Genomic DNA, 57,368 nt, shown 5'->3' with positions numbered 1-57,368 from the left:
CGCGCAGGTCACCGTCAACACCCACCCGTCCTCGCGGTACCGGCACACGATGACCATGCGCCGAGTCAGGCGCCAGGCGGGCCAATGAGGGTCGACGAGTCGCGCGCGGCCGACGCCTACCGGCGCGGGCTGTGGGTTCGCGAGACCCTTGCCGACTCACTTCGCGACGCCGCCAGGTCCACCCCGGACCGAACCGTGTTGGTGGACGGCGACATCCGACTGGACTGTCAGAGCCTTCACCGCCAATCCATGGCGATGGCCCACGCGTTGACCGCCCGGATGCCCGCCGGCAGCACGGTGTCGTTCATGCTGCCGAACTGGCACGAGGCCGCGGTCATCTACCTGGGCGCGACGCTGGCGGGCATGGTGGTCAACCCGATCCTGCCGTCGCTGCGCGACCGCGAATTGCAGTTCATCCTGTCGGATGCCGACACCAGGGCGGTCTTCGTCCCCGCCGGCTTCGGCGGTCACGACTATGCCGCGATGCTGAGCCGGGTCGTCGCCGGGGTCGCGTCACCACCCGAGGTCGTGGTGCTGCGCGGGCCCGCCGGCGGGCACACCTCCTACGAGTCGTTGGTCGCCGAGACGGATCCGGCGGTGCTGCCGGTGCTCAATCCCGACGCGGTGCGCATGATCCTGTACACCTCCGGCACCACCGGCCGTCCGAAAGGCGTGCTGCACAGCCATAATTCGATCCACGCCCTGATCCGTCAGATCGGCGAGCACTGGCTGGTCGCCGCGGGCGACTCGTTTCTGGTGCCGTCGCCGATCGCCCACATCGGCGGCTCCATCTACGCGTTCGAATGTCCGCTGCTGCTGGGCACGACGGCGGTGCTGATGGAGCGCTGGGACGCCGACGCCGCGGTGAGCCTGATGCTCGCCGAACGCAGCACCCACATGGCTGGCGCCACAACGTTTCTCGACGGACTACTCGCCGCCGCCGAACGCGCCGAGACCCGCCTGCCGGATCTGAAGGTGTTCATCTGCGGCGGCGCGTCGGTGCCCCCGTCGCTGATCCGCTCCGCGGCCGACTACTTCGACCACGCCGCGATGAGCCGGGTGTACGGGTCCACCGAGGTGCCCGTCACCACCGTGGGATCGCTGCACGACATCGAGCATGCGGCCGACACCGACGGCCGGGCCGGTATCGCCGACATCAAACTCGTCGACGGTGAGATCTGCGCGCGTGGCCCGCAGATGCTCGTCGGCTATCTGCACACCGAGGACGAGACCGCCGCGTTCGACGACGAAGGTTATTTCCGCACCGGCGATCTGGGCCGCTGGGTCGACGACGATCATCTCGTCGTCACCGGCAGGGCCAAGGACATCATCATCCGCAACGGCGAGAACATCTCGCCCAAGGAGGTCGAGGACCTGCTGATCGGCCATCCGGGCATCGCGGAGATCGCGGTCGTCGGGGTGCCCGACGACCGCACCGGTGAACGGGCCTGCGCGGTGATCGTGGCCGGCGATGCTCCGGCGCCGGAGCTGTCCGACATCCGAGAGCTGTTGATCGGACAGGGGCTGGCCAAGTTCAAGATCCCCGAGCGGGTGGTGGTCTGGGATGCGCTGCCCAAGAACGATGCGGGCAAGATCCTCAAGCACCAGATCCGGGCGACTCTGCTGAAGGGGAAATGACATGGCGCAAGTGGCGATCGTGACCGGGGCGAGCAGCGGCATCGGAACGGGCTGCGCGACAAAGCTCGCCGAGATGGGCATGGCGGTGCTGGGCACCGGCCGCGACGAGGCCCGGCTGGCCGAACTGGAGGCGGCGATCGGCGATCCCGACCGCGTGGCCACCGTCGCCGCCGATCTGACCGCCGAGGACGCGCCGCGGCGCATCGTCGACACCGCGCTCCAAAGATGGGGCCGCATCGACTTTCTGATCAACAATGCGGGGGTGGGCAGCCCCAAACCGCTGCACGAGACCGACGACGAGTCGCTGGACTACTTCCTCGGCCTGATGTTGCGCGCACCGTTCCGATTGGCCCGCGAGGCCGTGGTGCACATGAAGTCCGGGTCGGCGATCATCAACATCACCTCCACCTTCGCGGTGGTCGGTGGGCTACGCGGCGGGGCATACTCGGCGGCCAAGGGCGGAATGACGGCACTGACCGCCCACATCGCCTGCCAGTACGGTCCGCAGGGCATCCGCTGCAACGCCGTCGCGCCCGGAGTCACGCTGACCCCGATGGTGGCGACCAGGCTCGATGACGACCGGTTCCGCAAGATCAACACCGAGATGACGCCCTATCCGCGGTTGGGCGAGGTCGACGACATCGCCGCCACCGTGGCGTTTTTGTGCTCCGAGGGAGCAAGCTTCATCAACGGCCAGACCATCGTCGTCGACGGCGGGTGGAGTTCGACGAAGTACCTGTCGGACTTCGCGTTGAACTCCGAATGGGTCGCGCGTTGAACCTGTTCCAACTTCTCGAGCAGTCCGCGAGTCGCTGCGGTGACCGGGGCGCGGTGTATCACGGTGAGCGCCAACTGCACACCTGGTCCGAACTGCGCACGCGCGCGCTGCGGCTGGCCACCACGCTGGGGGCGCCGGGCGCGCGCATCGCGATCGCCAGTGAGAACCGCCCGGAGATCGTCGAGTTGATGTTCGCCGCGTGGGCAGCCGAGTGCGTGGTGGTACCGCTGAACTACAAACTGCACCCCCTCGAGATGGAACAGATCCTCGACGATGCGGGCGTCTCGCAGGTGTTCGCGTCGCCGAAGATCGGCGCCGAGCTGGCGCCGCTGACCTCGGTGCCGATCGAAGCCGTTGACTCTGCGGCCTATTCGAGCCGGTTGGCCGCCGAGCCCATCGCCTCGCCGCGCGACACCGATCCGTCGGCGCTGGCGTGGTTGTTCTACACCAGCGGCACCACCGGCCGCTCGAAGGGCGCGATGCTCACCCACCGCAACCTGATGGCGATGACCGTCGCGCACCTGGCCGACTTCGACTCCCCCGACCAGAACTGCAGTCTGGTGCACGGCGCGCCGATGTCGCACGGCTCCGGGCTCTACGTACCGCCGTACGTGTTGCGGGCCGCGCGGCAGGTGATCCCCGCGTCGGGCGCCTTCGAACCGGAGGAATTCCTCGACCTGTGCGAACATCATCCCGGCTGCAGCGCGTTCCTGGCACCGACGATGGTGCAGCGACTGGTGGCCACCGGCCGCCCCCGCCCTGCCAACCTGAACACGGTGGTCTACGGCGGCGGCCCGATGTACGTCGACAGCCTGAAGAAGGCGATGGCGGCGTTCGGCCCGATCTTCGTCCAGCTCTACGGACAGGGCGAGGCGCCGATGACGATCACCGGACTGCGCCGCGCCGACCACGTAGGCACCGACGACGCCATCCTGGGCTCGGTCGGCTACGCGCGGTCAGGGGTGGACGTCGCGGTGCTACGCGAAGACGGCACCCCGGCCGCCGTCGGCGAGGTGGGTGAAATCGTCTGCCGCGGTGACGTGGTGATGGTCGGGTACTGGACCAACCCGGAGGCCACCGCGAAGACGCTTCGGCACGGCTGGCTGCACACCGGCGACATGGGCTCGTTCGACGAGCGGGGCTTTCTGACGCTGCGCGACCGCTCCAAGGATGTCGTGATCAGCGGCGGCAGCAACATCTATCCCCGCGAGGTCGAGGAGGTGCTACTCGAGCACCCCGGCGTGGAGGAGGCCGGCGTCGTCGGCGCTCCCGACGAGGAGTGGGGCGAGGTCGTGGTGGCGTTCATCGTCGGCTCGGCGTCGGCCGAGGAACTCGACGCGCATCTGCTCGAGCGCATCGCCCGGTTCAAACGGCCGAAGCGTTACGAGTTCATCGACGAACTGCCGAAGAACAGTTACGGGAAGGTGCTCAAGCGCGCCCTGCGCGAGCAGACGTAAAGTGCGCGCGACACGCCGCGGATGGCCGACTTTTGCGTCTGCTCGCGGGAAAGAAGAGCCCTCTCACCACATCAGGCCGCGGACCATCTCGGCCGGCGGGATGTCCTCGACGGAGACGATGCCCGCCGGAGCGCGGCACACCCAGTCGATGACGTTGACCACGCGGGCGGCCGTAGAGACGCACCCGGCCTCGGTGACGTCGAGGGTCGGATGCGACAGCAGGGTGTTCACCTCGATGCGGGGCTCACCCTCCACGACCACCTTGTGCACACCGGAATGCCCGTCGGGTGGATACTCCCAATCCGGCGCCGCGGCGGGGGTGAGTCGGGTGGTGTGCTCCACGGTGATGACGGGCTCACCGCCGCGTACCCCCTCGGCGGCGAAGCGGATTCCGGCCAGCCCGCCGGGTTCGACGGTCATCATCTTGCATTCGATCCGGCTGTCGGTGTACCACGGCTCGTAGCGGTCGCGGACCTCGTCGAGTTCGACGTCGAGATGACGGGCGAGGTTGCGCACCAGGCCGCCGAAGATCGACGCGATGACCCCGGGCTGAAACGCCATTGGCCGCTCGTCGTCCGGGCCGGCTCCGAAACCCATTGCCGTTCCGGTGTATTCGTAGTCGTCGTAATTGCCGTAGTCGAAGACCTCCTGCACGGCGACCGACTCCGCACGGGTCACCAGACTCAGGGCGGCCAGCGCTGCCGTGTCCCCCGAGTAACCCGGATCGATGCCGTTGACGTAGAGCGACGAGTTGCCCGCTTCGCAGGCCGCCTGCAACGGCGTCCGAAGCCAGTCGTCGATCTGGTGCGGCGTCACCAGCCACACCATCGACGTGCCGACGACGTTGATGCCCGCGGCCAGGAACTTCGACATCTCCTCGAGGGTTTCCGTCGGCCGTGTCTCGCCAAGCGCGGTGTACACCACGCAATCCGGCTTCAGCGCGATCAGCGCATCGATGTCGTCGGTGGCGACGACGCCGGTCGCTTCGGCAAGCCCGCACAGTTCGGCCGCGTCCTTGCCGATCTTGTCCGGGCTGGCGGCGTGCACACCGACGAGCTCCAAGTCAGGGCGGCCGATCAGCGCGGGCAACGAGTGCTGTCCGACGTTGCCGGTGGAAAACTGTACGACTCTTCGCATCTGGTGTCCGTTCTCGATCAGTAGTCGGGGATCGGCAGGGGCGAGTTGTTCGAGTCGATGCCGCCGTCCACGTGGAAGATGGAGTTGGTGGCGTAGCAGTCCCGGGTGGCCAGGTAGACACACAGCCGTCCGAGGTCCTCGACATTGCCGAGGCGATGCAGCGGTGTCGACTCCAACATCTTCTCCAGCGAGCCCGGCATCAGGTCGAGGCTGCTTTGCAGCCCGTCGGTGCCGAACGAGCCCAGTGCGATCGCGTTGACCCTGATCTTGGGGGCCAGCTCCTGTGCCATGGCCCGGGTGAGCGCCTCCAGTGCGCCCTTGGCGGTGCAGTAGGCGGTCAGCGCCCGGATGCCGAAACGCGCGGAGCCCGAGGAGATGTTGACGATCGAGCCGTGACCGGCCTCGAGCATGTGCGGTGCGGCGAGCTGGCTCATGATGAACGCGGAGGTGACGCACCAGTCGAAGGTGTGCCTGAAGTCCTCGTCGGTGATGTCGAGAAAGCGTGCGTACGTCGAGCCGCCGACGTTGTTGACGAGGATGTCGAGGCGACCGAAGCGCTCCATGGTCGTCGCCACCACACGTTCACCGTCGGGACGGCTCATCGCGTCGGCGACCAGAGCCAGCCCCTTGCCGCCGGCCTCTTCGATGCCGTTGATCGTTGCGACGATGTCCGACTCGGTGCGTGCGGTGCCGACCACCGTGGCACCCGCTTCGGCCAACACCCTGGCGATGCCTTGCCCCACACCCTTGCCCGCACCGGTGACGATGGCCACCTGCCCGTCGAGGTTGAACTGTTCCAACGCCATGGGCGACTCCTCCGTGAAATTGACTGCAGTCAATCACAAATGCCATGGCAAGAAAAGTGTTGCTATCGTCGAATCATGGCTGTGGTGGACAAACCCTCTGCGCGCGAGGCCAAGCGCCTGCAGACGCGTGAGCGACTGATGGGTGCGGCCATCGCCGAGTTCAAACGGTCGGGGATGGGTGAGGCCGATGTCGGCGCCATCGTCGCCGCGGCGGGAGTCGCCCACGGCACCTTCTTCTTCCACTTTCCCACCAAGCAGCACGTGCTGCTCGAGCTGGAACGCCGCGAAGAGGAACGCATCGCCAAACAGCTCGGCCGGTTCGCGGCAGCCAAGCGCACCTTGCCCGCCATCCTCACCGAGGCCGTCCGGCTGGTTCTGGGGCTGGAGCGCCGCCTCGGTGCCGTCTTGTTCAAGGACTTTCTCGCGCTGCACTTCTCGCAGACCCGACCCGCCGACGAAAGCCACGAGCACCCGGTCATCGTCCGGGTCGCCCAAGAGATCGAACGTGCCCAACAGGCCGGCAAGGTGGCATCGGACGTCAATCCGATGAACAGCGCGGTGTTTTTCCTCCTCGGCCTGTATGCGCTGTTGACCACCACGCACGACTGGCCGAACCGCAGCGCCATGCTCGACGATTTCGTGGCCAGGACCTTGCGCGGCATCGAGACACGCTGATTGGTTGACTACAGTCAGCGTTGCTGACAGGCTTCGGAGCACCCAAGCAGCAGGAGGTGCCCGTGAATCCCGCGATGACCGCGACCACAAGCGGCCTCGACGAGCACATGGAACGCTCGCGGCAAGCACAACGCCATGCCGACAAGTGGCTGATCTCGGGCAGCGTGCTGATCGGCACCGCAGCGCTGGGCATCTTCGGTCTGCCGCTGTTCCTGCGCGGGGTGTGGCTGCTGCGCAAGGCGCAGCGCGACGGTCTGACCGTCCGGCCGATGCTGGTGACGCTGCTGGGCTACTGCGTGATCGTCGACGCGGCGATCAACGTGTTCGGCTGGGCACTGGACCTGGTGGCACACCACACGATCCTGGCCCGAGTGTTGTTGAACGGCTGGGGCGCCATGTTCGACGCCGGCTACTTCTGGCACTACAACGAACTGTGGCTCGGTGGTGCGGCGGGGCCAGGCGAGAAGGCGCTCGAGGTCGGCCTGATCCTCACCGTCTTCTGCATGCGGATCGCCGCGGGAATCGGGTTCCTGCAGATGAAGCGGTGGGGACACCAGTGGATGATCATCACCTGCTGGATGGGCGTGGTGATCTGGGTCGTCTACGTGTTCAACATGACCATGTACGCCGACGTGCGCTACGCAGGGGTGATCCTGCCGGTGGTCGGCTGGTGGATCTACGACATCTTCTACATCACTCCGTTCCTGGCCATCCCCTATCTGCATTCAGTCAACCGCGAGATCTTCTCTGACTGACCACACTCATTGACTTCAGTCAGTAGCTGCGCTACAAAGGGCGAACCATGACGTCACCGGTGAAGGTCTCGACCCGCGAGGCGCGCCGACTGCAGACGCGGGAACGCATCCTCGCGGCGGCCATCACCGAGTTCAAGCGATCGGGTATGGCGGGCGCGGACGTGAACGCCGTCGCGGCGGCGGCGGGCGTGGCACACGGCACGTTCTACTTTCACTTCCCCAGCAAGGAACATGTGCTCTTGGAGTTGGAGTGCCGTGAAGAGGCGCGCATGGCCGCCGAATTCGGCACGTTCCTCGAGCACCGCCACGACCTGCTCACCACATTGACGGCGGTGGTCGATCTGGTCACCGACCTCGAGCACCGCTTCGGGCCGGTGCTGTTCACCGAACTGCTGGCACTGCACTTCTCCCCGACCCGATCGCACAGAGACGAGTGGACCGACCATCCGGTGATCGTCCTGCTGGTTGCCGAACTCGAACGCGCGCGCGGCGACGGCGAGGTTCATCCCGAGGTCGACGCCTTCTACAGCGCCACGTTCTTCCTGCTCGGCATCTACGGCGTGCTGACCACGACCGACAACCCCGACACCCGCGCCACGATGCTGGCCAAATTGGTCTCGACCGCGATGCGCGGACTGCAAGTGCGATGACTCGACAACAGAGGAGAACCACGTGTGGGCCTGGTTATGGGAGATATTGAGATACGTCGGGGCGTGGGGCGGTGCCGCGCTGGTGATCTGGTTCTGGTACTGGATGTTCTCCAGCCTGGGCACGTTCTAGGACCGCGATGACCGATCTGTCCGACGCGCACGCCATGGCGATCGAACGCAGTTGCGCGGTCACGGCCGTCGCCCTCAGTGGGCAACGCCGCGAGGGGGTGCGCCTGGTGACCGGCGAGCACCGCCGTTTCAGCCTCAGCGCCAGGCTGGACTACGTGCAGGTGCCCTATCCCTCACCGGCCCGCGACTGGACCCGTCGGACATTGACATGCGGTGTCGCGCTTCAGTGTTCACCGTCAAAGGAGCGCCTCGCCGATTACCGGCTCAACGAGCTCACCGCCCGCGAGGTTCGCGCGCTGACCCTGGTCGAGGCCGGTGTCGCCATCGGGTGGGTGGCGACGAACTGGCCCGGGCTGATGGCCGAAACGCAGCGACTGCTGCCCGACGTCGAGGCGCTGCCCGCCGACATGTCCGCCGAGGCGATGCTGCAGCACGCGGTCTCGCTGGCGCGCGAGGGCCGGCCGCTCGACGTGCCTGCCCTGGTGGGCAGATTGCCGCTGGCGTACACGGTGCCACAGGGCCTGTCGGACAAGCTGCGCCGCAGCTTCGGGCGGATGCCGTGGACCACCAACCAAAAACGTCTGCCGCGGCCGTATTCGGTACCCGTCGGCGGAGACGGCGGTGTGCGCAACCCGAACCTGCCGCCACCGAGTCGCCCACAGGACAACGACCTCGACGTCACACCCGAGCACCGGCCCGGTATTCCCTACCCGGAATGGAACCAGTGGACCAAGAGCTTCATGCGCGATCACGTGGCGGTGCTCGAACACGCGCGCATCAGCCACACCCGCGAGCCGGGAATGGTGTCCGCCGACCTGCGCAAGTGGTTCGAGGAGCACACGCATCGCACGATGAAGAACCGTCTGGAAGACGGTTCCGACCTGGACGTCGAGCAATACGTCAACCACTACATCGACCTGCGCACCGGCGAGGCGGTCGAGCCCCGCATCTTCCGGGAACTGCTGCCCAGCAGCCGCGACGTCACCACCGCGCTGCTTCTGGACGGCAGCTCGTCGCTGGGTGTGCACGGCGGTCGGATCTTCAAGCTCGAATTGGCCTGCGCGGACGCATTGTCGCGGGCCATGACCCATGCCCGCGAACGCCACGGCATCTTCGTATTCACCGGCAACACCAGGCACCGGGTCGAGGTCAGCTGTCTGAAGAACTTCGAAGACCGGCGCTTCGTGCCACCGAGTCGCCTGGGCCTGGCCACCGGCGGCTACACCCGGCTAGGGGCTCCGTTGCGGCACTTGACAAGCCGGCTGCTGGCCCAGCCGTCGGAACGCCGCCTGCTGATCGTGATCGGCGACGGGCTGATATCCGACGAGGGCTACGAGGGCCGCTATGCGTGGGCCGACGCCGCCCATGCGGTCGAGGAGGCCAACGACGCGGGCGTCTCCATCTACTACGTCGGCGTCGGACCGACCCGCGTCGACCCCCTTCCGGAGGTCTTCGGACCCCGCCGGTCCCAGCGCATCCGGCGCGTGGAGGACCTGCCGCGAGTGCTCGCCCATGTCCACCGCGAACTCGTCGCGGCCTGATCGACAGCCAACCGAGGAGCCACCCACACCGATGACACCCAAGACCGCCGACACCTACTTCGCGAACGGCAACGAAGTTCAGTTGTTCGAGCAGGCCTATCACCGGCACCTGCCCGTCATGCTCACCGGGCCGACCGGGTGCGGTAAGACTCGGTTGGTCGAGCACATGGGCGCGCTGCTGCGCCGGCCCGTCGTCACGATCAGCTGCCACGACGACCTGACCAGCTCGGATCTCGTCGGCCGGTTCATGGTCACCGGCGGCGACGTGGTGTGGACCGACGGGCCGCTGACCCGGGCCGTCAAGGCCGGGGCCATCTGCTATCTGGACGAGGTGGTGGAGGCGCGCCACGACTCGCTCGCGGTGCTGCATTCGCTGACCGACCACCGGCGCACGCTCTATCTCGACCGGGCCGACGAGGTGGTCCGTGCCCCCGAGACGTTCATGCTGGTGTGCTCGTACAACCCGGCCTACCGCAGTTCGCTCAAGGAGCTCAAGCCGTCGTTCCGGCAGCGCTTCGTCACGCTTCCGATGCGGTACCTGCCGCCGGACCGCGAGGCCGAGGTCATCGTCGCCGAAACCGGCGTCGCGCTGCCGACGGCCACCAGTCTCGTCCAGTGCGCCAACGCCATCCGCACCGCGGACGAGGCATTCCACTTCGAGCCCCCGTCGACCCGCGTCCTGGTCACCGCCGCCGCCATGATCGCCGGCGGCGCATCCGAACTGGACGCCGCCGAGGCCTGCATCCTCGCGCCGCTGTCCAGCGACGGGGCGGTCACCGACGGACTGCGTGAAGTGGCGGTGGCGAGCCTGGCCGCCGCTGACAACTCGAGCCCTGCCCACTAGGAAGGAATCGCCATGGACCCCAAGGAGAAACAGCGCAAGCGGGCGCTCATCATCTTGCAGATCGTCATCTACGGCTATCTGCTGGCGATGTTTCTCATCCAGCTCTACATGTCCTTCGAGCGGGGGTGGTGGTCGCTGTGAGCGCCACCGCGACGGTCAGTCTCGAGGACCACCACGAAGAGTCGCGGCTCGCCCAGCGTCGTGCCGACAAGTGGATGATCGCGGGTGCCGCGCTGATGGGCATGTGGGCACCCGGCCTCATCGGCTTCCCCATCTTCATGCGCGGTGTGTGGCTGCAACGCCAGGCCGCGCGCGCCGGGCTGTCGGTGCGGCCGATGATCGTCACCCTGATCGGTTATCTGGTGCTGATCGACGGGATGCTCAACAGCCTGGGCTGGGCGCTGGATCTGGTGGCCAACCACACGCTGATCAACCGGGTGTTGATGATCGGGTGGGGCCACATGTTCGACGCCGCCTACTTCTGGCACTACAACGAACCGTGGGTCGGCGGTTCCGCGGTGCCCGGCGAGAAGGCCTATGTCGCGGGCCTGATCCTCACCGTCTTCGCGATGCGCTGCGCCGCGGCGATCGGCTTTCTGCAGATGAAACGCTGGGGACACCAGTGGATGATCATCACCTGCTGGATGGGCGTGGTGATCTGGTGCGCCTACGTGTTCAACATGACCATGTACGCCGACGCCCGCTACGCCGGTGTGCTGTTCCCGGTCATCGGCTGGTGGCTCTACGACATCTTCTACATCACGCCGTTCTTGGCCATCCCTTATCTGCACACGGTCAACCGCGAAATCTTCTCGGACTGAACAGGTTCAAAAGGAGCACACCATGACGACATCACCGAACTCGTCAACCACCGACGAGAAGGACCCCGCCGACGACCTGCCCCCCGGCACCACGCCGTACTACGCGCGGATGCACAAGTACATTAAGCGGGCGGTGCTGGTCTGTTTGATCGCGCTGGTCATCGAGGGCGCGTTCACGCTGCCGTTCATGGCGGTCTGGTACGGATATCCGACGCTGAGCCTCACCGAGATCTGCAGCGGGCTGCTCAAGGTCCGCTACTCCGACGACACCCTCGAATGCAAGGTCCCCTACCCGGTGCTCGGACCGCCGGAAGGCGCCGAGGGCAAGGACACCGCCCAAGACGAGTGGGGAATCCAGCCGGTGCCCAAGTACGACCGGATCGGGTTTCGTGAACTCGTGCGCATCCACGAAGAAAGCGAAGCCCGCAAGGCGGCCCAGCAGCAGGCCGAACAGCAGGGAACGCCGTGAGCCTGCCCCCAGAACAACACGCGCAGAACTGGGATCTTCGTCACGAGGATTTCAACGACCACGATTTCCTCTACGACGTCTACGCGGTGATGCGGCGCACCGCCCCGTTCGCCCACACCGACACGCCGTTTCTGTCCGCCACGCCCGGCGGCGCGTGGGTGGCGGTGCGCTACCAGGAGTGCTACCGGCTCCTGCAGGACTGGGAGCACTTCTCGAGCAACCCCACCCCCGAGGCCTCCGAACGGCTCGCCGGTGATCTGGTCATCACCCTGGACCCGCCGCGCCAACAGAAGTTCCGCAAGGTGCTCAACCCGTACTTCTCGCCCGCGCGGATGAAGGCGTTGCGACCCCAGATCCGTGCCGAAACCGATCGGCTGATCGACGATTTCATCGAGACCGGATCCGGCGACCTGGCGCAGGTCGCCTGGCGGCAGCCCGGCATCGTCTTCTTCAAGTACGTTCTCGGCATGCCGACCGAGGATGTGCCGCTGTGCATCGACCTGACCGACACCGCGCTCAACGGCGACACCGAGGAAGCTCGGATGGGCGCCTGGGGCGGGCTGTATCAGCACCTGCACGACGCGGTGACGCAACGAACCGAGCAACCTGCGCGCGACGACATGATCGACGTCCTGCTCAGCGCGGAGATCGACGGCGAGAAACTGCCGTTCGGCGACGTCGTCGCCAACGCCATGCTGCTCGTGCAGGCCGGGCTCGAAACAACCGCCAACGCAATGTCGTTCGCGTTCCACCATCTGGCGACACATCCCGGCGAGCGCAACCGGCTGATCAACGAGCCGGACATCCTGCCGCGGGCCGTCGAGGAGTTCATCCGCTTCGGCGGATCCATTCACGGAATCCCGCGCACCGTCGCCCACCACACCGAACTGAGCGGCCAGGCGTTCTGCCCCGGCGAATCGGTGATCGTCAACTACGCCTCGGCCAACCGTGACGAATCGGTGTTTCCCGACGCCGACCAATGCATCCTGGACCGCCGGGAGAACCGGCATCTCGGGTTCGGTGCGGGCGTGCACCGCTGCCTCGGATCCAACCTCGCGCGGCTGGAGTTCCAGGTCGGCCTCGAACAGGTGCTCTCGCGGATACCGGATTACGCGCTCGACCCCGAGCATGCGTCCCACTTCCACGGCAGCTCGGTGACGCGGGGGTTCCGCTCGATTCCGGTGGTGTTCCAACCGGCCGAACGGTCAGCGGCATGACGTATCGCATCGTTCAGTGGACGACGGGAAATGTCGGTCAGCGCTCGGTGCGTGCGGTCGCGCTCAACCCGCAATTCGAACTGGTCGGCTGCTACGCGTGGTCGAAGGACAAGGTCGGCCGCGACGTCGGCGAGCTGTGCGGCATGGCTCCGCTGGGAGTCAGCGCCACCGACGACGTCGACGCGCTGCTGGCGCTGCGGCCCGACTGCGTGGTCTACAACCCGATGTTCGCCGACGTCGACGAGATGGTGCGGATCCTGCGGGCGGGGATCAACATCGTGTCCACGTCGGAGTTCGTCACCGGCCACTTCCTCGGCGAGGGCCGCGAGCGCGTCGCCGACGCCTGCCGGCAGGGCGGGGCGACGATCTTCGGCAGCGGTATCAACCCCGGCTTCATCCAGCTGTTCGCGATCGTCTCGGCGGGACTGTCGGAGCAGGTGGACAAGGTGTCGGTCATCGAGGCGATCGACACCACCATCTACAACTCCCCGGCCACCGAAAAGCCCATGGGCTTCGGCTATCCCATCGACCAGCCCGATCTGGTGGAAATCACCACCAAGGGTTCGGGCATCTTCCGTGACGGCGTCATGTTGGTCGCCGACGCGCTGGGCGTCGAACTCGACGACCTGGTGTGCGACGTCGCCTACGCCCAGACCACCGAGGACCTCCACCTGCCCGGCGACTGGACGATCGCCAAGGGCTGCGTGGCGGGCGTCGACGTCGGCTGGAAGGGGATCGTCGGCGGTAAAGAGGTCATCGAGATCCGCGGACGCTGGCGCAAGGGCCAAACCCTGGATCCCGACTGGGAACTCGACATGGGATACACCGTCGAGGTTCAAGGCACGCCGACGATCAAGACCACGCTGAGCTTCCTTCCGCCTGCCGGCTTCGTCGGTGAGACGCTGGACGACTACATCATGCTCGGGCTGTCGATCGTCGCCGTGCCTGCGATCACCGCCATTCCCGCGGTGGTGGCGGCGCCTCCCGGGATCGCGACCTACAACGACCTGCCGCTGCTACTTCCGCGGGGAGTGCTCAATGTCTGAGACCACATACCGGGTGATCCAGTGGATGACCGGCGACGTCGGACAGGTCGGACTTCGGCACTTCGCCCAGTGTCCGGTGTTCGACCTCGTCGGTGTTCTGGTGCACAACAACGACAAGGCCGGCAAGGACGCCGGCGAGATCGCGGGCATCGGCCCGATCGGCGTGCGGGCCACCGACGACGTCGAGTCGATCATCGCCCTCGACGCCGACTGTGTGTTCTACACCCCGGTGATCATGGACGTCGACACCGTATGCCGACTGCTGCGGTCCGGTAAAAACGTCGTCACCACGAGCGGTCTGTTCTATCCGACAGCCGATTTCGGTGAGGCCGGCGAGAAGATCCGGAGCGCCTGCCGCGACGGCGGCACCTCATTTCACGCCGGCGGCATCCACCCCGGCTATGCGGGCGACATCCTGCCGCTCACCCTGGCCCGCGTCGTCAGCAGGGTCGACAAGATCCAGGTCTATGAAGTCGTCAACGTGCTCACCGACGCCCCCCTCGACCACATCGACTGGATGGGTTTCGGGAAGGACAAGGACGCATTCCTCTCCGAGCCGACGATTTTGGGGCTCGGCGTGCCGTTCTTCGCACAGTCGATGCACATGGTCGCCGACGGACTCGGCGTGCGCATCGACGACGTGACCGCCGACCTGCGGGCCGCCACCGCGACCACCGACATCCCCCACGAACTCGGGGTGATCGGTCGCGGCACTGTCGCCGCACAGCACCACGAGTGGACGGCATGGGTCGAGGGTGATCCGCTGATCGTCTACCACGCCATCTATCTGACCGCGGGCCCCGACCAACTGGACCCCGCATGGGACTGGGGTAAGACGCGGTATCGCATCGTGATCGAGGGTGACCCACCGACTGAGCTCACGCTCGAAGGCGTCGACCCACCCGGCGCGACGATGACCCACCCCGGCTACGACTGGACCGCGATGTGCGCGATCAACGCGATCCCCGACGTCTGCGACGCCGCCCCCGGCTGGCTGACCCATCTGGATCTCGGCCTCATCCGACCCCGGGGACTGGTGCGGCGATGACCGATCGAGGCTCCCGACTGCATCACGTGGTGTTCGCCGTCGCACCCGAGCGGCAGGCCGACGTCGCCCGGATGTTCACCGAGCTCGGCTTCACGTTCAACCCCGCCGAGCTGACCGAACTCGGCGTCACCGTCCAACTGGACTGGGAAGGAGGACTCGAACTCATCAGCCCCATACCGGAATCCACGGCGTCGGTGGCGTCGTCGGTCAACGATTTCCTCGCCGCACACGGCGAGGGCGTCTATACGGTGGTGCTGCGGGTGCCCGATGCCGCAGCGGCCGAGGCCGTGACCCGACGCCACGGTTCGGTCACGCGGTTCCGCCAAGGCTTCTCCGGTGAGGGCTCCTATCTCGACGAAATCGACCTTTCTGTGTACGACCTTCCGATCACCCTTCTAGCAACGAATGTGACATGACTGAAACCTCTGCAAACCTGCCCCCACCGGTCCGCTACGAAGACCTGCCGATGACCCACGACCGCGCCGCGGGCTGGGCAAGACTGCGCGAACTCGGCCCGGTGCTCTACGGCGACGACTCCTATTACTTCACCCGCCGTGAGGATGTGCTTGCCGCACTGCGGGATCCCGCGACGTACTCGTCGAAGACGAGCTACGACGACATGATCAGCCCGGTGCCGATGGTGCCGCTCGGCTTCGACCCGCCCGAACACACCCGGTACCGCCGCATCCTGCATCCGTTCTTCAGCCCGCAGACGCTGGCGTCGATCCTGCCCTCGCTGCAGGCGCAGGCGATCGAGATCATCTCCGACATCGCCGGCCGCACAGAGTGCGAGGTGATGAGCGAACTGGCCACGCCGTACCCGTCGCAGGTGTTCTTGACCCTGTTCGGGCTGCCGCTCGAGGACCGCGAGCGGCTGGTCGCCTGGAAGGACGCGATCATCGCGATCAGCCTGGCCAAGGATCCGGCCAGCGTGGACCTGACCCCGGCGGCCGAACTGTTCGGCTATCTCACCGAGGCGGTGGCCGAGCAGCGACGGCAACCGCGCGAGGGTGTGCTGTCACAACTGCTGCGCGGTGAGGACCCGTTGACCGACGAGGAGGCGACCGGGCTTTCGCTGGTGTTCGTGCTCGCCGGTCTGGACACCGTCACCTCGGCCATCGGATTCACCATGCTGGAGCTGGCCCGCCGCCCCGATCTGCGGAGTCGACTTCGACACAATCCCGGTGACGTCGACGGATTCGTCGAGGAGATGATCCGGCTGGAGCCCCCGGCGCCGACGATCGGTCGCCGCGTGACCCGCCCGGTGACCGTCGCGGGCGTCACGCTGCCCGAGGGGGCCGAGGTTCGGCTGTGCCTGGGTGCGATCAACCGCGACGCGCGCGACGCGACCTCCGGCGACGACCTCGTCATGGACGGCAAGGTGCACAAGCACTGGGGCTTCGGAGGCGGCGCACACCGATGCCTGGGGTCCCACCTGGCACGCATGGAATTGAAGCTTGTCGTCACCGAATGGCTTTCCCGGATAGAGGATTTCGAGTTGGCCCCCGGCTATGTTCCCGAGATCACCTGGCCGTCGGCCACCTGCACGCTGCAGAAGTTGCCGTTGCGGCTCGGCACAACCACCTAGCGAAAGCACAGAGGAGAAAGCCATGGCGGTCGGCGTCGAGAACCCCAGTGTGTTCGACGCCGGCCTGCCGACGTTGACCTACGACATCACCGCCACACCCCAGGAGATCTACCCGCAGTTCCATGCCGCACAACAGGTGGCACCGGTCGCGCTGGGGCCGATCGGGCCCGAGGTGCTGTCCTACGAGTTGGCGCGCACGGTTCTTCGGGACCCGAGGTTCGTCGTCCCACAGGGCATCCACCTTTCGGCGCACGGAATCACCTCGGGTCCGTTGTGGGACAGGGTGACTCGCAGCATCCTGAACATGGAAGGTGACGAGCACCGGCGGTTGCGCGGGCTGGTGTCACGGGCGTTCACCCCGCGCGCGACGGGTCGGATGCACCCCACCATCCACACCGTCGTCAACGAGCTCATCGACAGCGTGGCGGAGGCGGGGCGCTGCGAGTTCGTCGCCGACATCGCCCGGCCCTACCCGATTCCGGTCATCTGCGCGCTGCTGGGCGCTCCCCGCGAGAATTGGCAACAGTTCTCCCGATGGGCCGAGGACATCTTCAAGATCGTCAGCTTCGACTGCGACCTGACCGAGGAGGAACCCGTCATCCTCAAGGCGTGGGGGGAGTTCGACGCCTACATCGACGAGATGATCGCGGCGCGGCGCCGACGGCTGACCGACGACCTGCTGTCCGAACTGATCCGCATCGAGGACGACGGCGACCGGCTCGACGCCGCAGAGTTGCGGATGCTGGCGTTCAGCATCCTGGTCGCCGGCACCGACACCACCCGCAGCCAGTTGGCCGCCTCCATGCAGGTGCTCTGCGACCACCCCGAGCAGTGGGCCCTGCTGCGGGATCGGCCCGAGCTCGCGATGCCCGCCGTCGAAGAGACCATGCGTCACTCACCGTCGATGTGCAGCACCGTCCGCAGTGCCGCCGAGGACGTCACGATCGGCGATCACACCTTTCCCGCGGGCACGTTCATCATCGTCAACACCTATGCGGCCAACCGGGATCCGAGCATCTACGAGGAGCCCACACGCTTCGACATCACCCGCGCCGACCCGCCACCGATCCTGACATTCGGCGGCGGCGTGCACTACTGCCTGGGCGCGAACCTGGCCAGGCTGGAGCTGTCCGAGGCGCTCAAGATTCTTTCGCAACGCCTGCCCGACGTGCGCCGCGCGGGTCCGGCGACATGGAAGCCGCTCCTGGGAATGAGCGGGCCGACGCGCCTGCCCATCGAATTCGGCGCCGGAGGTTGACATGCTCGCTCGACAAGCGGCCACGCTGATCGGTTCGGCCGTCCTCGGCCTGGCGGTGGTGGGCGGCTGGGGCTGTGGTGTCGCGTCGGCCGAGTCGACCGATTCCGACTCCTCCTCCCCCGCCGCCGATCCCTCGACCACTGAGCCGTCGGCGGAGCCGTCCGATCCGGCGTCGGACTCGACGGTCGGGGCCAAGGACGAAGTCACAGACGACGAAGTCACTGACCACGTAGTCCGGCCAGGCGACGACGATGTCGAGGTCGATCTGACGCCTCCCGACGACGACGACGTCGAGCTGCGAAAGACCTCGTCACGGAACACCGACATCGCCGAATCCTCGGTGATCACAGCCTCTTTGGCCACAGTGACGGAAACCGAAGAGGCGGCGCTGCAGCCGTCCTCTGCTGTTGACGACACTCCCGATGCGCCGACCGAATCCCCCGAGAGCTGGGCGCTGCTGGCATTCGCACGCCGGGAGGTGGGCGCCGCGGCCGCCGACTGGGAGAACCAGTACACCGGTGAGCCGACGATCGTGCACCAACTCGTGGTCACCGGCCTGCGGGTGGTGGATGCCGCACTGCGTCCGTTCGGCGGCCTGCTGGAATTCACCAGCCTGCGGGTGCCGCTGTTCACCGACGGTGTGCCGCCGTTCTTCTTCCGTCACGGGCTGAAGGTGACGCGCGACGAATTCGACGGGATGCCGGTGTGGACGCTGCGGCCGAACAATCCCTCCGAACAGCACGTCGTCGCGCTGCACGGCGGCGCGTACGTGGCCACGGCCAGCCTGTTCCACTGGTGGACCTACACCGATATGGCGCGCGACACCGGGGCGACGGTGATGGTTCCGCTGTACCCGCTGGTGCCCGACGGCGGCACCGCGGCGGTCTCGGTACCGAAGACCGCGGACTTCATCGACCAGCTCATCGCCGAGCACGGCGCCGAGAACGTCAGCGTGATCGGCGACTCGGCGGGCGGCGGGCTCGCGCTGGCCGCCGTACAGGAATTGGTCCACCGCGGCACACCGGTGCCGTCGCGCATGGTGTTGTTCGCGCCGTGGCTCGACGTGACGGTCAGCGATCCGCTCAGCGTGCGGCTCGACCCCGGCGACCCGCTGCTCGACGTGCCGAATCTGCGACAGGCGGGCCAGGATTGGGGTGGTGAACTGGGCGCCGAACACCCCTACGCCAGCCCGCTGTACGGGTCTTTGGAGGGGCTTCCGCCCACCGCGGTCTACTCCGGTTCGTTGGACCTGCTGACTCCGGACGCACTGCGGTTGCGGCAGCGCGTGCTCGAGGAGGGCTACGACAACTTCACCTTCGACTTACGCAGCGGCCTGCTCCACGACTGGGCCATTTTCGGCTTCCTGCCCGACGCCCGCTCTGTGCGACCGTCGGTGTACGACAACCTGATTCCCCGCACCACGCCGGCGACGTTCACCGGGCAGCCGACTGTGTTGACGCGGCTCGGTGTAACGTTGCTCAGCGTCGTCACCCCCTTCACCAAGGCGATCGGACTCGACTTCTCGACGATCGCCTCGTTCGCCGCGTCCGACCGGCCGCCGCTGCTGACGACGTTGGGCCTGGCGGTCAGCCGTGACGAATTCGACGGTATGCCGGTCTCGATGCGCAACCCGGCCATCGCAGATGTCGGCGATCCGATCCTCAACCCGCAGGTGCTGCGCGACGGCCAGGTTCACGATTGGGCACTGCCCCTTCTGCCGGACGGACTGGCGCAACGACGCACAATCCTGCGGATACTGACCGGCGATGACGGCGCGCCGCTGGCCGGCCTCCTGCCCCTGCTCTGAGCCTGACATGACCTACCGCATCGATCCGGACGCGCTGCACAAGGTCGCAGCCGAGGTGGTCGGGTTGCCGGGCGACCAACTCATCACCCGCACAATCGAACTGCTCGCCGAGCAGTACCCCGGCCTCGTCGACGCCCGGCCGGGACGGTGGGTGGGCAGTAAGGCCGGCGGCATCCTGGGCAAGGTCAGGTTTCTGTACTTCAGTCCCCGCGAGTACGTCGTGACCTTCGGCTCCCCCACTGGAACACAAGGGTTTTCGGGGCGTTACAAGCGGGTGCAGATCCACAAATTCCTGCTCGCGGGCCGGATCGACTCCTACGACCTCGAGTCCGACACCACCGAAGCGATGACCCTGCTTCCCGGCGGGCACACCTGTCTGGAACCGGGGCACGCGAGGGGCCTGACCATCCACCCGGGATCGTGGCACATCGAGTACGGCCGCGGCGCAGTGGCCACCACGCTGCCGTTCGCGATGGTCGACACGCTGTTGCTGTCGCTGGAACTCCAATCGGTGCGCCGCTCGACGGTCGAGTTCGCCAGACTCGTGCGAATGCGGCTACGCCGCCGGTGAGTCAGGCCGCGGCGAAAACCTGTCTGAAGCGCTGCAACGAATCCCGGATATCGCCCTTGAGCGCGGCGGCCACCAGCATGCCGATCGGGCCGAACAGTGCGGGGCCGCCGAGGTGGACGTCGAAGGTGACCGTCGACCCGGCCGGATCGGCTTTGGCCGGTTTGACCTTGCCGATCAGTTTGACCTTGACGCCGCCGACACCGTCGCCGTTGAGCGTCATCGCCTCGGGCGGCTTGTAGTGGACGATGGTCCACTTGATCCGGTTCGGCATGCCCTTGACCTCCACGATCGACTCCACGACCGTGCCCTTCTCGAGGGTTTGGGGCAGTTTGGACCGCCAGACCCGGTGGATGCTGAGCCACTCCTGGTAGCGAGACAAATCAGACGCGCACGCCCAAGCCTTCTCCGGCGGAAGGGGGACGTCGACGGAGACGGAGAGTTTGGCCATCTATGAAACCGCTGGGGCTATTGGGGATTTTGCGGGTTGCTCTTGTCGACGGCCTTCTTGGCCGCGTCCTGCACCTTGTCGACGTGCTGGGCGTACTTGCCCTGCGTCTTCTGGTCGACGACGTCGCCGGCCTTGTCGATCGCGGTGTCCACCTTGTCGGCGTTGCGGGCCAGCAGATTCTTCACCTTGTCGAGAAATGCCATGGCGCCACCCTACTCGCCGACGTCAAGAACCCACTGGGTCCCACACCTTGTTGGAGCGCGCCGTGGTCAGCCGGTAGTCGGTGACCCGGATGTCCAACAACCGGGCGCCGAGGTCTCGGGCCCGGCCCAGCGGGTCGGTGGGATCGCAGGCGATCTCGCCTCGGCTGTTGGCGTGGCCGACCACCACCCCGGCCAGGTCCTGATCGAGATAGCGCGTCAGTTCCTGGAACTGCGTGACGACAGCCGTCGTCGCGCCGACGTAGGTCTCCTCGCAGGAGATGAGCACACCCACGGCCTTTCCCGTGATGTCGTTGACGACTCGCTCCTGTTGGGGGGCACTGTTGGAGGTGTAGCAGAACAACCGATCGAAGACCGACTTCAACCTCGCAGGCATGCCGTAGAAGTAGAGCGGCATCGCGTAGATGATTCCATCGGCGGGCAGCATCTGGTCCAGCAGAAGCTCGTCGTACCGGTCGTCGAGCGAGCACAGCCCATCGACTGTCCGGCAGCGCCGGCAGTTGTCGAGCATGCGCGAGACGTATTCGTCGAGGAAGACGTGGACGACATCGTGCCCCGCTGCCTCCGCGCCGGCGCATGCCGCTTCGGCGAGCATGTGCGAGTTGCCGTCTTCGCGTGGACTTGCACTGACCACCAGAATGGCCGTTCGTGTCATGGCGTCTCTTCTACCATCACCACGACGTTGCGGCCCGCTCCCGCCACAATCGTCGACGTTCACCCAGCACCGCCCCCTGCACCCACCAGATCACCTCGATGGCGCCCGCGGCCAGCAGGCCGGCGCCCAGCGCGATCGAGGTGGTCTTGGCGTTGGACGGATCCAGCATGAACAGCTCGCGCGCCAATGGGATGGAGAAGATCACCACGTAGGCCAGGCCCGAGACCGCCACCAGCGCCAGCCGCCACCACTGATACGGGCGCGCCACCACCGCCAGCACCCACACCGCGGAGATCAACAGCGTGATCAACGCCGCTGTCGAGGCCTGCATCTGCTCGGCGGGGGTAGCCGCGCGGCCCTGGTAGGTGGCCAGGTACGTGGCGAACGTCGCCGCGCCGATCACCAGCCCCGACGGGAGCGCGGCCGTCATCACCCGCCGCACGAATCCGGTGTGCGCGCGTTCGTTGTTGGGCGCCAGCGACAGGATGAACGCCGGGATGCCGATGGTGAACCATGCCGCGATCGTCACGTGGATGGGCTGAAACGGGAACAGCAACGGATCGGAACCGAAGAATTTCGACGCCAGACCGGCCAAGCCCACCATGACCGCCAACAGCACCGAGTACACGGTCTTGGTGAGAAACAGGTTCGACACCCGCTCGATGTTGCCGATCACCCGCCTGCCCTCACCGACCACATAGGGCAGGGTCGCGAACTTGTTGTCCAGCAACACGATCTGAGCCACCGCGCGCGAGGCCGAACTGCCCGAGCCCATCGCGACGCCGATGTCGGCGTCCTTGAGCGCCAACACGTCGTTGACGCCGTCGCCCGTCATCGCCACGGTGTGCCCGCGGGACTGCAACGCGTGCACCATGGACCGCTTCTGGTCCGGGCGCACCCGGCCGAACGTGGTGTACTCCTCGAGCGCGTCGGCCAGCCGGTCGGGATCCTCGGGCAGTTGCCGGGCGTCGACGGCGTCGCCGCGCAGCCCCAGCGACTCGGCCACCGCGCCCACCGAGACCGCATTGTCCCCGGAGATCACCTTGATCGAGACCTGTTGTGAGTCGAAGTAATCCAGGGTGTCGCGCGCGTCGGGACGAATGCGCTGTTCGAGCACGACCAGCGCGACGGGGTTGACGCGGCCCGGCGCCTCGGGATGGTCCACCGGCAGGTCCGACGAGCCGAGCAACAGCACCCGCAGACCGTTCGCCCCGATCTGCTCGGCCTGCTCGGCCACGGGTGAACCTGGCTCCAGCAGCACGTCGGGCGCTCCGATCACCCAGTTGCCGTGCTCGCCGTAGGACGCGCCGCTCCACTTGGTCGCCGACTTGAACGGCGCCAGCGCGGTCGCAGACCAGCCCGGCGGCATCTTGTAGGCCTCGGCGATGGCCTGCATGCTGGCGTTTGGCCGGGGGTCGTCGTCGGCCAACTGCGCAAGGACCTCGGCGGCGACGCCCGGCTCGTGCCCGGATGAGTCCAGCCGCCGCAGGTCCGACAGCCGCATACCGTTCTCGGTCAACGTGCCGGTCTTGTCGGCGCACACCACGTCGACCCGCGCCAGGCCTTCGATCGCGGGCAGTTCGTTGACCAGACATTGGCGTCGCCCCAGCCGGATCACGCCGACTGCGAACGCGATCGACGTCATCAGCACCAGACCCTCGGGGACCATCGGGACCAGCGCCCCGACCATCGCCAGCACCGACCGCCGCCAGCCGGAGTCGGTGGTGAACAACTGGGTGTAGATGATCAGGAGGCCCGCCGGGATCAGCAGGTAGGTGATGAACTGCAGGATCTTGTTGATGCCGGTGCGCAGTTCGGAGTTCACCAGCGTGAACTTGCTGGCCTCCTCGGCCAGCTTGGCCGCGTACGCCTCCCTGCCGACCTTGGTGGCCCGATAGGCCCCACTACCGGCGATGACGTAGCTGCCCGACATCACCTGGTCGCCAGCGTCTTTGGCGATCGGATCGGCCTCCCCGGTGAGCAACGACTCGTCGACCTCCAGATTGGTCTGCTCGATGACCTCGCCGTCGACGACGATCTGATCACCGGGGCCCAGCTCGATGACGTCGTCGAGAACGAGCTCGCTGGGCGCCACGGCCGCCACCCCGGACTGCCTGCGCACCAAAGGTTTCGTCTGGCCGACGATGGCCAGCTTGTCCAGCGTCCGCTTGGCGCGCAGTTCCTGGATGATCCCGACGCCGCTGTTGGCGATGATCAACAGCCCGAACGCACCGTTGATCACCGACCCGGTGGACAGCACGATGATCAGCAGCACACCGAGGATCGCGTTGATGCGGGTGAACACGTTGGCCCGCACGATGTCGGACACCGTGCGCGCGGCGCGGATGGGAACGTCGTTGCTCTTTCCCTCGGCGACGCGCTGGGCGACCTGGGCATCGGAGAGGCCGGCAGCCGTCACACCCGGGACCGTGGTCATCGCCGGAACGTTCCCTTGCCGAACTCGTCGTAGTACTCGAGGACCAGGGCGTCGCCGTCGAACGTCGCCTTGCCGACCGAGCCGGGCGGTGAGTTCTCCGACACCCAGGTGTAGGTGAACACGTCGCCGTCCCAGTGCTCGAGCGGCACGCTCAACGTGGTGCCCACCGACAGCGTCAGGGTGCCGTCTGTCTCGGTGATCCGGGCCGGGCCCCAGTAGTCGTTGGTGAAGGTGCCGACGTAGGACGACAGCGGCGCGGGCGGTGCGGCCTCGGCCGGTGGCTGCTTCCCGACCAGCGAGCCGACGGGGTTCTCCATCGGCGCCATCAGTTGCCGATAGAGCTCATACCAGTCCTCGCGGATCTCACCGAACTGCACCAGGTCGGCGAACTGCGCGGTGAGCGTCTCGGCCACCCCCGACGGTGTGGCATTGGTCAGCGCGACGATCGCCACGTCGGCGGACGGCAGGATGACGAAATTGGTTCCCGCGCCGAGTTCGAACGCGCCGGAGTGGCTGAGCTCCATGCGCGCGGCCGACGTCGAGTTCACGTTGAAGCCATAGCCGTAGAACCCGGACCGCATCGCGGGCTCGGTGGCCGGGCTGGACACGATCTGCGGGGTGACCGCGGGCAGCAGCGCGTCGGCGTCGACGATCTGCTTGCCACCGTGGCTGCCGTTGCCCAGCACCATCGCCAGCCAGCGGGTCATGTCGTTGACCGATGCGCTGGCGCCCCCGGCGGGCGCTTCGTGGTCGGCGTCTCGCACCTGGTCCGGCTCGTATCGACCGTCGACGTGGAGGTGGCCGACCGCGCGGTTCGGCCGGTCTCGGTAGTCGGCGAACCGGTAACTCGCCGACGACATCTCGAGCGGTCCGAACAGCACCTCCTCGGCCAGCACCTCCCACGGCCTGCCCGCGCGGTCGGCCACCGCCTGCGCGCCGGCGGTCAGGCCGAAGTTGGTGTAGGCGTAGGAGATTCGAAACGGGTCGAGTGGTAGCTGGCGCAGCCGCTCGAGCACCTGCCTGCGGTCGTAGCCGAGGTCCTCGAGTTTGTCGCCCGCGTGGTCGGGCAGCCCGGAGCGGTGCGCGAACATATCGCCGACGGTGACCGTCCGGGTGACGGCCGGATCCGACAGCGCGAACCACGGCAGCTCCGCCACGATCGGGGTGTCCCAGCCGATCGTGCCCTCACCGACCTGCTGGGCCACCACCGTCGCCGACAGCGGTTTGGACAACGATGCCAGCTGGAACACCGTGTCGGCGTCCACCTTCTCGCCAGTACGCACGTCGGTGACGCCGAAGCCCTTCGCGTACACGGTTTTCCCGCCGTGCACCACGGCCACCGCCAGGCCCGGAATGCCCGACTTGCTCATCAGGTCCTCGGCCAGACCGTCGAGGTCGGCGACGGCGTTCTCGACCGCGTCGTCGGGAAGGTCCATCGCGGGCACCAACGGCGGTGGCAATGGCTGGGTCGACGGGGCGGGCTCGGTCGCCGGGGTGGCGCACCCCCCGAGGAGCAGCAGCGCGACGAGCGCGGCGCCCAGCGTGCGGCTGTTGTACACGAAACGCGAGTATGCCCGCAAACGACCGTGCGTTCGCGTTATCGCGGGCCGAGTCGCCACCACGGTTCGAACGACGACGCGTCGGGGGCCACCCGCTGGCCCGGCTTGGGCACGGCGATTCGGACCCGTTCGGCCTCGGCGGCGGTGAGCAGCCGCTCCACCGGCTCGGCCCACGGATGCGGCGCCAGCCGGAAGGTCGCCCAGTGAATCGGCACCAGCAGCCCCGAGTCGGCCTCGGCCACGTCGAGATGGGCGCGCACCGCCTCCTCGGGGTTCATGTGGATGTCCGGCCACGCCGGGTGGTACGCACCGATCGGCAGCAGGGTCAGATCGAACGGGCCGTGATCCACCCCGATCTCGGTGAAGCTCTTGGTGTATCCGGTGTCACCGCCGAAGAAGGCGCGGTGCGCCGGCCCGATGATCACCCAGGACGCCCACAGCGTGGTGTTGCGGTTGAACAACCGGCCCGAGAAGTGCCGCGCGGGCGTGCACACCAGCGTCAGCTCGCCGATGCGGTGGCTGTCATACCAGTCGAGTTCGACGATACGGCTCTCCGGAATGTCCCACTTGCGCAGATGCGCCCCCACCCCCAGCGGCACCACGAACGGGGCGCGCTGGGTGCGGGCCAGCCCGAGAATCGTCTCGTGATCCAGATGGTCGTAGTGGTCGTGGCTGATCAGCACCGCGTCGACGGCGGTCAGGGCCTCCAGCGGCAGCGGCGTCTCGTGCATGCGCTCGGGACCGACCGTCTGCGACGGTGAACAGCGCCTGCTCCAGATCGGATCGGCCAGCACCCGGTAGCCGTCCACCTCGACCAGTGCCGACGAGTGGCCGAACCAGCACGCCGACACCCCGGTGGCGGCGGGGTCGGACGGTTCGGGCGTGGTCACCGGGATCGGCCCCGGCGGCCGCGACGCGCCACGCGTGCCGAACAGCTCCCAGAGGATCCTGCGCTGCTCCTCGCTGTCGAGGTTGATGCTCGCCGACGCCGGATCGACGTTGACGAACACCCCGTCCTCGAAGTTCGGGGACCGACGCGCGACCGGTTCGATCTCGGCCGGTGAGGCGCCCAGCGCCGCGGGCATCCCGCGCAGCGCGCGCAACATCGCGCCGCCGGCCAGCAGTGAGGCCGTGCCGAACCCGAGGCGCAGCGCCGTCCGCAGCACGGTCAGGCGCCTCGAAACCTCGGCGGCCGCTTCTCGATGCGCGCCACCTGCGCCTCGATGACGTCCTGAGAAGCCCAGGCCCGGTCGAACAGGTCCTGGTGCTCGGGCCACGGATCCTCGTAGGCGCCGTCGTCGTTGAGCACCCGTTTGGCGTGCTGCAGGGCCAGCGGCGCGTAGCCGGCGATCTCGGCCGCCCACGCCTGGGCGTCGGCGAGCGTCCCGATGCGGTTGGCCATCCCGGTCTGCAGAGCGACGTCGGCGGTGAGGCGCTCGGCGCCCAGCAGCATGCCCCGCGCCCGGCCCGCGCCGACCAGTGACGTCAACCGCCTGATACTCCAGTTATCAAGCGCCAAGCCGTATTTCGCGACAGGAAACTGGAAGTATGCGTCTGGCGCCACCACCCGCAGATCACAGATCATCGCGAGGATCACCCCGGCGCCGATGGTGGGCCCGTTGATCGCACCGATCACCGGGACCGGCGCCTTGTCGATGGCCAGGTTCAGCGCCTTGGCCTTGTCCGGCAACTCCTCGGCCACTCCGCTGGCGTCGGTCAGGTCCGCGCCCGAACTGAACACCGCGCCCTGTCCGGTCAGCACGATCACGCGGACATCTTCGGTGACGGCCTTCTCGACGGCTTCACGCAGGCCGTCGACGAGCGCGCCGTTGAGCGCGTTGCGGCGCTCGGCGCGCTGCATCTCCAGCGTCATCACCTGGCCGTCGCGGGTCACACCAATCATGGCGACCAGACTAACGACCCGACGATCAGTCCTGCTCGGTGATCACTTCCCAGTCGTCGGGCACCCCGCTGACCTTGACCACCCGGCCTTCGGCCTGCACATGGACGGTGGCGTCGCCGAGCGTCAGATCGGTGAGCGAGAGCCGTCCCCAGGACTGCGGAAGGCGCGGCGAGATCACGATGCGCCGCTCGGGCACATGCGGGTCCAGCCCCAGAAACGCGCGCACCAGCAGCAGTGGCGCCGCGCTCGCCCAGGCCTGCGGTGAACACGAGGTGGGGTAGGGCACCGGCGAGCGGAACTCCGAACGTGGGAAACCGCAGAACAATTCGGGCAGCCGACCGCCGAATGACGCCGCCGCGTCCAGCAGCCCGGCGGCCAGCCGGTCGGCCAGTTCCACCGCGCCCGGCACGTGCCGGTAGCGCATCAGCCCCGCGACGACGATCGCGGTGTCGTGGGGCCACACCGAGCCGTTGTGATAGCTCATCGGGTTGTAGGCGCCCATCGAGCTGGCCAGGGTGCGCAGGCCGAAACCGGAGTCCATGTCCTGGCTGGCCAGCCGTTTCACGATCGACTCGACGTGTTCGTCGGTGGCGATGCCCGTCCACAGGCAGTGGCCGACGTTGCTGGTCAGCGAGTCCACGGGGCGCTTGTCACGGTCCAGCGCCAGCGCGTACCAGCCCTTGTCGGGCAGCCAGAACGCGTCGAGGAACTTCGTGCGCAGCGTCGCAGCGCGATCGCGCAGCCTCTTGGCCGTCGCCGGCTCGTCGAACGCCTCGGCCAACTCGGCGCGGGCCAGCAGCGCCGCGTACTGATAGCCCTGCACCTCGCACAACGCGATCGGTGGCTCGGCGATCGCGCCCGCCGCGAAGTTGATCCCGTCGAAGCTGTCCTTCCAGCCCTGGTTGATCAGCCCGCGGTCGGTCGCCCGTCGGTATTCGATGAACCCGTCACCGTCGCGGTCGCCGTAGCGCGCGGCCCAGTCCAGCGCCGCGTCGGCGGCGGGCAGCAACGACCGCACCAGGTTCTCGTCGGCCCCCCAGCGCCAGGCCTCGCCGAGCAGCATCACGAACAGCGGTGTCGCGTCGACCGCGCCGTAGTAGACCGGCCCGCCGAGCACCGCGGCGCTCAGCGGCCCTCGTCGTAGTTCGTGCATGATCCGGCCGGGCTCCTCCTCGGTGACCGGATCCACCTGCCGGCCCTGGGTCTCGGCGAGCTGTTGCAGCGTGCCCAGCGACAGGCCGTGGTCCATCGGCAACGCCATCCAGGCCGTGAGCAGGCTGTCGCGGCCGAACAGCGTCATGTACCACGGCGCACCCGCCGCGACGAAGGGTCTCTTCTCACCGGCCTCGTCGTGGATCAACAGCGCGCCGAGGTCACTTTCGGTGCGCCGTAACACCTGCGCGAGCACCCGGTGGTCGGGGTCGACCTTGGTCGCGGTGCCCCGCCACGCCTGCAACTTCTGGGCGGGCGCGCTGGACTCGAAATGCTCGCCGCTGCGGAACCTGCTCTTCACGGATTGGTTCGACCACGTCGGCTGCGCGACGACCTCGGCCTGCCAGCGCTGACGCGGCGGTACGACCACCCGCCAGTGCAACGTCCCCGGCGCCACCGCCGGCCCCCCGGAGGCCGACACCACCAACCCGCGCACGTGGTCGTTGCGGTCCCGCAGCACGAGTTCGTCGTTGACGACGGTCATCTCGGCGCCGCCGAGGGCCGGCCGGCCCTCCTTGACCGCGAACAGGTCGGCGAAATCGGCGTCGGCCTGCAGCTCCAGCGAGACCACGGTCGGTTCGGTGCCCAGGTTGTGCAGGGCGATCGTCTCGCGCATGCCGTCGGCCACCAGCCGCTCACGAACCACCAGCAGGGTGCTGTCGGCCAGCCCGGCCAGCGGTGAGCGGCGCGAAACAAAATGCGCCGCAAACGCTTCCGGGATATCGACGGTCAGCGGTTCCAGTGGCCTGCCGTCGACACGCAACTCCCACCGGGACAGCACCCGCGAATCGCGGAAGAACAGCCCGTGCGAGCGGCCCTCCAGCACATCGCCGTGATGATCGGATCGGCAGAAGGTGGCCCCCTCCACCAGCGTCACGGTGTCACCACCGAAACCGAGGCTGGGAGGCTCACCGCTGTTCAGCGTCGACGGGATGCTCATATCCGCTCCCGCCTCGATGAGCCGGGGCTCACGATGCTGCGCATCGAGATCGCCCCGCGCGCGTCGGCGATCGCCGCGCGGAAGATGCTCTCATAGCCCGAACCGAACTGTCCCAGCCCGAAGTTCGCGGCCACATGACGCCGGCAGGTGGCCGGATCGATGGTCTGGGCCTTCGCGATGGCCTGCGGAAGTTCCTCGGGCCGATCGCAGACGAAGCCCGTCACCCCGTCGACGATCACCTCGGGCACCGCGCCGCCGCGCAGCGCCACCACCGGGGTACCGCAGGCCATCGCCTCGATCATCACCATCCCGAAGGGTTCCTCCCACTGGATCGGGAAGAGCACGCAGCGCGCACCCGCCAGCAGTTTGCGCTTGTCGTTCGCGTCGGCCTGACCGAAGACGTAGTCGTTCTCGGTGAGCCGCGGTCGGACGTATTCGTCAAAGTACGCCTGTTCGGCGGGCTCGTCGCACTTGGCGGCCAGCACCAGCGGGATGCCTGCCGCATGGGCGGCGTCCAGCGCGAGGTGGGCGCCCTTGTACGGCGCGTAGCGGCCGAGGAAAAGCGCGTAATCGCCCTTGTTGGCGCGGAACGGCCAGTCGTCGATACGCAGTGAATTGTGGACGCGGCCAACCCAGTTCAGGTCGGGTGCCAGTTCGCGCTGGCGGTCGCTGATCGCGATGAGGCCGACGTCGTCGCCGAGTTCGCGGTAGTACGGGTACAGGTCGTCGTCGATCGGGCCGTGCATGGTGACGACCGTCGGCAGGCCCAGCGCGCGGTAGCCGGCGGCGTTGAGCGGGCCGGCGAAGGTGTGCTCGTGGATGATGTCCACGCCCTCGGTCTCGGCGATGCGCTCGACGGCGCGGCGGGTCTTGAGCGCGTGCATGATCTCCGGATACGGCTGCCCGAGCCGATCGGGAAGGGTGCGATCCCACAGCGGGACGAACTCGGCGGCGGTGCCCGGCTCGCCGGCGCCCAGCAGGGTCACCCGGTGACCGCGCTTGGCCAGCACGTCGGCCAGGTCGGCCACGACGGCCTCGGTGCCACCGTAACCCTTGGGTGGCACGTCGAAATAGGGCGGCGCGATCAACACGATGCGCATGGGTTCGACGGCCCCGTCGGCGGTGGACTCGATCATCTCGACCTGGCGGGAGATGTCCTTGAAGTTGTTGCTGACCTCGCTATTCACTCTGTTGTTGACAACGTCGTTGCCGCTCACTCGCTCCTCCTTCGTGTCGTTATCCGTGCCCTCATGGCGGCATTAGCACTCTGGACTATCGAGTGCTAATTATGGCCTCTCGGTCGGCGGTTCGCCATCAGACGCGAGGCGCTGACCGCGCCCGCGTTAGCCTCATCCGGTGAGCCGGATCGGTGCCCTCCAGCTGCGCGACGCCGTGCTCGACGCCGGTTCGTTCCGCAGTTGGGACACCGAGCCCCTGCAGGTCGCGGCCACCGACTCGTACCGACGCGAGTTGGCCGCAGCGGCGGCGAAAACGGGCCTCGACGAGTCGGTACTGACCGGCGAGGGCACGCTTTTCGGCCGCCGCGTGGCGTTGGTGATGTGCGAGTTCGACTTCCTGGCCGGCTCGATCGGCGTGGCCGCGGCCGAACGCATCACCCTGGCGGTGCAGCGGGCCACGGCCGAACGGCTGCCGTTGGTGGCTTCACCGAGTTCGGGTGGCACCAGAATGCAGGAGGGCACAGTCGCATTCCTGCAGATGGTCAAGATTGCGGCCGTCGTCAACCTGCACAAGCAGGCGCACCTACCGTATCTAGTGTACCTCCGTAACCCGACTACCGGCGGCGTCTTCGCGTCCTGGGGGTCGTTGGGCCATGTCACCGCTGCCGAACCCGGCGCGCTGATCGGGTTTTTGGGCCCGCGCGTGTACGAACATCTCTACGGCGAACCGTTTCCGCCCGGCATCCAGACCGCGGAGAACCTGGAGCGCCACGGCGTCGTCGACGCGGTGGTCCCCCTCGAGACGTTGCGCGCGACGCTGGACCGCACGCTGCGGGTGATCACCGACCCACCTGACGCGCCGCCGCCGCTGCCCGACCCCGCGCCGGTCCCGGACGTGCCCGCGTGGACCTCGGTGCAGGCGTCGCGGCGGCCGGACCGCCCCGGCGTGGGGCACCTGTTGCGCTACGGGACGACCGACCGGGTGCTGCTGTCCGGCACCGGCGCGGGTGAGGCGGCCACCATGGTGCTGGCGTTGGCGCGATTCGGCGGTCAGCCCGCGGTGCTGCTCGGCCAGCAGCGGGCGGCGCTCGGCGGAATGGTCGGTCCCGCGGCACTGCGCGAGGCCCGCCGCGGTATGGCGCTGGCGGCCGGCCTCAAACTTCCGCTGGTGCTCGTCATCGACACCGCCGGACCCGCGCTGACCGTCGACGCCGAACAGGGCGGCCTGGCCGGCGAGATCGCACGCTGCCTCGCCGACCTGGTCACACTGGACACCCCGACCGTGTCGGTGCTGCTCGGACAGGGCAGCGGCGGACCCGCGCTGGCGATGGTGCCCGCCGACCGGGTGCTGGCCGGTCTGCACGGCTGGCTCGCCCCGCTGCCGCCGGAGGGAGCCAGCGCCATCGTCTTCCGCGACCTCGACCATGCCGACGAACTGGCTGCGGCCCAAGGCATTAGGTCCGCGGACCTGTTGAGACACGGAATCGTCGACGCGATCGTGCCGGAACATCCCGACGCGGCCGACGAACCGATCCAGTTCACCGAGCGGCTCTCGGCGACGATCGCCAACGAACTACACGCTCTGCACGCGCTGCCCGACCATCAACGGCTGACGATGCGGCTGGAGCGTTACCGGCGCATCGGGCTGTGAGGCTGCCTGATCGCCCGGGGCGCCGGAAATACAGACGATCTTGATGAAGTTGTCTATTACACAGAGTCGCTTCGACCTACGGAGGTGATGAACATGCTGAAGTTCGATCCGTTCTTTCGTGACGTCGACCGATTGACCCAGCAACTGTGGCGTGCCACGGTCGCGGGCGCGACGGCGTCGGCGCCGATGGACGCCTGGCGGGACGACGACAAGTTCGTCATCGAGTTGGATCTGCCCGGCATCGCGGCCGAATCCCTCGACGTCAACGTCGAGAACGGCATGCTGACCGTGCGCGCCGAGCGCCCCGAGCCGAAGGACGACCGCAACTGGTTGGTCGCCGAACGCCCGTACGGCACGTACCTGCACAGGCTGACGCTGGGTAACGCGGTCGATGTCGACAAGATCACCGCGGATTACGCCGACGGTGTGCTGCGGCTGACGATCCCCGTCGCCGAGGAGGCGAAGCCGCGCAAGATCGCGGTCGTGGCCGCCGATGAGCCGCGACAGCAAGCCATCAACGCGTGATCTTGCGGGGCGCGACCCGCCGGTCGCGCCCCGCGGTCGGCGTGTCGGAGCAGACCCACGGGTAGTGTTTGTGGTTCCGCCACGACCGTAACGCTCACCCCGGACGACAATGAGTAGTAGCCGTTCACCTCGCGATCACATCACCGCAGTCGTCACCGCGCACGGCGCGCTGACCGACGCGGTGGCCGAGGCGGCCGACCTGATGAGGGTTCACGGCCGCCGCGAATACGCTGCGCACCTCGACCATCACCGCGCCGAACTGAACGTCGCCATCGGCGAATTGGCCTTGTGGCTGGAGAGTTTCGGAGATCACCACCACGTCGATCTCGGCGACGGCCTGCACCCCACCGGACTGGACGCCGGCGTGGCCGACCGGTTGCGCAATCCGTTCGAGCTGGAGCTGTTGCATTCGCGGGAGGCACTCAAGGCCAGGCGGGCGAGCCTGCTGGCCGAACTGGCCACCGCCCGCGCGGCGCTGCACCTTGCCGGACTGCCCGCCGACGAGATGACCGCCTACCGTCGGGTGATCCGGCTGTGGGCCGGTGAGGCGATCGACGTCGTGGCCGCCGTGCACCGACTGGCGCTGGCCGACCGCTACATCCGCCGACTGGGCGGACTGCACGCCCACGACGAGGACACGCTGCGCCGCGACGGCGCCGCGTTGCTGCGCCAGTGGATGCAGGATCTGGAAAAGGTCGACCGCGACGGCGAACTCGCGCTCGCCGAATCATGCGGATACGGCGAACTCGTCGAGTGGTACCGCGCCGAAGCGGTCTGACCTGAGAGGATCGGGCATGGCCTCAATCCGTCCGTTCCGCATCGACATCGCCGACGCCGAGCTCGACGACCTCCGGTCGCGATTGGCCCGCACACGCTGGCCGGAGCCCGAAACCGTCGACGACTGGAGCCAGGGCATCCCGCTGGCCTACACCCGGGAACTGGCCGCCTACTGGGCCGACGGGTACGACTGGCGGGCACGCGAAGCCGCACTGAACCGATTCGACCAGTACACCACCGAGATCGACGGTGTCGACATCCATTTCATTCAGCAGAAGTCACCGCACGACAACGCCTTTCCGCTGCTGATCACCCACGGGTGGCCCGGCTCGATAGTCGAGTTTCACAAGGTGATCGAGCCGCTGACCGAGCGCGGCTTCGACGTAGTGTGCCCGTCGCTGCCGGGTTACGGCTTCTCGGGTAAACCGGCCGGCACCGGGTGGACCGTGGAGAGAATCGCCGCGGCCTGGGAGACGCTGATGGGCCGGCTGGGATATCAGCGGTACGGAGCGCAGGGCGGCGACTGGGGCGCCGGGGTCACCACGCAGATCGGCCGAAACGGCGGACGCTGCGTCGGCATCCACCTGAACATGCCGATGGGTTACCCGCCGCGTGACCTGACCGCACCGAGTGGCAAGGAGGCGGCGGCGCTCGAACGCCTCGCCCACCACCGCAAGTGGGGTACGGGCTACTCCAAGCAGCAGTCCACCCGCCCGCAGACGCTGGGCTACGCGCTGGTGGACTCGCCGGTGGGTCAGATGGCGTGGATCGTCGAGAAGTTCTGGGCCTGGACGGACTGCGACGGTCACCCGGAGAACGTGCTGTCGCGCGACGAACTGCTCGACAACGTGATGCTCTACTGGCTGACCGCCTCGGGCGCGTCCTCGGCACGGTTGTACTGGGAGAGCTTCGGCAGGTTCGGCGGCGGTGACCCGGTGCGGTTGCCCACCGGCGTCGCATCGTTCCCGATGGAGATCCTGGGCTCGTCGCGGTCCTGGTGCGAGCCCAACTACCACATCACGCACTGGACCGACATGCCGCGCGGCGGGCACTTCGCCGCGTTCGAACAGCCTGAGCTTTTCGTCGACGACGTGGGAGCGTTCTTCGATACCGTGCGTTGAATGGGGCGCACGATCGAGGCCGACTACCTGGTGGTCGGCGCGGGCGCGATGGGGATGGCGTTCACCGACACGATGATCGCCGAGACCGACGCGCGCGTGGTGGTCGTCGACCGCAACGACGCCCCCGGCGGGCACTGGACCACCGCCTATCCGTTCGTCCGGCTGCATCAGCCCTCGGCGTACTACGGCGTGAACTCCGCCGAGCTCGGCAGCGGCGCGATCGACGAAAGCGGCCTCAACGCAGGGTATTACGAGCTGGCCAGCGGGGCCGAGGTGTGCGCCTACTTCGACGCGGTGATGCGCAGGCAACTGCTGCCGACGGGGCGGGTCACCTACCTGCCGATGAGCGAGTACCTCGGCGACCGACGGGTCCGCACGCTGGGCGGAACCGACGTGGAGGTGACCGCCCGCCGCGTGGTCAAAAGCCATGTCGAGATCGTGGTTCCGTCGATGCGGGCACCGTCCTACACCGTCGCGGCCGGTGTCGACTGCGTGCCGCCCAACGCACTGCCCCGCCTGCAGAAGAGCCGGGACCGCTACGTGGTCGTCGGCGCGGGCAAGACCGCGATGGACGCCTGCCTGTGGTTGCTGCGACACGGCGTCGAGCCGGACCGGCTGACGTGGCTCAAACCGCGCGACGCGTGGACGCTGGACCGCGCGACCGTGCAGCCCGGCGGGCAGTTCGCCAAGCGGGCGCTGGCCGACTTCGCCAACCAACTCGCCGCGGTGCGCGACGCGCAGTCGGTGCCCGATCTGTTCGACCGGCTGGAGGCCGACGGCTGCCTGCTGCGCATCGACACCTCCGTGGAGCCCACGATGTACCGATGCGCGATCCTGTCGCAGGCCGAGCTCGAAGAACTGCGGCGCATCGACGACGTGGTGCGGCTGGGACACGTGCAGGCCGTCGAACCCGGCCGGGTCACCCTGGCCGACGGCGCCGTCGACATCGACGATGCCGCACTCTACATCGATTGCACCGCAGATGGTTTCAGTAAGAAGCCGCCCACGGCCGTGTTCGACGACGATCACATCGTGCTGCAGGCGGTGCGCACCTGCCAGCCGGCGTTCAGCGCGGCCGTCATCGCCCATGTGGAGGCGGCCTATCCCGACGATCAGACCCGCAACGCGTTCTGCGAGCCGGTGCCCTACCCGCACGAACCGCTCGACTGGCTACGGATGATGTTGGCGTTCAACAAGAACCAGCTGCGATGGTTCGCCGACCCGGACATGATGGCATGGGTCGACGCCGCGCGGCTCAACGTGCTGCACCACGTGACGACGGGGGTCAGTGAGCGAGCGCGCGAGCGGATCATCTCGATGCTCGGCACGCAGTTGCCCGCGGTCAACGACAAGCTGCAGACATTGCTGGCCGGCGCGTGAGGTCGCCAATCAGGCCAGCGACTCCACCCAGGCCCGGTGCAGCGCCGCGTAGTGGCCCCGCCCGTCGGCGATGAGATCGGCGGGTCGGCCGTCCTCGACGATGCGGCCGTGCTCGAGCACCAGAACCCGGTCGGCGATCTGCACCGTGGACAGCCGGTGGGCGATGACCAACGCGGTGCGGTCGGCCAGCACGGTCTCCAGCGCCCGCTGCACCATCCGCTCGCTGGGAATGTCCAGCGACGACGTCGCCTCGTCGAGGATCAGCACCGCGGGATCGGCCAGGAAGGCCCGTGCGAACGCGACCAGTTGACGCTGGCCCGCCGAGAGGCGGCCGCCGCGCTTGGCGACGTCGGTGTCGTAGCCGTCGGGCAGCGAATCGATGAAACCGTCGACGCCCACCGCAGCGGCGGCGGCCGCCACCTCGGCGTCGTCGGCGTCGGGCCTGCCGAACCTGATGTTGTCGGCGATGGTGCCGTCGAACATGAAGTTCTCCTGGGTGACCATCACCACGTGCCTGCGCAACTCCGACTGCGACACGTCGCGCAGGTCGACACCGTCGAGCGTGATCGAGCCCGACGTCGGATCGTAGAAGCGGGCGATGAGCTTGGCGATCGTCGTCTTGCCCGCCCCCGTGGTGCCGACCAGCGCCACCGTCTGACCGGCAGGCACCTCGAGGGTCAGCCCGGGCAACACCGGCCGACCGGGCACGTACTCGAACTGCACACCGTCGAAGGCGATCTCGCCGCGCACCCGGTCCAGGGCGACGGGGCGCTCGGGGTCCTTGATGCCGGGGCGCTGCGCCAGCACGCCGGCCAGTTTCTCCAGCGCCGAGGCGGCGGACTGGAAGGTGTTGAAGAACTGGCTGATCTCCTGCATCGGTTCGAAGAACATCCGCAGGTAGAGCAGAAAGGCGGTCAGGGTGCCGATCGTCATCCGGTCGCTGAGCACCAGGTAGCCGCCGTAGAGCAGCACCACCCCGGTGGTGATGTTGCCGACCAGTTTGACCCCGGGCATGAAGATCGCCAGCAGCCGGAAGGTCTTCTCGTTGTCGTCCTTGTAGCGGTCGGCGATGTCCTCGAAGATCTGCTGGTTACGCGGTTCGCGGCGGTAGGCCTGCACCGCCTTGATACCGGTCATGGTCTCGACGAACTGCACGATGACCAGCGCGGCACTCTCACGCACCTTGCGGTAGGTCCTGGCCGACTCCTCGCGGAACCACCACACCAGCGCGACCAGCACCGGGAAGGCGCCCAGGCACATCAGGCCCAGCCGCCAGTCCAGCGTCACCAGCAGGATCGCGGTGCCGAACAGGGTGAGCACCGCGGTGACCAGGCTGTCGAAACCGGTTTCCAGCATGTCCTGGATGGCCTCGACGTCGTTGGTGGACCGGCTGACCACCCGGCCCGACGTGTAGCGCTCGTGGAAGGCGATGTCGAGGCGCTGGAAGTGCCGGAACACCCGGCGCCGCAGTTCGAGAAGCACCTTCTGCCCGATGCGCCCGGAGCGGCGCAGAAAGAACATCCTGCTGGTGGCCTGGACCAGCACCACCACACCCAGCGCCGCGACGATCATCAGCAGCGTGTGCGCGGGCCCGCCCTCGGCGATCGGCGGGATGCCGTGGTCGATGCCGCGCTGCACGAGAAGTGGAACCGAAAGGCGGGCAAGGTTTTCCACCACGACCACCAGGGCAAGAAACGCGACCGCGATGCGGTAGGGCCGCAGCAGCGACCAGAGCAGCAACCGCGCCTCGCGTCGCCGCGGCACGCTCTCGTCGATCGGCACATCCTCGGGCTGCTCCTCGTCGAACCGCCCCCGCCAGTTGGTGTCGGTCCGGCCCGCCGCGGTGGTCATCGGCCCTCGGATTCCGTGGTGACGAACCGCTGCGTCACGCGATCGCGGTCCAGCGCCTCCTGCTCCTCGTAGGCCAGGCTCAGCCGGCGGCGGTCCCGGATGTCCTGCCAGGCGCCGACGCGTTCGGCGCCGTCGTCGAGTTCGTCGTCGGCGGCCAGCAGGTAGCGGTACTCGGGGACGGTCGCCAGAAGCTCGGCGTGCGTGCCGATGTGGGTGATGGTGCCGTACCCGTCGACCTTCTCGAGCAGCGCGACCTTGTCGGCGAGCAGCACGGTCGAGGCCCGGTGGGCGACCACGATCGCGGTGACGTTGTGCAGTACCCGGCGCAGCGCCTCCTCGACGACGGCCTCGGTGTGCACGTCGAGCGCCGACAAGGTGTCGTCGAGCACGAGGATCCGCGGTGCCGCCAGAATCGCCCTGGCCAGCGAAAGCCGTTGGCGCTGACCGCCCGACAGGCTCATGCCCTGCTCGCCGATGCGGGTGTCCAGGCCGAACGGCAGGTCGTAGACGAACTGCGCGGCCGCGATCTCGATGGCCTGCGCGAGTTCCTCCTCGGTCGCCTCCGGGCGTCCGAGCGTCAGGTTCTCGGCGACCGACATCGAGAACAGCGTCGGGTCCTCGAACGCGGTGGCCACCGTCTTGCGCAGCGCGGTCAGCGATAGTTCGCGGATGTCGCGCCCGTCGATGCGGATCGCGCCCTCGGTGACGTCATAGAGCCGCGAGATCAGCGCGGCCAGCGCCGTCTTGCCCGATCCGGTCGACCCGACCAGCGCCAGCGTCTCCCCTGGTTCGACGGTGGCGGTGACGTGCCGAAGCGCCCAATCATCCGACGCCGGGAAGCGGAAGCCCACGTCGACAAGTTCCAGCCGTCCGGTGCTGGGGGGTTCCTCAACGGGTCCGTCGACGATGTCCCTTGGCGCGTCGAAGATCTCGGCGATCCGGTTGGCGGCGGTGAACGACTCCTGGGTCATCGACAGCAGAAACCCCAGCGACGCGATCGGCCACACCAGCGACAGCATCATCGTGATGAACGCGACCAGCGTGCCCATCGTCACGTAGCCGTGGCCCGCGGCGTAGGCGCCGAACCCGAGCACCACGATCAGCGTCAGGTTCGGGATGATCTCGAGCAGCGTCCAGAACTTCGCCGACACCACCACCCGGTTGACCTGAGTGTCGTAGAGGTTGGTGAGCTGCTCGTCGAACCGGTCGTAGACGTAGTCCTCGCGGCCGAACGACTTGACCACCCGCAATCCGAGCGCCGACTCCTCGACATGCGTTGCGACGTGCCCGGACTGGTCCTGCGCCAGCCGCGACAGCCGGGTGTATTCACGCTGGAAGTGCAGCACGGTGCCGGCGATCGGCACGATCGACACCAACACGACTACGCCGAGCGGCCAGTACATCGCGAGCAGTATCGCGGTGATGACGGTGATCTGCAGGGCGTTGAGCAGCAGGAAGAGCAGGCCGAACGACATGAACCGGCGAATTGTGCCGAGGTCGTTCATGATTCGCGACAGCAGCTGACCGGACTGCCAGCGGCCGTGGAAACTCATCGGCAGGATCTGCAGCCGGGCGTAGAGGTCTTTGCGGATGTCGGCCTCCACCCCCATCGTCGCGCGTGCGGCCAGCCAGCGGCGGATGAACCACAGCACCGCCTCGCACACCCCGACCCCCATGGCCGCGCTGCCCAGCAGCCACAGCCCCCGCTGGTCCTGCTCGCGCACGGGCCCGTCGATGACGGCCTTGGTCATCAGCGGGATGGTGATGGTGGCGGCGAGGCTGGCGATGGCCACGGTGATCATCGCGGCCCACCGCGCCCGGTACGGCAGCAGGTACGGCAGCAGCCGCCACAGGTCCGAACTCGCGCGTGGGCGCTCGGGTGGCGGTGCGATGGCGGGCGCGAAGCGCAAGGCATGGGCGGCGCGATCGGTCACTTAGTCAATCTTCCCACGCCGAGCAATCGGTTAACCCTTCCGCGAGATGCACGTTAACGAGACAAAGTGCGAGTAGGGCCCTCGCTAACGTACGTTTCGCGGTCATGCGGCGGTGCTCTCGCGGGCGTCGCGCTCGCCGAACTGTGTCTGGTAGAGCTCGGTGTAGCGGCCGCCGCGGTCCAGCAGTTCCTCATGGGTGCCGCGCTCGACGATGCGCCCGTCCTCGACGACGAGGATCAGGTCGGCGGCGCGCACCGTGGACAGCCGGTGGGCGATCACGATCGACGTCCGGCCCGCCAGCACCTCGTCGAGCGCCTGCTGCACGGCGGCCTCCGACGACGAGTCCAGCGATGCGGTGGCCTCGTCGAGCACCACCACCCGCGGCGAGCCCAGCAGCAGACGCGCGATGGTGAGCCGCTGCCGTTGCCCACCGGAGAGCCGGTAGCCGCGCTCACCCACCACGGTGTCGAGTCCGTCGGGCATCGCGGCGATGACGTCGGCCAGCCGGGCGCGCGTCAGCGCCTCCCACATCTGCTCGTCGCAGGCGTCGGGAGCGGCCAGCCGCAGGTTGGACCGGATCGACTCGTGGAACAGATGCCCGTCCTGGGTGACCACCCCGACGGTGCGCTGAAGCGACGTGAACGTCACGTCTCGCACGTCGACTCCGCTGAGCGTGACGGCACCCGAATCGACGTCGTAGAGCCGGGCGATCAGCGACGCGATCGTCGACTTGCCCGCCCCCGAGGAGCCGACCAGCGCCACTACCTGACCCGGCCGTGCAGTGAACGAAACACCATGCAGCACTTCCTCTCCGCCGCGGGTGTCGAGCACCGCGACCTCCTCCAGCGAGGCCAGCGACACCTTGTCCGCCGACGGATAGGAGAACCGCACATCGCGGAACTCGACGGTGACCGGGCCGTCGGGCACGTCCACGGCGTCGTCGCGCTCCCGGATCAGCGGCACCAGGTCGATCACCTCGAAGACCCGCTCGAAAGACACCAGCGCGCTGGCGATCTCGACGCGCGCGTTGGCCAGCGCTGTCAACGGCGCGTACAGCCGGGTCAGCAGCAGCGCCAGCGCCACGATCGAGCCCGCCTGCAGGTGCCCGCCGATGGCCAGCCACCCGCCCAGCCCGTACACCAGGGCCAACGCCAGCGCCGACATCAGCGTCAGTGAATTCATGAACACCGACTGCAGCATCGCCGTTCTCACCCCGATGTCGCGCACGCGGTCTGCCCGCACGGCGAACTCGTGTGATTCCGTGGCCGGGTTGCCGAACAGTTTCACCAGTGTCGCGCCGGGCGCCGAGAACCGTTCTGTCATCTGGGTATTCATCGTCGCGTTGTGGACGGTCTTCTCACGCGACAAGTCGGCCATCCTGGTGCCGATGCGGCGGGCAGGCACGATGAACAGCGGCGTCAACAACAGCGACAGCACGGTGACCTGCCATGAGATCGACAGCATCACCGCGAGCGTCAACGTCAGCGTCACGACGTTGGACACCACCCCGGACAGCGTGTCGGAGAACGCCCGCTGCGCACCGATCACGTCGTTGCCCAACCGGCTGACCAGGGCGCCGGTCCGGGTGCGGGTGAAGAACGCGACCGGCATCTTCTGCACGTGGTCGAACACCGCGGTGCGCAGATCGAAGATCAGCCCTTCGCCGATGTTCGACGACAGCCACCGGGTCAGCAGCGTCACGGCAGCCTCGGCGACGGCGACCAGCGCGATCACCGCGGCCAGAAACACCACCACGCGGGGCGGGCCACCGTCGACGATCTCGTCGACGACCTTGCCCGCCAGTAGCGGCGTCGCCACGGTGAGCAGCGCGCTCACCACGCTGACCGCGACGAACGCCCACAGTTTGCGGTGGTGGCGGGCGGCGAACCGCCAGATGCGGCCCGCCAGGGCCCGGCTGGCCACCGAGCGCAGGTCACCGCCGCGGGACCGCGCCTGGCGGTACAGCGTCTGCCGCGCGACTGTTTCGATGTTCATGCCCGTCACCGTAGAACCTCAACAAAACATGAGGTCAATTGTTCCGGTGCGTCATCTCGGTGGCTTCCCGCGGTTCGCCCGTCGTTTCAGGCAAGATTGAGGGCATGGACAGTGCTGCTGCATCGCCCCGGGTGCTCGTGGTCGACGACGACCCCGACGTGCTCGCCTCGCTCGAGCGCGGCCTGCGGCTGTCCGGGTTCGACGTGGCCACCGCGATCGACGGCGCCGAGGCCCTGCGTAGCGCGACCGAAACGCGCCCGGACGCGATCGTGCTCGACATCAACATGCCGGTGCTCGACGGGGTCAGCGTGGTCACCGCGCTGCGCGCGATGGACAACGACGTGCCGGTCTGCGTGCTGTCGGCGCGCAGTTCGGTCGACGACCGGGTCGCCGGCCTGGAGGCCGGGGCCGACGACTACCTGGTCAAGCCGTTCGTGCTGGCCGAGCTGGTGGCCCGGGTCAAGGCGCTGCTGCGCCGGCGCGGTTCGACCGCGACGTTCTCCAGTGAAACCATCCAGGTCGGCCCGCTGGAGGTCGACATCCCGGGCAGGCGGGCCCGGGTCAACGGGCAGGACGTCGATCTGACCAAACGCGAGTTCGACCTGCTCGCGGTGCTGGCCGAACACAAGACCGCGGTGCTGTCGCGGGCCCAGCTGCTCGAACTCGTGTGGGGCTATGACTTTGCCGCGGACACCAACGTCGTCGACGTGTTCATCGGCTACCTGCGCCGCAAGCTCGAGGCGGGCGGTGCCCCGCGGCTTCTGCACACCGTTCGCGGCGTGGGGTTCGTGCTGAGAACCCAGTAATGAGCCTGCTGTCGCGGATCTTCCGCCGGACCCCGTCGCTGCGCACCCGCGTCGCCCTGGCCACCGCGATCGGCGCAGCGATCGTCGTGGTCATCGTCGGCACCGTGGTGTGGATCGGCATCACCAACGACCGCAAGGAACGCCTGGACCGCCGACTCGACGAGGCCGCGGGCTTCGTGATCCCCCTGCTGCCCCGCGGCCAGCTCAGCGAGATCCCCAAGTCGCCCAACAGTCAGGACGCGGTCATCACGGTGCGCCGCGGCGACGAGGTGACGTCGAACTCCGACGTGGTGCTGCCGCAACTGGAATCGGGCTACGCCGACACCTACGTCGACGGTGTGCGCTACCGGGTGCGCACGGTGGACATCCCGTACTTCCCCGGGCCGATGTCGGTGGCGGTGGGTGCCACCTACGACGCCACCATCGCCGACACCAACAACCTGCACCGGCGGGTCATCATCATCTGCGTGTTCGCCGTCGGCGCCGCGTCCGCGTTCGGCTGGGTGCTGGCCGCGTTCGCGGTCCGGCCGCTCAAACGCCTGGCCCAGCAGACCCGCCAGATCGACACCGGCGACGAGGACCCCGATGTCGATGTGCGGGGTGCCACCGAGGCCGTCGAGATCGCCGAGGCCGTCAAGGGCCTGGTCGAGCGGGTGTGGAGCGAGCAGGAGCGCACGAAGGCCGCGTTGGCGTCGGCGCGGGATTTCGCCTCGGTGTCGGCGCACGAACTGCGCACCCCGCTGACCGCGATGCGCACCAACCTCGAGGTGCTGTCCACCCTGGACATGCCCGAGGAGCAGCGCAAGGAAGTGGTCAACGACGTCATCCGCACCCAGTCGCGGATCGAGGCGACGCTGGCCGCGCTGGAACGACTGGCGCAGGGCGAACTGACGACGTCAGACGACCATGTGCCCGTCGACATCACCGAACTGCTCGACCGCGCCGCCCACGACGCCATGCGGGTCTATCCCGACCTGGAGGTGTCGTTGGTGCCCGCGCCGACGGTGATCATCCTCGGCCTGCCCGCGGGCCTGCGACTGGCCGTGGACAACGCGATCGCCAACGCCGTCAAACACGGCGGGGCGACGCGGGTGCAACTCTCGGCGGTCAGCTCACGTGAGGGCGTCGAGATCGCGATCGACGACAACGGCGTCGGCGTCCCCGAAGAGGAGCGCTCGCTGGTGTTCGACCGGTTCTCCCGCGGCTCGACGGCCTCGCACTCGGGTTCCGGGCTGGGACTGGCCCTGGTGGCGCAGCAGGCCGAACTGCACGGCGGCACAGCGACTTTGGAGGAAAGCCCGCTCGGCGGCGCCCGCCTGCAGCTGCGGCTGCCGGGGGTGCGGGATTAGCGGGTGGCCAGCAGGTCGATGACGAAAATGAGCGTCTTGCCCGACAACCGGTGTCCGCCGCCGGCCGGGCCGTAGGCCTGTGCGGGCGGGATGACCAGTTGGCGGCGGCCACCGACCTTCATCCCGGGGATCCCGTCCTGCCAGCCCTGAATCAGGCCCCGCAGCGGAAACTCGATCGACTCGCCGCGGTTCCACGAACTGTCGAATTCCTCGCCGGTGTCGTATTCGACTCCGACGTAATGCACCTCGACGGTGCCACCGGCCACGGCTTCCGCGCCGTCGCCGACCACCAGATCCTTGACGACCAGGTCGGTAGGGGCGGGGCCGTCGGGAAATTCGATCTCGGGCTTCTGCCCTGAACTTGAAGTCACCGAAGACAGCGTAGTCGGGCAGACTGGTTCGATGTCGGGCGACATCGTCATCGTCGGCGGCGGACACAACGGGTTGGTGGCCGCGGCGTATCTGGCGCGCGCGGGTCGACGAGTGCAGGTGCTCGAGCGCCTCGACCACGTCGGCGGCGCGGCGGTGTCCGCGCACGCGTTCGACGGTGTCGACGCCCGGTTGTCGCGCTACTCGTATCTGGTGAGCCTGCTGCCCCGGCGCATCGTGGAAGACCTCGGGGCTCGGGTGCGACTGCTGCGCCGCCGCTATTCGTCCTACACACCCGATCCGAGAACCGGGGGCCGCACGGGCCTGCTGATCGGGCCGGAGTCGACGTTCGACGCGGTCGGCGCCGGCGGGGACCGGGCCGGGTTCGACGAGTTCTACCGTCGCTGTGGCGCTGTCACGTCGAAGATGTGGCCGACGCTGCTGCAGCCGCTGCGCACCCGCGAACAGGCCCGCCGCCTGGTGGGCGACGACCGCGCGTGGCGGTTCATGGTCGACGAGCCGATCGGGCAGGCCATCACCGCGTCGGTGTCCGACGACGTGGTTCGCGGTGTGATGGCGACCGATGCGCTGATCGGCACGTTCGCCCGCACCGACGACCCGTCGCTGATGCAGAACGTCTGCTTCCTCTACCACCTGCTCGGCGGCGGCACCGGCGACTGGGACGTGCCGATCGGCGGCATGGGCGCGGTCACGGGCGCGCTGGCCGCTGCCGCCACCGGATTTGGCGCTGAGATCATCACCGGCGCAGAGGTTTACGCCGTCACACCAGACGGTGAGGTGCGTTACCGCCGCGGAGATGACGAGCACGTGGTGCATGCGGGACATGTGCTGGCGAACGTGACACCGGCGGTGCTGGCCCGGCTGCTCGGCGAGCCGGAGCCGCCGACCGCGCCGGGCTCGCAGGTCAAGGTCAACCTGATGCTGCGGCGTCTGCCCCGCCTGCGCGACGAATCCGTCACCGCGGAGCAGGCTTTCGGCGGGACGTTTCACATCAACGAGACGCTCACCCAACTCGACAGCGCCCATACCTGCGCGGTGCGCGGCATGGTCCCCGATCCGCTGCCGTGCGAGATCTACTGCCACTCACTGACCGATCCGACGATCATGTCCGAAGCCCTGCGCGCGGCCGGTGCGCAGACGATGACGATCTTCGGGCTGCACACCCCGCACCGACTGGTCGCGTCCGATGACTCCGGCCGGATGCGCGACACTCTGACCGAGGCCGTGCTGAATTCGCTGAATTCCGTTCTGGCCGAGCCTGTTCAAGACATCGTGATGCGGGATGGGTTGGGCCGGCCGTGCATCGAGACCAAGACCACCGCAGACCTGGAGGCCAGTCTGGGCATGACGGCAGGCAACATCTTCCACGGCGGGTTGGCGTGGCCGTTCGCCGAGGGCGACGCACCGCTGGACACCCCCGCGCGCCGCTGGGGTGTGGCGACCGCACATGAGCGAATCCTGTTGTGCGGCTCGGGCGCCCGGCGCGGCGGCGCGGTGTCGGGCATCGGCGGGCACAACGCCGCGATGGCGGTTCTCGAGAGCTAGCGGCTGCCGGTGGCGACGTAGTCGCGTGCGGTGTAGCCGGTGTAGATCTGCCGCGGCCTGCCGATCTTGCCGCTGCCCTCGTCGTGCATCTCCCGCCAGTGCGCGATCCAGCCGGGCAACCGGCCGAGCGCGAACAACACGGTGAACATCCGCGTCGGGAAGCCCATCGCGCGGTAGATCACCCCGGTGTAGAAGTCGACGTTGGGGTACAGCTTGCGCTCGATGAAGAAGTCGTCGGTCAGCGCGACCTCTTCGAGCGACTTCGCGATGTCGAGCAGGTCGTCGTCGCCGCCGAGCTTGCCGAGGATCTTGTCGGCCTGCTCCTTGACGATGCGCGCCCGCGGATCGTAGTTCTTGTAGACCCGGTGGCCGAAGCCCATCAGCTTCACACCGTCTTCGCGGTTCTTGACCCGCTTGACGAAGTCGTGCACGTCGCCGTCGGCCTGGCGGATCTTCTCGAGCATCTCCAGCACGGCCTGGTTGGCGCCGCCGTGCAGCGGCCCCCACAGCGCGTTGATGCCGCCGGAGATCGAGGTGAACAGGTTGGCCTGCGACGAGCCGACCAGCCGCACCGTCGACGTCGAGCAGTTCTGCTCGTGGTCGGCGTGCAGGATGAACAGCATGTCGAGCGCGCGCACGACCTCAGGGTCCACCTCGTAGGGTTCGGCGGGCAGCCCGAACGTCATCCGCAGGAAGTTCTCGACCAGCGTCATCGAGTTGTCCGGATACAGGAACGGTTGCCCGACGGACTTCTTGTAGGCGTACGCCGCGATCGTCGGCAGCTTGGCCAGCAACCGGATCGTGGACAGTTCCACCTGCTCGTCGTCGAACGGGTCGAGGGAATCCTGGTAGTAGGCGCTCAGCGCGTTGACGGCGCTGGACACCACCGGCATCGGGTGCGCGTTGCGCGGGAAGCCGTCGAAGAACCGCTTCAGGTCCTCGTGCAGCAGAGTGTGCCGCTGGATCTGCCCGGTGAACTTCTCCAACTGCTCCTTGGTGGGCAGTTCGCCGTAGATCAACAGGTAGCTGACCTCGATGAAGTTCGACTTCTCGGCGAGCTGCTCGATCGGGTAGCCGCGGTAGCGCAGGATTCCGGCGTCACCATCGATGTAGGTGATGGCGCTCTTGGTGGAGGCGGTGTTGACGAAACCCTCGTCGAACGTGGTGTAGCCGGTCTTGGCGAGCAGCGAACCCAGCGCGATGCCGTCGGCCCCCTCGGTGGCCTTGACGACGTCCAAGTCCAACTCACCACCGGGGTAGCTAAGGGTGGCGTGCGAGTCGTTGTCGGCCACGTGAATCCCTTCTACGTCGCAAGGAATGCGGAGTCTGTCCCTCAAAAGGTAGTCGTATGGGCGCCGTCTCGCCCGCGGGGGGTCATCTGTCGCTCACACGGCCCGCGCAATGCTCGGAGTAAGGCCCGTGAAGTCGGCGAATGTCTCCTCCAGCCGATCGATCGCGGCGTCGATGCTCACCTGCGACCAATGGCGCGCCTCGGCGGTCAGATCGGTCAGCGCGGTCGCGATGATCGAGCCCCACACCGCCGCGATCAGCTTGAGTCTGCGGTCGCCGAGGTCGACCCCCATCCGCTCGGCGAGAGCGGCGTCGAGGGCGTTGTCGCGGTAGTCGAGGGCGGCCTGGCGCAGCCCCGGCGAGGACATCACGATCCACGCGATGCGCATCAGCCGATCGGCCGACAGCTCACCGTGCGGCGCATGCTTGGCGGCGTGGGCCATCGAGACATGCGCCCTGAGCAACGCCTCGATGTGATTCATCTGGGCTGGTTGACGCGCCAGTTCGACCGCCGTCTTGTCGAGCACCTCGTCGACCAGGGCCAGCGCGATGGCCTCCTTGGTCGCGAAGTAGCGGCTGAACGTGCGGGGGGAGACGTCGGCGATCGCGGCGATCTGCTCGACGGTGGTGCCGTCGAAACCCTGCCGGTCGCACAACTCGACGGCAGCGTCGATGAGGGTGGCGCGGGTGCGCTGCTTCTTGCGCTCACGCAGTCCGGGAACCGCTCCCCCCCTGAGGTCACTCACGACCGCGATGCTAATTCGCGAAGCTAAGAGGCGACTTAGAAAATGGCAACTTCAGACAGTTTGCTAAATCAACAACCCGCCGCAATTGCCCCGCCTCAGGGCTGAAGCCGCTCGACGCGTCCTCCGGCGACGCGGATCCTGTTGTGCAGACGGTCTTCCCGCCCTTGCCAGAACTCCACGACCTCGGCCGTGATCAGATATCCGCCCCAGTTCGGCGGCACCGGCACCTCGTCCAGCCCGGCGAAGCGTTGCTCGACCTCGGTCAACTGCCCCAGCAGCGCCTCGCGTGAGTCGATCGGGCGCGACTGGTAGGACGCCCACGCGCCGAGCTGGGACCCGCGTGGCCGCATCGCCCAGTACTCGGCGGTGCGCTCGGCCGCCACCTTGCTGACCGCACCGCGCACGTGCACCTGGCGACCGAGCAGAAACCACGGGAACGTCGCCGACGCGTAGGCGGTGCCGGCCAGGTCGTTGCCCTTGGCGGAGTCGTAGTTGGTGAAGAACGTGATGCCGGTCAGATCCACGCTCTTGCACAGCACCGCGCGGGTGACGGGCCTGCCCTGCCCGTCGACGGTGCCGAGCACCATCGCGTTGGGTTCGGCCACCCCGGCGCGCTCGGCGTCGGCCAACCACTTGCGCAACAGGACGACCCAGCCGGTCTGCGGGTCCGGGCCGAGCCAGTCGACGTCCAGGTCTGGGCTGCCGTCTTTTTCCACCGAGCCGTACTCCACCCGCATCCTCGCCAAGTGATCGTCGTCGAACGCCACCACGGGCCAACGCTACGCCTAGCTGGGGCGCCGACGGGTCAGCGACCGGGGGCCGAGGCCACTTCCGCCGGGTGCGAGAATCTGCCCCATGACTACGACGTCTGGGGCACCGCAGTCCGCCGAGGGATTCGTCGAGGGGCTGGAAGGCGTCGTGGCCTTCACCACCGAGATCGCCGAACCGGACAAGGACGGCGGCGCGCTGCGCTACCGCGGCGTCGACATCGAGGACCTGGTCGACCGGCGGGTCACCTTCGGCGACGTGTGGGGGCTGCTGGTCGACGGCAGGTTCGGCAACGGCCTGCCGCCCGCCGAGCCGTTCCCACTGCCCATCCACAGCGGCGACGTCCGCGTCGACGTGCAGGCCGGGCTGGCGATGCTGGCCCCGATCTGGGGCTACGCCCCGATCCTGGACATCGACGACGAGACCGCCCGCGATCAGCTCGCCCGCGCCTCGGTGATGGCGCTGTCCTATGTCGCGCAGTCCGCGCGCGGCATCTACCAGCCCGCGGTGCCGCAGCGCACCATCGACGAATGCGCCACCGTGACGGCGCGGTTCATGACCCGCTGGCAGGGCGAGCCCGATCCCAAGCATGTCGAGGCGATCGACGCCTACTGGGTGTCCGCGGCCGAGCACGGCATGAACGCCTCGACCTTCACCGCGCGGGTGATCGCCTCGACCGGTGCGGATGTGGCCGCCGCCCTGTCGGGTGCCATCGGCGCGATGAGCGGGCCGCTGCACGGCGGCGCGCCGGCCCGGGTGCTGCCGATGATCGAGGAGGCCGAGCAGACCGGCGATGCCCGCGCGGTGGTCAAGGGCATCCTGGACCGCAAGGAGAAACTGATGGGCTTCGGGCACCGGGTCTACCGCGCCGAGGATCCCCGCGCGCGGGTGCTGGGGGCCACGGCCAAGCGGCTGGGGGCGCCGCGCTACGAGGTGGCCGCGGCGCTGGAGCAGGCCGCGCTCGCCGAACTGCGGGAGCGCCGCCCGGACCGGGCCATCGAAACCAACGTCGAGTTCTGGGCCGCGGTGATCCTGGACTTCGCGCAGGTCCCGACCAGGATGATGCCCGCGATGTTCACCTGCGGTCGCACCGCGGGCTGGTGTGCGCACATCCTCGAGCAGAAACGGCTCGGCAAGCTGGTGCGGCCGGCCGCGGTCTACGTCGGTCCCGCCCCGCGCAGTCCGGAGTCCATCGAGGGGTGGGACCAGATCGCCACGTCGTGACGACGGCAGCCTTCGCCTCGGCCGCGCGCACCTTCGCGGGTCTGGTGCGCGAGATCCCCGCCGAGGCATGGGGCGGGCCGGGTCTGGGTGAGTGGGACGTGCGCGCGTTGGTCGGGCACACGTCACGGTCGTTGACCACGGTGCGCACCTACCTGCAGACCCCCGCCGCACGCGAAGACCTCACCGCCCCGGAGCAGTACTACCTGCGGGTGACCCCGTCTGCGCTCGGTATCGACCCGACCGAGGTGGCCGAGCGCGGCCGGGCGGCGGGCACGGCCCTGGGCGACGATCCGGCCGCCGCGGTCGACGCGCTGATTTCGCAGGTGCTCGGCGAACTGGCCTCGGTCGACGACCCGCTCATCGAGGTGCTCGGCGGGCTCGGCATCCGCCTGCGCAATTATCTGCCGACCCGGACCTTCGAGTTGGCCGTGCACAGCCTCGACATCGGGCGTGCAGTGGGCCTGCCGGTGCGTCTGCCCGACGACGTGCTCGACGGTGCGCTGGTGCTGGCGGCGCGGATCGCCGCGGCCGGCGGCCGCGGGACCGAGGTGCTGCTCGCGCTGACCGGGCGCGATGAGCTGCCGCGGTCGTTCTCGATCGTCTGAGGCCGCCGCGGTTGTCGGTGCCGGATGGTTACCTCGACGCGGTGCCGATGAGTTGTGCGTGTGCGGCTGGTCGGTACTGGCAGCCCGTCCGGGTGCCCCCCGGCCCGTCAACCGAAAGGACCCCCTCATGCCCATTGACGTTTCGCCCGCGGTGTCGCCGATGCTCACGGTCAGCGACGGCGCGGCCGCCATCGACTTCTATGTCAAGGCCTTCGACGCCGAGGAACTCGGCCGGGTGGCCGCGCCCGACGGTAAGAGGCTGTTCCACGCCGCCTTGCGGATCAACGGGGCGCTGGTGATGCTCAACGACGACTTCCCCGAGATGAGTGACGGCAAGTCGGTGACGCCCGAGTCACTCGGCGGTTCGCCGGTGACCATCCATCTGACCGTCTCCGACGTGGACGCCAAGTTCCAGAAGGCCATCGACGCGGGGGCGACCGTCGTGATGGAACTCGAGGACATGTTCTGGGGTGACCGCTACGGCGAGCTTCGCGACCCGTTCGGGCATACCTGGTCGATGGGCCAGCCGGTGCGCGAGGTCAGCCAGGAGGAGATCGACAACGCGGTCAAGCAGATGCAATAGCGTGCGGCAGGTACAGCGCCAGCAGCGCGAGCGGCAGCGCGTTGGCGCCCGTGATGGCGCTGATCGCCGCGATGCTGTCGGGCTTGGGCGTGCGCTCGAGCTCGGGCGTCGTCGGATCCGATCCGTACAGCCCGAAGTGCAGGTCGTAGCCGTGTGCCCACTCCAGGTTGTCGACGAATGACCAGTAGGTGTAGCCGCGGATGTCGGTGCCGTGCGCGACGAGGTCCTGCACCACCGCGATGTGGTTGGTGAGGTACGACGGACGCTTGGAGTCGTCGGCGTCGGCGATGCCGTTCTCGGTGACCCAGATCGGCTTGCCGTAGGCCGCCGCCGTCTCGAGCACCTCACGGAATCCGCCCGGGTCCGTCGGCTGGTTGAAGTCGCTGCAGGTCGGCGAGGTCGCCGCGCACTGGATCGGAAGACCTTGCAGGAACGGTATTCCCGGGATCGGCGCCAGCCCGAAACCCTGCATCGGTGAGGACCCGTAGTACTGCACCCCGAGGAAGTCGACCTTGTCCTTGAACCCGTCGTGTATCTCGTCGGGGGTCTTGATGCCGTCGAAGTTGGCGTCCACCCACCCGTCGATCACCGCGTTCGGGAACCAGTGGTTGTAGTAGTGGTTCCAGGCGTCGGCGGCCCCCACGTCGAGTGGGTTGACCGGGTTGGCGGGGCGGGCCGGGATCATGTTGTGGGTGAACCCGACAAACGCCGCCGGTTGGCCCGCCGTCGCGGCGGTGGTGTCCCACGCGTGGATCGCGTCGTACGCCGCCACGTGCCCCTTGGCCTGATTGACCAGGAACGTCGACGCGAGGTCTGGCCGCACCAACCCCGGCGGCCAGTGCGGTATCGGGATGCCGGGGATCGGCGGCGAGAGGAACTGCGTCAGCACCGGCGGGAACGGTTCGTTCAGCGTCGCCCAGTTGTCCACCTGATCGCCGTACTTCCACGCCAGGTAGGCGGCGTACTTTTCGAATTCGACCGCGGTGCCCGGCGAGAGCCACCCGGCGGCCGGGGCGGGCAGCCCGAGTTGAGCCAGCACTCGCGTGCTGATGGGGTCGTGGACCCAGGACGGCAGCGTGAAGTGGGTGACGGTGACCATCGGTTCGAGCCCGTGCGCGCGCAGCGAGGCCAGCACGTCTCGATAGTGCGCCACCTCGTCCTGATTCGCCAACGCATCCAACGCGTGCAGATCGGCCAGGCTCACACCGCCACCCTCATCCGAAATATCCACTTCTGCAGTGGAATTCGAGAAGATGCGGCTCCACTCGATGCCGATCCGGAAGGTGTTCATGCCCAGTTCGTCGCGGGCCAACTGAGCGTCGGCGTCGTAGTTGACGTAGGCGCCCGGACCGTTCTCCGGAACGCCTCGGGTCAGGCCGAGCAGCTGGTTGATCGGGTCGTGCACCCAGCTGTACCAGTCGGAGTGAGGGTCGACCGGCGAGCCCGGGCCGCCTTCGGCTTGAAATCCCGAATGCGCGACGCCCCAGGCGAAGTCGTCGGGGAAGGACAGGTCGACGCCCTCGACCGGTTCGACGTTGACCGTGATGGTCTGCGCGACGCGGTGCCCGCCGCCGGGGTTGATGAGGTTGCCCAGAATCGGGACGAACTGCAGCAACCCCATCGGCCCGTTGATGTGCAGACCGGCCGCTTCGTCGCTCACCACCACCACGAATTCGTCGGTGCCACCGGCAGCGGCCATCGCGTTCATCGGGCGGTAGACGAAGTCGCCGTTCTCGTCGACGCTGACCACACCGCCGTTGAGGGGTCTTCCGATCACCGTGTAGGTCAGCGGGTCGCCGTCGGCGTCGGTGGCGCCGACGTTGCCGGTGATCAGGCCGTTGGTCTGCGGGTTGAGCACCGGGGCCAGCGTCGGCGAGGAGTTGAAGAACTCGCGACGCACCCACGCCAGCAGCACCCACAGCGACGGCGGTTCGCTCGGCAGGGCGGGCAGCCCCGCGGCGAACGGGCTCAACGCCGCGTTGACGAGGCTGGACACGATGCCGGTCACGTAGGTCACCGCGGAGGTCGGGTCGTAGGCCGTCGGCCAGAGCCGAAGGCCCGGCACGGCGGGCGGTGCGTCGGTGGTCGACATCGACGGCGGCGCGGGAACATCCAACGACACCGACTCGGTGTCGAACGTTGCGACGGGGTCGAGGCCCGCATCGTCGTAGGCGTTGTCGTCGTTGACGGCGGTGGCCGCCGGCGGCGCCTCGGCGTGCGCGGAGCGCAGGGCAGTGTGCGTCGGCGCGTCGGAAGTGTCGGAGGTGGCGTCGATGACGATGTCGTCGTCCGTCCCATCATCGGCGCCTGGCTCGATGTCCCCGGGGTCTGGATCGTCTCCGGTGTCGACGGGGTCCTCGACGGTGACTTCGGTGTCGTCGGCGACTTCTGTGTTCTCGGTGACTTCGGTGTTCTCGGTGACTTCGGTGTTCTCGGGGACGCCGGCCGGCGGCGACGCGTCCGGCTCCGAGGCGGTTTCCGTCGCGGACTCGTCCGCGGATTCGCTGGCCGACGTGCCTGGCGACGGCGTCTCGGCCCAGGCGGGCGCGTACCCGTATCCGGTGACAATCGCGGCCCCGACCCCCAGGGCAACGGCCAATCCCCCCACCCGACCGACGTGCGTCGCAGCGTTCATGCCATTTGCTATACCGGCGCATCGGGCCGGCCGGGCGGCTTTGGCCGAACTAGCGGCGAAGTCCGGCGAGCAGACGCTCGCGCAGCGGTGGCGCGGGCGCGCTCGCCGCGGCGGTGAGCATGTCGGCCACCGTGGTGAACTTCGCGCGGGGGCGGTGCTCGCCACCGCGGGCGATCTCGGCGGCGTCGATGGCCCGCCAGCCCGCGGCGCTCACCACGTCGGGCCTGCGGTCGCGCACCAAGCGGTCCAGTGCGGCCGGTTTGCCGGCCGGGTCGGCCAGCAGTCCGTCGTTGTAGTCGGCGACCAGATGGCGCACGGTCTGCGCCGCGCAGGACTTGTTGGTGCCGATGAAACCGGTGGGGCCGCGCTTGATCCAGCCCGCGACGTAGCTGCCGCGTACCGGCGCACCCGTGTGCGGATCGACGACGCGCCCGCCGTCGTTGGGCACCACCGCGGCGTCCTCGTCGAACGGCAGATCGCGGATCGGCCTGCCGCGGTATCCGATCGACGTCAACACCAGACCGGCGTCGAGGCGGCTGACATCGTCGCCGCCGGTGGCCGTGAACTCCACACCCTCCACGCGGCCCTCGCCCACCACCCGCCGCGGCGTGAGCCGATAGGCCAGCCGGATGCGGGGCCCCGAGGCCGGGGTGTCCGCGACGGGAAGCTTGCTGAGGATCTCGAGCTTGTTGCGGGTCAACGGATCGGTGACGGCGGCCAGGTCCGCACCCACCAACTGGTGGTCGGCGTCGGAGAGCACCACCTCACACGTCGAGGTCAACCCGATCAGTTCCGGCAGCGTGAAGGCCGACGCGGCGGGCCCGCGGCGGGCGGCGACCACGACCTCGGTGACCCGCGACCCGCGCAGCGCGGCCAGCGCGTGCTCGGCGATGTCGGTGGCCGCAAGCGCGTCGGGATCGGTGGTCAGGATGCGGGCGACGTCGAGCGCGACGTTGCCGTTGCCGATGACCACCACTCGTTCGTGGCCGAGGTCGACGGGCAGTTCGGCGAAGTCGGGGTGGCCGTTGTACCAGGCGACGAACTCGGTCGCGGTGCCGGTGCCCGCCAGCGTCATCCCGTCGATGTCGAGCCTGCGGTCATTGGGGGCGCCCACCGCGTAGAGCACGGCGTGGTGGTGGGCCAGCAGATCGGCGTGCGTCAGGTCCGCGCCCACCTCGACGTTGAGATAGAACCGGAAGCCGTCGCGGGCCGCGATCTTGTCGAACAGGTTGGTGACCTGTTTGGTGCTCTGGTGGTCGGGAGCCACGCCCGCGCGCACCAGCCCGTACGGGGTGGGCAGCCGCTCGAAGACGTTGACCCGCACCCCGCTCTGGGTGAGCAGTTCGTCGGCGGCGTACATCGCCGCGGGCCCGGAGCCCACGACGGCGACCGTCAGCGGCCCACTGCGGCGCGGGTGCACCATCGGCGCCTCGGGAACCGGCGCGAGCTTGGACGTCGGCGGCACCTTGCCCTCGCGCTCGGGATAGAACGCGGCGTTGAGTTCGATGAACGGCAGCTGCTCGGGAGTCAGCCGACTGTCGGGCACGATCGCCCCGACCGGGCACGCTGTCACGCACGCACCGCAGTCCACGCAGGCCTCCGGGTCGACGTAGAGCATTTCGGCGGTCGCGAAGCCCGGCTCATCCGGGGTGGGGTGGATGCAGTTCACCGGGCAGGCGAAGACGCACGACCCGTCGCTGCAGCACGACTGGGTGATCACATGGGGCATGGCGGACCTGCCGTCAGGCGGCGGCGACCAGGTGCTGACGGGCCGGCTCGCTGCGGTAGCGGCTGGGTGGGCCGTCGATCTTGCACAGCCGCCAGATCAGCTTGGCCACCGGGTTCATCAGCCCCGTGTCGTAGCAGAGCATCCGGACGTCACCGAACATGTCGCGCAGGAACTGCCGCGACTTCGGCGAGCGGAAGAACAACTCCTTGCGCACCGAGCGCGGGATGTCGAACTCGGACCAGAACGACTTCGGTGGTTTGACGATGGCCTGACACAGCACCCGCATGATGATCGGCACGTTCACCGACAGCCAGAACCGCTGCCAGCGCGACAGGTGCGGCAGCCGCTTGCGCAGATACTCGTGGGCGAACGAGATGTGGCGGGCCTCCTCGGCCACGTGAATGGCCATCACCCGCTCCATGATCGGATGCAGTTCCTTGCCCTCGCGCAGCACGTTCTTCTGGGTGTGGTCGATGGGCTCCTCGCCGGCGAGCACGCCGAAGAAGAACGGTATCGGCAGCGGCCCGGCCACCAGCGGGATGAACGGCGACAGCCACCGCAGCATGCGCGGCATGCCCGGCACGTCGGCGCCGATGCGGTTGACCATCTCCTGGAACATCATCGTGTGATTGCACTCTTCGACGGTCTCGTGCATGCAGTACCGGTATTCGGGGGAGCCGTTGGGCACCCAGAACGCGTAGTTGGTCAGGCCGCGGATCAGGATGATCTCGAACTGCAGGCCGACCTTGGCGACGTTGGCCTGCCGCCACATCCCGATCTCGATCTGCCGATCCAGTGGCTGCGCCTGATACCAGGGGTGGCCGCCGAGCGGATCGGTGGCGGGCAGCACCCACCGGGCATCGTTGTCGATGACCGCGAACTCCGGGGAGTCCCAGTCGATGTCTGTGTACGGGTTGAAGTTTCGCCGCACCGACCCCTCGGACAGTGTGGTGAGAGTGTCCACGTACTGGGCGTCGTCGCTGACTTCCATGTTGCGACGCCAACGCCTGACCATGCGCGTCCGGGCCATTTCGTGACCTCCAAGGCTTTCCGACGTTTACATTGACCGGCTCGGTTAGACAGTACCGCTGGTATCGCATATTGAACAGAGGGCCACCGCGGATGTGGCCCACCCCCGCGGAGGCGCTGAATGTGACCGAGCGCACACATCTACGCTTGAGGCCATGGCCGACCTACAGATCCCCGCCGACCTCAAACCCCGCGACGGACGTTTCGGTTGCGGCCCGTCCAAAGTGCGGCCGGAACAACTGCAGGCGTTGGCCGCCGCGGGCGACGTCTTCGGGACCTCGCACCGGCAGGCCCCCGTCAAGAACCTCGTCGGCCGCGTCCGCGACGGGCTTCACCAACTGTTCTCACTGCCCGACGGCTACGAGGTGATCCTCGGCAACGGCGGCACCACCGCGTTCTGGGATGCCGCCGCGTTCGGGCTGATCGACACGCGCTCACTGCATCTGACCTACGGTGAGTTCAGCGCCAAGTTCGCCTCCGCGGTGGCCAAGAACCCGTTCGTCGGCGACCCCGTCGTCGTCTCGGCCGAACCCGGCAGCGCACCCGCGCCCGCGTCCGACCCGTCGGTCGACCTCATCGGGTGGGCGCACAACGAAACCTCGACCGGTGTCGCGGTCGCCGTGCGGCGGCCCGCGGGCGCCGGCGAG

Annotated in this window: 53 protein-coding genes (2 of these 53 only partly in view); 32 read left to right on the top strand and 21 right to left on the bottom strand. The window is 68.1% G+C overall.

The annotated features are described in order from the left end of the window. The 4 genes in view from ABQE89_RS15310 to ABQE89_RS15295 are tightly spaced (at most 1 nt apart) and all read left to right on the top strand, a layout consistent with a single transcriptional unit that may run on beyond the window. On the top strand, positions 1-88 hold the 3' end of the coding sequence (locus ABQE89_RS15310; protein WP_448417960.1) for a GntR family transcriptional regulator. The gene continues 662 nt to the left of window position 1, outside the view; 88 of the gene's 750 nt are visible here — the last part of the coding sequence; its start codon lies off the left edge, out of view; the stop codon is at positions 86-88. Then, positions 85-1,638 (top strand): AMP-binding protein, encoded by a 1,554-nt coding sequence (locus ABQE89_RS15305; RefSeq protein WP_448417958.1) that lies wholly within the window; start codon positions 85-87, stop codon positions 1,636-1,638. The genes ABQE89_RS15310 and ABQE89_RS15305 overlap by 4 nt, the downstream gene beginning before the upstream one ends. Before the next feature lies 1 nt (position 1,639). Beyond that, positions 1,640-2,416 carry an SDR family NAD(P)-dependent oxidoreductase gene (locus ABQE89_RS15300; protein ID WP_448417956.1) on the top strand — a complete coding sequence of 259 codons (777 nt, stop codon included), beginning with the start codon at positions 1,640-1,642 and terminating at the stop codon, positions 2,414-2,416. Next, positions 2,413-3,873 (top strand): acyl-CoA synthetase, encoded by a 1,461-nt coding sequence (locus ABQE89_RS15295; RefSeq protein WP_448418032.1) that lies wholly within the window; start codon positions 2,413-2,415, stop codon positions 3,871-3,873. Before ABQE89_RS15300 ends, ABQE89_RS15295 begins: the two co-directional genes overlap by 4 nt. Before the next feature lie 63 nt (positions 3,874-3,936). Here ABQE89_RS15295 and ABQE89_RS15290 read toward each other — a convergent pair whose 3' ends face one another. Next, on the bottom strand, positions 3,937-5,010 hold the full coding sequence (locus ABQE89_RS15290; protein ID WP_448417954.1) for an NAD(P)H-dependent amine dehydrogenase family protein: 1,074 nt from the start codon (positions 5,008-5,010) through the stop codon (positions 3,937-3,939). Positions 5,011-5,027: 17 nt separating this feature from the next. After that, a complete protein-coding gene (locus tag ABQE89_RS15285) occupies positions 5,028-5,816 on the bottom strand; it encodes an SDR family NAD(P)-dependent oxidoreductase (protein ID WP_448417952.1) in 789 nt (262 codons plus the stop codon). Positions 5,817-5,891: 75 nt separating this feature from the next. Here ABQE89_RS15285 and ABQE89_RS15280 point away from each other — a divergent pair, with 75 nt between their 5' ends. The 16 genes from ABQE89_RS15280 to ABQE89_RS15205 all read left to right on the top strand — a co-directional run bounded on the left by ABQE89_RS15280 (position 5,892) and on the right by ABQE89_RS15205 (position 20,235). Continuing rightward, positions 5,892-6,491 (top strand): TetR family transcriptional regulator, encoded by a 600-nt coding sequence (locus ABQE89_RS15280; protein WP_448417950.1) that lies wholly within the window; start codon positions 5,892-5,894, stop codon positions 6,489-6,491. A gap of 107 nt (positions 6,492-6,598) precedes the next feature. Next, on the top strand, positions 6,599-7,246 hold the full coding sequence (locus tag ABQE89_RS15275) for a hypothetical protein (RefSeq protein ID WP_448418030.1): 648 nt from the start codon (positions 6,599-6,601) through the stop codon (positions 7,244-7,246). Between the two features lie 47 nt (positions 7,247-7,293). Then, positions 7,294-7,896: a TetR family transcriptional regulator gene (locus tag ABQE89_RS15270; protein ID WP_448417948.1), complete on the top strand. Its 603-nt coding sequence runs from the start codon at positions 7,294-7,296 to the stop codon at positions 7,894-7,896. 137 nt (positions 7,897-8,033) lie between these two features. Then, the gene (locus ABQE89_RS15265) at positions 8,034-9,566 is read left to right on the top strand and encodes a nitric oxide reductase activation protein NorD (RefSeq protein WP_448417946.1); all 1,533 of its coding nucleotides are present in this window, start codon (positions 8,034-8,036) and stop codon (positions 9,564-9,566) included. Positions 9,567-9,597: 31 nt separating this feature from the next. After that, entirely contained in the window at positions 9,598-10,410 is an 813-nt protein-coding gene (locus ABQE89_RS15260) for a CbbQ/NirQ/NorQ/GpvN family protein (RefSeq protein ID WP_448417944.1), read from the top strand. A gap of 12 nt (positions 10,411-10,422) precedes the next feature. Beyond that, complete coding sequence (locus tag ABQE89_RS15255; RefSeq protein WP_268778116.1) at positions 10,423-10,551, top strand: hypothetical protein; 129 nt, start codon at positions 10,423-10,425, stop codon at positions 10,549-10,551. After that, on the top strand, positions 10,548-11,231 hold the full coding sequence (locus tag ABQE89_RS15250) for a hypothetical protein (protein WP_448417942.1): 684 nt from the start codon (positions 10,548-10,550) through the stop codon (positions 11,229-11,231). Before ABQE89_RS15255 ends, ABQE89_RS15250 begins: the two co-directional genes overlap by 4 nt. A 22-nt stretch (positions 11,232-11,253) precedes the next feature. Next, positions 11,254-11,700, top strand: coding sequence for a hypothetical protein (locus ABQE89_RS15245; protein WP_448417940.1), 447 nt, complete (start codon positions 11,254-11,256; stop codon positions 11,698-11,700). Beyond that, positions 11,697-12,917, top strand: a complete 1,221-nt coding sequence (locus ABQE89_RS15240; RefSeq protein ID WP_448417938.1) for a cytochrome P450 — start codon at positions 11,697-11,699, stop codon at positions 12,915-12,917. Before ABQE89_RS15245 ends, ABQE89_RS15240 begins: the two co-directional genes overlap by 4 nt. Further along, positions 12,914-13,963: an NAD(P)H-dependent amine dehydrogenase family protein gene (locus ABQE89_RS15235; protein ID WP_448417936.1), complete on the top strand. Its 1,050-nt coding sequence runs from the start codon at positions 12,914-12,916 to the stop codon at positions 13,961-13,963. The genes ABQE89_RS15240 and ABQE89_RS15235 overlap by 4 nt, the downstream gene beginning before the upstream one ends. Further along, positions 13,956-15,011: an NAD(P)H-dependent amine dehydrogenase family protein gene (locus ABQE89_RS15230; protein ID WP_448417934.1), complete on the top strand. Its 1,056-nt coding sequence runs from the start codon at positions 13,956-13,958 to the stop codon at positions 15,009-15,011. Before ABQE89_RS15235 ends, ABQE89_RS15230 begins: the two co-directional genes overlap by 8 nt. Then, positions 15,008-15,427: a VOC family protein gene (locus tag ABQE89_RS15225; RefSeq protein WP_448417932.1), complete on the top strand. Its 420-nt coding sequence runs from the start codon at positions 15,008-15,010 to the stop codon at positions 15,425-15,427. The genes ABQE89_RS15230 and ABQE89_RS15225 overlap by 4 nt, the downstream gene beginning before the upstream one ends. Further along, on the top strand, positions 15,424-16,599 hold the full coding sequence (locus ABQE89_RS15220) for a cytochrome P450 (RefSeq protein ID WP_448417930.1): 1,176 nt from the start codon (positions 15,424-15,426) through the stop codon (positions 16,597-16,599). Before ABQE89_RS15225 ends, ABQE89_RS15220 begins: the two co-directional genes overlap by 4 nt. Before the next feature lie 22 nt (positions 16,600-16,621). Further along, positions 16,622-17,857, top strand: coding sequence for a cytochrome P450 (locus tag ABQE89_RS15215; protein WP_448417928.1), 1,236 nt, complete (start codon positions 16,622-16,624; stop codon positions 17,855-17,857). A gap of 1 nt (position 17,858) precedes the next feature. Then, positions 17,859-19,664 (top strand): alpha/beta hydrolase fold domain-containing protein, encoded by a 1,806-nt coding sequence (locus ABQE89_RS15210; RefSeq protein ID WP_448417926.1) that lies wholly within the window; start codon positions 17,859-17,861, stop codon positions 19,662-19,664. Between the two features lie 7 nt (positions 19,665-19,671). Next, positions 19,672-20,235 carry an isomerase gene (locus tag ABQE89_RS15205; RefSeq protein WP_448417924.1) on the top strand — a complete coding sequence of 188 codons (564 nt, stop codon included), beginning with the start codon at positions 19,672-19,674 and terminating at the stop codon, positions 20,233-20,235. Position 20,236: 1 nt separating this feature from the next. Here ABQE89_RS15205 and ABQE89_RS15200 read toward each other — a convergent pair whose 3' ends face one another. Genes ABQE89_RS15200 through ABQE89_RS15160 form a run of 9 tightly spaced genes read right to left on the bottom strand, consistent with a single transcriptional unit; the run spans position 20,237 to position 30,746 of the window. Then, positions 20,237-20,683 carry a type II toxin-antitoxin system Rv0910 family toxin gene (locus ABQE89_RS15200; protein ID WP_448417922.1) on the bottom strand — a complete coding sequence of 149 codons (447 nt, stop codon included), beginning with the start codon at positions 20,681-20,683 and terminating at the stop codon, positions 20,237-20,239. A 17-nt stretch (positions 20,684-20,700) separates the two neighbouring features. After that, positions 20,701-20,886 (bottom strand): antitoxin, encoded by a 186-nt coding sequence (locus ABQE89_RS15195; protein ID WP_448417920.1) that lies wholly within the window; start codon positions 20,884-20,886, stop codon positions 20,701-20,703. A 22-nt stretch (positions 20,887-20,908) separates the two neighbouring features. Next, positions 20,909-21,559 (bottom strand): flavodoxin family protein, encoded by a 651-nt coding sequence (locus ABQE89_RS15190; protein ID WP_448417918.1) that lies wholly within the window; start codon positions 21,557-21,559, stop codon positions 20,909-20,911. A 16-nt stretch (positions 21,560-21,575) separates the two neighbouring features. Next, positions 21,576-23,996 (bottom strand): cation-translocating P-type ATPase, encoded by a 2,421-nt coding sequence (locus ABQE89_RS15185; protein WP_448417916.1) that lies wholly within the window; start codon positions 23,994-23,996, stop codon positions 21,576-21,578. Then, entirely contained in the window at positions 23,993-25,555 is a 1,563-nt protein-coding gene (locus ABQE89_RS15180; protein ID WP_448417914.1) for a serine hydrolase, read from the bottom strand. The genes ABQE89_RS15185 and ABQE89_RS15180 overlap by 4 nt, the downstream gene beginning before the upstream one ends. A 38-nt stretch (positions 25,556-25,593) precedes the next feature. Next, positions 25,594-26,721, bottom strand: coding sequence for an MBL fold metallo-hydrolase (locus ABQE89_RS15175; protein WP_448417912.1), 1,128 nt, complete (start codon positions 26,719-26,721; stop codon positions 25,594-25,596). Between the two features lie 2 nt (positions 26,722-26,723). Then, on the bottom strand, positions 26,724-27,458 hold the full coding sequence (locus ABQE89_RS15170) for an enoyl-CoA hydratase (protein ID WP_448417910.1): 735 nt from the start codon (positions 27,456-27,458) through the stop codon (positions 26,724-26,726). 25 nt (positions 27,459-27,483) lie between these two features. After that, entirely contained in the window at positions 27,484-29,610 is a 2,127-nt protein-coding gene (locus ABQE89_RS15165; protein WP_448417908.1) for an amylo-alpha-1,6-glucosidase, read from the bottom strand. Then, entirely contained in the window at positions 29,607-30,746 is a 1,140-nt protein-coding gene (locus tag ABQE89_RS15160) for a glycosyltransferase family 4 protein (RefSeq protein ID WP_448418028.1), read from the bottom strand. The genes ABQE89_RS15165 and ABQE89_RS15160 overlap by 4 nt, the downstream gene beginning before the upstream one ends. A 220-nt stretch (positions 30,747-30,966) precedes the next feature. On the opposite strand from ABQE89_RS15160, the gene ABQE89_RS15155 reads away from it, so the two are divergent. The 5 genes from ABQE89_RS15155 (at position 30,967) to ABQE89_RS15135 (ending at position 36,242) form a co-directional block, all read left to right on the top strand. Continuing rightward, entirely contained in the window at positions 30,967-32,439 is a 1,473-nt protein-coding gene (locus tag ABQE89_RS15155; RefSeq protein WP_448417906.1) for a carboxyl transferase domain-containing protein, read from the top strand. An 84-nt stretch (positions 32,440-32,523) separates the two neighbouring features. Further along, on the top strand, positions 32,524-32,964 hold the full coding sequence (locus ABQE89_RS15150) for an Hsp20/alpha crystallin family protein (protein WP_448417904.1): 441 nt from the start codon (positions 32,524-32,526) through the stop codon (positions 32,962-32,964). Between the two features lie 109 nt (positions 32,965-33,073). Beyond that, the gene (locus tag ABQE89_RS15145) at positions 33,074-33,742 is read left to right on the top strand and encodes a hypothetical protein (RefSeq protein ID WP_448417902.1); all 669 of its coding nucleotides are present in this window, start codon (positions 33,074-33,076) and stop codon (positions 33,740-33,742) included. Positions 33,743-33,767: 25 nt separating this feature from the next. Beyond that, a complete protein-coding gene (locus ABQE89_RS15140; protein WP_448418026.1) occupies positions 33,768-34,862 on the top strand; it encodes an epoxide hydrolase family protein in 1,095 nt (364 codons plus the stop codon). Beyond that, complete coding sequence (locus tag ABQE89_RS15135; RefSeq protein ID WP_448417900.1) at positions 34,863-36,242, top strand: NAD(P)-binding protein; 1,380 nt, start codon at positions 34,863-34,865, stop codon at positions 36,240-36,242. It begins immediately after the preceding gene. A 9-nt stretch (positions 36,243-36,251) separates the two neighbouring features. Here the strand turns inward: ABQE89_RS15135 and ABQE89_RS15130 are convergent, their stop codons facing one another. The 3 genes from ABQE89_RS15130 to ABQE89_RS15120 form a co-directional block, all read right to left on the bottom strand. Beyond that, positions 36,252-38,093: an ABC transporter ATP-binding protein gene (locus ABQE89_RS15130; protein WP_448417898.1), complete on the bottom strand. Its 1,842-nt coding sequence runs from the start codon at positions 38,091-38,093 to the stop codon at positions 36,252-36,254. Beyond that, positions 38,090-40,027 (bottom strand): ABC transporter ATP-binding protein, encoded by a 1,938-nt coding sequence (locus ABQE89_RS15125; RefSeq protein WP_448417896.1) that lies wholly within the window; start codon positions 40,025-40,027, stop codon positions 38,090-38,092. The genes ABQE89_RS15130 and ABQE89_RS15125 overlap by 4 nt, the downstream gene beginning before the upstream one ends. Positions 40,028-40,129: 102 nt before the next feature. Beyond that, on the bottom strand, positions 40,130-42,022 hold the full coding sequence (locus tag ABQE89_RS15120; RefSeq protein WP_448417894.1) for an ABC transporter ATP-binding protein: 1,893 nt from the start codon (positions 42,020-42,022) through the stop codon (positions 40,130-40,132). Between the two features lie 95 nt (positions 42,023-42,117). Here ABQE89_RS15120 and prrA point away from each other — a divergent pair, with 95 nt between their 5' ends. Next, complete coding sequence (gene prrA, locus ABQE89_RS15115; RefSeq protein WP_448418024.1) at positions 42,118-42,828, top strand: two-component system response regulator PrrA; 711 nt, start codon at positions 42,118-42,120, stop codon at positions 42,826-42,828. Further along, positions 42,828-44,177 carry a HAMP domain-containing sensor histidine kinase gene (locus tag ABQE89_RS15110; RefSeq protein WP_448417891.1) on the top strand — a complete coding sequence of 450 codons (1,350 nt, stop codon included), beginning with the start codon at positions 42,828-42,830 and terminating at the stop codon, positions 44,175-44,177. Before prrA ends, ABQE89_RS15110 begins: the two co-directional genes overlap by 1 nt. Here the strand turns inward: ABQE89_RS15110 and ABQE89_RS15105 are convergent. Continuing rightward, positions 44,174-44,593: an FKBP-type peptidyl-prolyl cis-trans isomerase gene (locus ABQE89_RS15105; RefSeq protein ID WP_448418022.1), complete on the bottom strand. Its 420-nt coding sequence runs from the start codon at positions 44,591-44,593 to the stop codon at positions 44,174-44,176. The two genes, ABQE89_RS15110 and ABQE89_RS15105, sit on opposite strands and share 4 nt — an antisense overlap. Here ABQE89_RS15105 and ABQE89_RS15100 point away from each other — a divergent pair. Continuing rightward, the gene (locus ABQE89_RS15100) at positions 44,580-46,112 is read left to right on the top strand and encodes a phytoene desaturase family protein (RefSeq protein ID WP_448417889.1); all 1,533 of its coding nucleotides are present in this window, start codon (positions 44,580-44,582) and stop codon (positions 46,110-46,112) included. The genes ABQE89_RS15105 and ABQE89_RS15100 overlap by 14 nt on opposite strands. Here the strand turns inward: ABQE89_RS15100 and ABQE89_RS15095 are convergent. The 3 genes from ABQE89_RS15095 to pdxH all read right to left on the bottom strand — a co-directional run bounded on the left by ABQE89_RS15095 (position 46,109) and on the right by pdxH (position 48,885). Further along, a complete protein-coding gene (locus ABQE89_RS15095) occupies positions 46,109-47,404 on the bottom strand; it encodes a citrate synthase (protein WP_448417887.1) in 1,296 nt (431 codons plus the stop codon). The genes ABQE89_RS15100 and ABQE89_RS15095 overlap by 4 nt on opposite strands. A 93-nt stretch (positions 47,405-47,497) precedes the next feature. Then, the gene (locus ABQE89_RS15090) at positions 47,498-48,148 is read right to left on the bottom strand and encodes a TetR/AcrR family transcriptional regulator (RefSeq protein WP_448417885.1); all 651 of its coding nucleotides are present in this window, start codon (positions 48,146-48,148) and stop codon (positions 47,498-47,500) included. A 95-nt stretch (positions 48,149-48,243) separates the two neighbouring features. Further along, a complete protein-coding gene (pdxH, locus tag ABQE89_RS15085; RefSeq protein WP_448418020.1) occupies positions 48,244-48,885 on the bottom strand; it encodes a pyridoxamine 5'-phosphate oxidase in 642 nt (213 codons plus the stop codon). Positions 48,886-49,003: 118 nt separating this feature from the next. On the opposite strand from pdxH, the gene ABQE89_RS15080 reads away from it, so the two are divergent. From ABQE89_RS15080 to ABQE89_RS15070, 3 genes are all read left to right on the top strand, one after another. Further along, a complete protein-coding gene (locus ABQE89_RS15080) occupies positions 49,004-50,140 on the top strand; it encodes a citrate synthase 2 (protein WP_448417883.1) in 1,137 nt (378 codons plus the stop codon). Further along, positions 50,137-50,745 (top strand): maleylpyruvate isomerase family mycothiol-dependent enzyme, encoded by a 609-nt coding sequence (locus ABQE89_RS15075; protein ID WP_448417881.1) that lies wholly within the window; start codon positions 50,137-50,139, stop codon positions 50,743-50,745. The genes ABQE89_RS15080 and ABQE89_RS15075 overlap by 4 nt, the downstream gene beginning before the upstream one ends. A gap of 127 nt (positions 50,746-50,872) precedes the next feature. Further along, on the top strand, positions 50,873-51,328 hold the full coding sequence (locus ABQE89_RS15070) for a VOC family protein (RefSeq protein WP_448417879.1): 456 nt from the start codon (positions 50,873-50,875) through the stop codon (positions 51,326-51,328). On the opposite strand, the gene ABQE89_RS15065 is transcribed toward ABQE89_RS15070, so the two are convergent. The 3 genes from ABQE89_RS15065 to ABQE89_RS15055 are packed head-to-tail and all read right to left on the bottom strand — an operon-like array spanning position 51,312 to position 56,722. Next, positions 51,312-53,963 (bottom strand): family 1 glycosylhydrolase, encoded by a 2,652-nt coding sequence (locus ABQE89_RS15065; RefSeq protein ID WP_448417877.1) that lies wholly within the window; start codon positions 53,961-53,963, stop codon positions 51,312-51,314. The genes ABQE89_RS15070 and ABQE89_RS15065 overlap by 17 nt on opposite strands. Positions 53,964-54,012: 49 nt before the next feature. Continuing rightward, positions 54,013-55,692, bottom strand: a complete 1,680-nt coding sequence (locus tag ABQE89_RS15060; RefSeq protein ID WP_448417875.1) for an FAD-dependent oxidoreductase — start codon at positions 55,690-55,692, stop codon at positions 54,013-54,015. Between the two features lie 13 nt (positions 55,693-55,705). Beyond that, positions 55,706-56,722 (bottom strand): AurF N-oxygenase family protein, encoded by a 1,017-nt coding sequence (locus tag ABQE89_RS15055; RefSeq protein WP_448417873.1) that lies wholly within the window; start codon positions 56,720-56,722, stop codon positions 55,706-55,708. A gap of 154 nt (positions 56,723-56,876) precedes the next feature. On the opposite strand from ABQE89_RS15055, the gene serC reads away from it, so the two are divergent. Then, positions 56,877-57,368, top strand: the start of a protein-coding gene (gene serC, locus ABQE89_RS15050; RefSeq protein ID WP_448417871.1) for a phosphoserine transaminase. 621 nt of this gene lie beyond the right edge of the window; only the first 492 of its 1,113 coding nucleotides appear in the window; it begins with the start codon at positions 56,877-56,879; its stop codon lies beyond the right edge, outside the window.

Source organism: Mycolicibacterium sp. XJ1819 (assembly GCF_053483675.1).
Note: the sequence above shows the minus strand (reverse complement) of the source record. Positions and strands in the feature narration are given on the sequence as shown.

Coding starts and splice junctions, on each gene's coding strand:
- ABQE89_RS15285 (WP_448417952.1), bottom strand. CDS start 5,816: ATGGCGTTGGAACAGTTCAACCTCGACGGGCAGGTGGCCATCGTCACC.
- ABQE89_RS15200 (WP_448417922.1), bottom strand. CDS start 20,683: ATGGCCAAACTCTCCGTCTCCGTCGACGTCCCCCTTCCGCCGGAGAAG.
- ABQE89_RS15265 (WP_448417946.1), top strand. CDS start 8,034: ATGACCGATCTGTCCGACGCGCACGCCATGGCGATCGAACGCAGTTGC.
- ABQE89_RS15105 (WP_448418022.1), bottom strand. CDS start 44,593: ATGTCGCCCGACATCGAACCAGTCTGCCCGACTACGCTGTCTTCGGTG.
- pdxH (WP_448418020.1), bottom strand. CDS start 48,885: ATGCGGGTGGAGTACGGCTCGGTGGAAAAAGACGGCAGCCCAGACCTG.
- ABQE89_RS15230 (WP_448417934.1), top strand. CDS start 13,956: ATGTCTGAGACCACATACCGGGTGATCCAGTGGATGACCGGCGACGTC.
- ABQE89_RS15205 (WP_448417924.1), top strand. CDS start 19,672: ATGACCTACCGCATCGATCCGGACGCGCTGCACAAGGTCGCAGCCGAG.
- ABQE89_RS15215 (WP_448417928.1), top strand. CDS start 16,622: ATGGCGGTCGGCGTCGAGAACCCCAGTGTGTTCGACGCCGGCCTGCCG.
- ABQE89_RS15135 (WP_448417900.1), top strand. CDS start 34,863: ATGGGGCGCACGATCGAGGCCGACTACCTGGTGGTCGGCGCGGGCGCG.
- ABQE89_RS15130 (WP_448417898.1), bottom strand. CDS start 38,093: ATGACCACCGCGGCGGGCCGGACCGACACCAACTGGCGGGGGCGGTTC.
- ABQE89_RS15270 (WP_448417948.1), top strand. CDS start 7,294: ATGACGTCACCGGTGAAGGTCTCGACCCGCGAGGCGCGCCGACTGCAG.
- ABQE89_RS15290 (WP_448417954.1), bottom strand. CDS start 5,010: ATGCGAAGAGTCGTACAGTTTTCCACCGGCAACGTCGGACAGCACTCG.
- ABQE89_RS15195 (WP_448417920.1), bottom strand. CDS start 20,886: ATGGCATTTCTCGACAAGGTGAAGAATCTGCTGGCCCGCAACGCCGAC.
- ABQE89_RS15080 (WP_448417883.1), top strand. CDS start 49,004: ATGACTACGACGTCTGGGGCACCGCAGTCCGCCGAGGGATTCGTCGAG.
- ABQE89_RS15235 (WP_448417936.1), top strand. CDS start 12,914: ATGACGTATCGCATCGTTCAGTGGACGACGGGAAATGTCGGTCAGCGC.
- ABQE89_RS15300 (WP_448417956.1), top strand. CDS start 1,640: ATGGCGCAAGTGGCGATCGTGACCGGGGCGAGCAGCGGCATCGGAACG.
- ABQE89_RS15065 (WP_448417877.1), bottom strand. CDS start 53,963: ATGAACGCTGCGACGCACGTCGGTCGGGTGGGGGGATTGGCCGTTGCC.
- ABQE89_RS15210 (WP_448417926.1), top strand. CDS start 17,859: ATGCTCGCTCGACAAGCGGCCACGCTGATCGGTTCGGCCGTCCTCGGC.
- ABQE89_RS15165 (WP_448417908.1), bottom strand. CDS start 29,610: ATGAGCATCCCGTCGACGCTGAACAGCGGTGAGCCTCCCAGCCTCGGT.
- ABQE89_RS15100 (WP_448417889.1), top strand. CDS start 44,580: ATGTCGGGCGACATCGTCATCGTCGGCGGCGGACACAACGGGTTGGTG.
- ABQE89_RS15160 (WP_448418028.1), bottom strand. CDS start 30,746: ATGATCGAGTCCACCGCCGACGGGGCCGTCGAACCCATGCGCATCGTG.
- ABQE89_RS15185 (WP_448417916.1), bottom strand. CDS start 23,996: ATGACCACGGTCCCGGGTGTGACGGCTGCCGGCCTCTCCGATGCCCAG.
- ABQE89_RS15145 (WP_448417902.1), top strand. CDS start 33,074: ATGAGTAGTAGCCGTTCACCTCGCGATCACATCACCGCAGTCGTCACC.
- ABQE89_RS15220 (WP_448417930.1), top strand. CDS start 15,424: ATGACTGAAACCTCTGCAAACCTGCCCCCACCGGTCCGCTACGAAGAC.
- ABQE89_RS15225 (WP_448417932.1), top strand. CDS start 15,008: ATGACCGATCGAGGCTCCCGACTGCATCACGTGGTGTTCGCCGTCGCA.
- ABQE89_RS15275 (WP_448418030.1), top strand. CDS start 6,599: ATGGAACGCTCGCGGCAAGCACAACGCCATGCCGACAAGTGGCTGATC.
- ABQE89_RS15060 (WP_448417875.1), bottom strand. CDS start 55,692: ATGCCCCATGTGATCACCCAGTCGTGCTGCAGCGACGGGTCGTGCGTC.
- ABQE89_RS15110 (WP_448417891.1), top strand. CDS start 42,828: ATGAGCCTGCTGTCGCGGATCTTCCGCCGGACCCCGTCGCTGCGCACC.
- ABQE89_RS15255 (WP_268778116.1), top strand. CDS start 10,423: ATGGACCCCAAGGAGAAACAGCGCAAGCGGGCGCTCATCATCTTGCAG.
- ABQE89_RS15070 (WP_448417879.1), top strand. CDS start 50,873: ATGCCCATTGACGTTTCGCCCGCGGTGTCGCCGATGCTCACGGTCAGC.
- ABQE89_RS15305 (WP_448417958.1), top strand. CDS start 85: ATGAGGGTCGACGAGTCGCGCGCGGCCGACGCCTACCGGCGCGGGCTG.
- ABQE89_RS15170 (WP_448417910.1), bottom strand. CDS start 27,458: ATGATTGGTGTGACCCGCGACGGCCAGGTGATGACGCTGGAGATGCAG.
- ABQE89_RS15260 (WP_448417944.1), top strand. CDS start 9,598: ATGACACCCAAGACCGCCGACACCTACTTCGCGAACGGCAACGAAGTT.
- ABQE89_RS15120 (WP_448417894.1), bottom strand. CDS start 42,022: ATGAACATCGAAACAGTCGCGCGGCAGACGCTGTACCGCCAGGCGCGG.
- ABQE89_RS15055 (WP_448417873.1), bottom strand. CDS start 56,722: ATGGCCCGGACGCGCATGGTCAGGCGTTGGCGTCGCAACATGGAAGTC.
- ABQE89_RS15280 (WP_448417950.1), top strand. CDS start 5,892: ATGGCTGTGGTGGACAAACCCTCTGCGCGCGAGGCCAAGCGCCTGCAG.
- ABQE89_RS15245 (WP_448417940.1), top strand. CDS start 11,254: ATGACGACATCACCGAACTCGTCAACCACCGACGAGAAGGACCCCGCC.
- ABQE89_RS15190 (WP_448417918.1), bottom strand. CDS start 21,559: ATGACACGAACGGCCATTCTGGTGGTCAGTGCAAGTCCACGCGAAGAC.